The sequence below is a fragment of the Kitasatospora misakiensis genome (genome assembly GCF_042656005.1).
GTDB classification, from domain to species: domain Bacteria; phylum Actinomycetota; class Actinomycetes; order Streptomycetales; family Streptomycetaceae; genus Kitasatospora; species Kitasatospora misakiensis.
Window position 1 is genome coordinate 10,664 of the sequence record NZ_JBHSOF010000003.1, and the last position, 57,671, is coordinate 68,334.

Genomic DNA, 57,671 nt, shown 5'->3' on the forward strand with positions numbered 1-57,671 from the left:
GCGGTGCCGGCGGTGCCGGCGGTGCCGGCGGTGCCGGCGGTGCCGGCGGTGCCGGCGGTGCCGGGGGTGCCGGGGGTGCCGGCTTCCGCGCGGCGCTTCTCCGCGTACGCCGTGGCCGCCTCGCGGACCCACGCGCCGTCCTCGTGGGCGGCCCGTCGGCGGTCCAGGCGCTGGGCGTTGCACGGGCCCTGGCCCTGGATGACCCGGGTCAGCTCCGACCAGTCCGGCTCGCCGAAGTCCCAGCTGCCGCGCTCCTCGTTCCAGCTCAGCTCGGGGTCGGGGAGGGTGACGCCGAGGTGCTCGGCCTGCGGCACGGTCATGTCGACGAAACGCTGCCGCAGCTCGTCGTTGGTGTGCCGCTTGATCCGCCAGGCCATCGAACGGGCGGTGTTCGGCGAGGCGTCGTCCGAGGGGCCGAACATCATCAGCGACGGCCACCACCAGCGGTCCACCGCGTCCTGGACCATCCGGCGCTGGGCCTCGGTGCCGCGCATCAGCGTCATCAGCAGCTCGTAGCCCTGGCGCTGGTGGAACGACTCCTCCTTGCAGATCCGGACCATGGCGCGCGCGTACGGGCCGTAGCTGCAGCGGCAGAGCGGGACCTGGTTGCAGATCGCGGCGCCGTCGACCAGCCAGCCGATCACGCCCACGTCGGCGAAGGTGAGGGTCGGGTAGTTGAAGATCGAGGAGTACTTCTGGCGGCCGGAGATCAGCTTCTCGGTGAGCTCGGCGCGGTCCACCCCGAGGGTCTCGGCGGCGGCGTAGAGGTACAGGCCGTGGCCGGCCTCGTCCTGGGCCTTCGCGAGCAGGATCGCCTTGCGGCGCAGGGACGGGGCGCGGGTGAGCCAGTTGCCCTCGGGCTGCATGCCGATGATCTCGGAGTGGGCGTGCTGGGCGATCTGGCGGACGAGGGTCGCCCGGTAGGCGTCGGGCATCCAGTCGCGCGGCTCGATGCGCTGCTCCGCGGCGACGACGGCCTCGAACAGGTCCTCCGGCGACCGCTCGGGCCTCTCGACCACCTCTGCTGTCACCACGGTCCCCTTTCGCTGTCTGCCCGGCCGTCCCGCCCGGGGGCGGTCGGCGGCTCTCCCGGCCGCCCGCTGGGGCAACCGACTGACCGTTCGGTCGGTACCATTCTGCGCGGTGGGACGGCCGGCTGACAAGGGAGCACCGCCGATGGCGGGCGGGGGGCGGGGGCGGGGCCGACGGGGACGGCCCCGGTCCGGGCGGGTTCAGCGCAGGGCGGCCAGTTCCTCCGTACGGGCCGCCCGCTTGGCGAACATCTCCGCCTTGCGCTCCTCCATGCGACGCAGCGCCGCCCGCCGGCCCCGGGCGGCGAGACGGTCGATGTAGAGACCGCCGTCGAGGTGGTCGGTCTCGTGCTGGAGGCAGCGCGCGAAGTAGCCGCGGCCCTCGACGACCAGCGGCCGACCGTCGAGGCCCCGGCCGCGGACGACCGCGACGTCCGGGCGGGCCAGTGCCGCGTACGGACCGGGGACGGAGAGGCAGCCCTCCTCGGCCTCGACGAGACGGCGCGCCCCGGCGGGGAGCTCGTCGAGCACCGGGTTGAGGACGTGGCCCACGTGGCGGACGCCGTCCTCGTCGAAGCAGTCCCAGACGAAGACCCGAAGGTCGACGCCGATCTGGTTGGCCGCCAGTCCGGCGCCCTCGGCGACCCACATGGCGGCGAACATGTCGTCGACCAGTCGCGCCAGCCCGGCGGTGCCGAACTCGTGCTCCGCGACGTCCCGACACCGCCGGTGCAGGACGTCCTCCCCGACGACGGTGATCCGCCGCGCCTCGCCCCGCAACGCCTCCGGCGGCACCTCCGGATACCCGCCAACCACCTCGCCCTGCACCCGCACCTGCCCCCGGACCCGCATCGCCCGCTCCATCGACTCGCCTCGCGCCACGATCCCTCTCCCCTGCGCCTCGTACCGCCTCATACCGCCTCGCCGCGGCGCACTGCACCGGAGTGCGCCACAGTGCGCCGAGCCGCACCGCATCCGGTGCGGCCGGCGTCGCTCCCACCCTCCCACACTTTGCAAAGTCCGCACTTTGCAAAGTGTCGGAGAGGGGCTGCTGACGGCGCCGAGCAGCGCCGCGAACTCCCGCATATCACCAGCTAGACACCTGTTTACGCCCACAGTCACGCGACTCCGCACTTGCCAAAGCACTTTGCAAAGTGGAGGCTTTGCAAAGTGACCACCTACAACAAGCCCGCCGAACCTGCCACGCTCCCGACAGGCGCGCCCGCCCGGCCACTGCCGCACCACGCGGTGCGCGCCGCGCTGCTCGACCTCATCGCCGAGTGGGGCAGCATCACCGCGAACCAGGCCGCCCAGATGATCCGCCAGAGTTCCGGGACGTGCTCCTTCCATCTGCGCCAGCTGGCCCGGTACGGGCTGATCGAGGAGGCGCCGACCGGGGACGGCCGATCGCGGCCGTGGCGGCTGCGCTGGGAGGGATCCCTCATGCCGCCAGGCACGGCCGAAGAGCCGGCCGGCCGGGTCGGGCGCCATCCGACCTCCGAGCTGGCGAGCGAGTTGGAGGACGGCAGCTACCGGCACTGGCTCGCCAACCGGTCCGCCGCACCCGCCGAATGGCAGCGGGACCAGACCTCCAGCGACATCCTGCACCTCACCGCCGACGAACTCGCCGACCTCGGCGCCGCCGTCCGCGCCCTGCTCGCCCCCTATCGACAGCGTGAACCACGTGCGGGAACGCGCCCTGTGGCGGCGGTCACCCGGCTCTTCCCGCTGCTCGCGGACACCGAAGGGGAGGCGGAGCCGCGCTGGCGAGTGACAAATGACAACTGACAGATTCTGAAATCTGCCAGTTGTCATTTGTCACTCGCCAGGCGTCAGCAGTCAGGCGTCATCCAGGGACGACGCCCTCGGCGCCGTCACCCCTCCGAGCGATCGCGCAACCGCGGGAGCGGAACGGCGAGCAGCGCCGCCAGCAGAGCGATCCGCGGCGCCAGCTGGTCGATCCGAATGTGCTCGTGCCGGGCATGCGCACCCGCACCGACGGCGCCGAAGCCGTCGAGCGTGGGGAGCCCGCGCGAACCCGGCAGGTTGGTGTCACCGGCGCCACCCGCCGGACCACCGTCCAACTGCTGCCCGAGCACCGCCGCGAGCGAACGGACGTGGCGCAGCAGCGGGTTGGCGGAGCGCTCGGGCCAGGCGGGACGGCTGGACAGCACCTCGGTCCGCACCCGCGCGCCCGGCCGCTGTGCGGTCAGCCGGGCGAGGTTGTCCAGGGTCCGGCGCTGCGCCTCGGTCGTGGCGAAGCGCAGGCCGAGCTCGGCCTCGGCCCGGCCGGCGATGACGTTGGCGCGGCTGCCGCCGCTGATCCGGCCCGCGTTGAGTTCGGTGCCGGGGAGGCTGACCAGGCCGCGCACGGCGACGAGCTGGTCGACGAGCTCGTCCACCGCCGAGACCCCGTCGGCGGCGTCGTTGCCGGCGTGCGCCTCGCGGCCAGTGACGGTGAGCCGCACCCGGGTGGAGCCGCGGCGGGCGGTCTTGAGCCGACCGTCCGGGTGCGGCGGTTCGAGGCCCAGTACGGCAGCGGCGCCCCGTAGTTGGCGTTCGACGAGGCGGCGGCCGTCCGGGCTGCCGACCTCCTCGTCGGAGACCACGACCAGGCGGACGGTGCGGTGCGGGCGCTGGCCGAGGTCGGCGAGCAGGGCGAACGCGCCTTCCAGAATGGCGAGTCCGCCCTTCATGTCGACCACGCCGGGTCCGCTCAGGGTGCCGTCCTGTTCGGTGACCGGCCAGTCGGTGAGGATGCCGGCGGGCCAGACGGTGTCGTGGTGACCGACGACGAGGAGGTGCGGCAGGCTCTCGTCCCGGCCCTCCCACTGGAGGACCAGGTGGTCGCCGGCCGGACCGGGTTCGCGGTGGACAGTGGCGCCGGTGGCCCGGAAGCCGGATGCCAACTCCTCGGCGAGGGCGTCGAGTCGCGGTGCGTCGCCGCTCGGTGACTCGATCCGGGCCAGGTCGGCGCAGCGTCGCCGAACGGCTCCGGCGAGGGTCCGGGCGCGAGTGGTGAGGGCCTGGGGCAGACCGGGGAGCGCGGCGGTGGGGCCGGGTTGGCCCTCGCAGTCGGGGGCGGCCGGGGTGTGGGGGGCCGCTGCGACGGGTGGCTCGGCGGTGGTCGCGGGTGCGGGGGCTGGGGCAGCTGGGGCGAGGGCGGTTCGGGCGGTGCCGGCCCTGGTCGTGCCGGAGGTGGCCGCGCCGGGTTCGGCGTCTGCGGTCCTGGTCGGCTCGGGGGTGACCTCGGTGGTGGCGGTCGCGGGGCCTGCGGTGGGGTCGGCCGTGGGGGCGGCAGGGGCGGCGGCGGGCGCGGGGCTTGCCGCGGCGGCGGCGGGGCGGACGGCGTGAGGACTCAACGCTTGCCTCCGCGGCCGCCGCCGGTATACAGCGGCCGCGCGGGTCGGCCGGGGTGGCCGGGCTGCCCCGACCAGGTCGCCGGGATCACGGGCCCGACCGCAACGGCGGGACACCGAGACGGTCCGTCCGGTCCAAGTGCGCTGGAACGGTTGGTCGGCGTGTGTGGCATGTGCGTCCTCCTCGCTCGATCCGGTGGCCCCGATCATCCCGGAGCCTCCGTGGACGGCGGATTCCCTTTGCGGCGGGCGCAGAACGGCGCACCACCGCAGGGAAGCCGAGATGTGAGCCTAGAAGAACCGTTCGGTTTCCTGCGAGGTGGCCCTGCTCCCAGCGCGCCGGGGCCGGAATCCGCCCCTGTGCGGGACCGCGGAACGGCGGCCGGCGCACGGGCGTGCGGGCCTGGCTCGGCGCGCGGGCGCGGTCGCCGGATCGCACCCACCTCCACCATGGACCCGGGGCCGGGGTTCGGCAGCGCAGGACGCCAAGGCGCGCCTTTTCCAAGCCAGATGGGTGACGGCGGGTCGGCGGCGAGTACCGCGTGGCGCTGATTCGAGGGAGTCGAATCGGGGCAAATCACCATGCTCTGACATGAAGGCGGAGGAGTGCGGACAGAAGGCCGCGTGGCCCGGAGGGCACGGCGGGCCGGGGAGGACGCAGCGCCGATCACGACCGCGGGCGTGCTCGGCGGTCGCGACCGTCGACGGTCGGTCAGACGGCGCCGTCGACCACCCCCGCATCCCGGGCAAGCAACGCCGCCTGGACGCGGTTGCCGACGCCCAGCCCGGTGAGGATCCGGCTGACATGAGCCTTGACCGTGCTCTCGCGCATCCCGAGGACGGTCGCGATCTCGGCGTTGGAACGGCCGACCGCGAGTTCGCGCAGTACGTCGCTCTCGCGCGGTGTGAGCCCGGCCAGTCGAGCCCGGGCGGCGACCGCGCGCGGCTCGCCGGTGCGGTGGTAGCGGTCGATGAGCCGGCGCGCGGCGACCGGGTGGAGCATGCCCTGTCCGCCGGCGACCACATGGACGGCGCGGGCGATCTCCGCGGGTGGGGTGTCCTTGAGCAGGAAGCCGTCGGCGCCGGCCGCGAGTGCCCGGTAGACGTACTCGTCGAGGTCGAACGTGGTGAGCGCGATGACGCGCGGGCCGTCGGGCAGCGCGCGCAGCCGCCGGGTCGCGGCGATGCCGTCGAGCCGGGGCATCCGGATGTCCATCAGGGCGACGTCGACGCGGTGCAGCTTGGCGAGTTCGACGGCCTCCAGGCCGTCGGCGGCCTCGGCGACCACGGTGAGCTCGGGGTCCTGGGCGAGCAGGTCGACGAGTCCGAGCCGGACCAGCGCATCGTCGTCGACGACCATGGTGCGGATCACGTCGCCCCGCCCGGTGGGTTCGGGCGGGTCCTCGGCGCGGGGGTCGCCGGAGCGGGACGCCGGTGGGTCGGCGGGACGGTGGGTAGGACGGCGGGCGGTGCGGGCGGCTGGGCAGGTGATCGGACCGCTGGCCGGTGCGGCGCCGGGAGGCGGGCGGCGAGACGGAAGCCGCCCCGGCCGTCGGGCCCCGCGTCGAGGTGCCCGCCGAGCGCGCGGACCCGTTCGCCGAGCCCGACCAGGCCGTAGCCGCCCCCGGTGCAGGCACCGGACGGAGCCGGGTCGCCCGCGCCGTTGTGCACCTCGACGGTCGTCGCGGGCGCGCCGTACCGGACGTGGACGGTGACCGGCGCGGTGTGCGCGTATTTGCGCGCGTTGGTCAACGCCTCCTGGACGACCCGGTGCACGGCCAGCCGGTGGGTCGTCGGAATGTCCTCCGAGTCTCCGGCGAGGGCGAGTTCGACGCGCTGGCCCGCGTCGGTGGCCTCGGCGGCGAGGTCGGCGAGGTCGCGCAGGGCGGGCGCGGCGATGGGCGGCGTACCCGTGACGGGCCGGGAGCCGGTGAGTCCGGGGAGCGCCGTGTCACCGACCGCCGTCACCGGCCGGGGTCCGGGCGCAGCCGCCGCAGGGCTGCCCGGCGGCGTCACGCCGGTGGCGGCGAGGGGGCGGGCGACGTCGGGCGCCCTGGGCGGGTCGGGTGCTCCGGGCGGGTCGGGCGGTGCGGCGCGGTCGGGTGGGACGGCCGACTCCGTCGTGTCGGCCCGGAGGGCGCCGAGGACGTCGCGCAGGTCGTCGAGGGAGCGGGCGGCCGTCGTCCGGAGCAGTTCCAGACGGTGCGCGAGGCGCTCGGGGTCGTCGGCCACCGTGCCGGCCCGGGCTTGGTCGCGGAGCACGCCGGCGTGCAGGACGAGGAGGCTGAGGCGGTGGGCGAGGACGTCGTGCATCTCGCGGGCGATCCGGGCGCGTTCGGCGGAGCGGGCCTGCTCGGCGCGGAGTTCGCGCTCCCGGCTCAGTGCGTCGACCTTGGCGTGCAGGGTCCGGATCAGCACGCGACGGCCGTGCAGCCACAGTCCGAGGGAGAGGACGGCGGCCTCGACCAGGAATTGGGACCCGGCGGTTTCGGCCCAGTCGGCAAGGGATTCGGCGCGGACCGCGCCGAGCCCCGCGAGCACGGCCGCGGCGGCGACGGCCGGGCCGAAGTGGCCCGTCGAGGCCAGGCGGAAGACGCTGAACAGGCCGGGAAAGGCGCGGTTCAACAGTCCGCTGACGAGCACGGGCAGCACGGCGGCGGCGACCGGGTGGCGGCGGGCGAGGAGCAGGGAGAGCGAGGCGAGGACGGCGCCGGCCATGCGCAGTGGGCGCAACGGGAGGTCATGGCCGTGCCATTGGACGACGGTCTCCTCGACGGCGAGCGCGAGGACGGTCAGGATGAGGAGCGTCTCGGTCAGGCGGGGCCGGTCGGGGGCGTACCAGCCGAGCGGACCGGTTCGCGGACGGCGCGGCAGGCGTGGCGCGCGGGGTGGGCGCGGCGGAACTGCCGGGTGTGCCAGGTACTTCGCGGTCATCGGTCCTCCTCCCGCTACTGCCGTCCAGGGCCCTGATGCTACGACGCCTCGACGGGCGTCGCCCCTGACGATCGGCCATCGGCACCACCGACTTTCGTCGGGGGTGCGGGGTGCCGGTCGACAGTGTCGCGGAGTTCGGACCGCTCCTACCTTCGGTGTCATGACGACAGATCAGCTCGACCCCGATCCCGCAGCTGCGGCTTCCCGCCCCGGCGCCCCGGAGGCCCTGCTCGTTCCCGCCGGGTGCCGGTCGAGCAGCGGTGACGGGTGGTTCTTCGCCTCCGAGGCTCTGCGCACGTTCCGGCTGACGGGCGCGGTGGCGCCGAGCGGGGCGGGCCTGGTGGACGCGCTGGTGGTCCCGGCGACGAGCCGCCCGGACCGGCCCATCTCGGTGCTGGAGGTGGGGGCCGGGACGGGTCCGGTGACGCGGCGGCTGGTCCAGGTACTGCGGGCGGGAGACCAGCTGCACGTGGTGGAGCCCAATCCCCGGTTCGCCCAACGGCTGCGGTCGGACGCGGAGTTGGTGCGGCGAGCGCCCGAGCTGGCCTTACGCGTGTCGGCGTGCCGAGTGCAGGACCTTCCGGAGCACCGCACGTCCGACCATCACGGCGGGACTCGCGGCGGCGCCGAGCGCGACGGCGTCCATGGATTCGACGACGGGGCCGGGCCCGCCGTCGAGCAGTACGACGTGATTGTGTCGGGGCTGCCGTTCACCAACTTCGAGCCGGCGGAGGTCCGGCGCATCCTCGACCTCTATTTGCGGTTACTGGTGCCGGGCGGAGAGTTGACGTACTTCGGGTACCTGGGGACGTCGGCGGCGCGGCTGCTGACGTCCGGGCCGCGGCGGGGTGCGCGGCACCGGGCGGTGGTGCGGTTGCTACGGCGGTTCGAGGAGGAGTACGGACTGGGGAGCCGGGTGGTGTGGCGGAACGTTCCCCCGGCGCGAGCGCACCTGCTGCGCGCGCCGGGCGGGGCTCGGCCCGCGACGGCCGCGAGCCTGTCGGACGTGGCGGCGGCCAGGCCGCGCGGCGCGCTCCCGAGCACCGACGCAGGCGCCGACGGCCCGGCGGGCGGGGTGACGGCGGCCGCTCGATGATGGGAGACGGGGCGGGGCCCGGGTCGGTGTGGGTCGCGAGTCGAGCAGGCGCGATGCGGTCGTCGCCGAGCAGTGGCGGCAACCGGCGGCCCGGCCAGCCAGGCCGGTACGTCGGGCGGTGATTTCGAGCAGTGAGGAGTCCGCCATGACGGTCACGATCCGTGACGCCGAGGGCGCCGGCCGGTTCGAGGCGTGGGTGGACGGCGACCTGGCCGGGTTCGCGGAGTACCTGCGCAGCGACGAGCTGGTGGTGTACCCGCACACGATCGTCGAGCCCGCGCACGAAGGACAGGGCATCGGCGGAGCGCTGGCGCGGGCAGCCCTGGACGACGCACGGGCGCGGGGGCTGGCGGTGCTGGCGACGTGCCCGTTCATCAAGGGGTGGATGCTCCGGCACCCCGAGTACATCGATCTGGCGTACGAGAGCCGGAGCCGGGTGAGCGACTGATGGCCGGCGGCCGCAGGGACGTCGGGGGCGCGGGTGACCGCGCCGGGTCGGGTGACCACGCCGGGCAGACCGGCAGCGCGGGGTCGGGCGGGCGGGGTCGGGGCGCCCGGGCGTACCAGGGGGAAGGGATCACGGTGACCTTCGACGCCCGGGTGTGCCGACATGCCGCGGAGTGCGTGCACGGGTTGCCGACGGTGTTCGACGCGGCGCGGCGGCCGTGGATCATGCCGGACGCCGCCGAACCGGAGGTGATCGCCGAGGTGGTGCGCCGCTGTCCGACGGGGGCGCTGGCCTACCGGCTGGCGGACGGCACGGCCGAGGCGCCGGACCGTCCGACCACGGTGCGCCGGACCGCCGACGGGCGGTTGCTCGTCCGTGGCGAACTGCGGGTGACGGACGCGGCGGGCGACGTCCGCGAGACGCCGAGGGCGATGCTGTGCGGCTGCGGCCGGAGTGCCGAGCCCCCGTACTGCGACCGCAGCGGGGCGTGCGGCCAGCACGAACAGTAACTAACTCCTGACATCACGCGACGGTCGGCACCCCATCGCCCTGACGACTGACAAATGACAACTGACAGATTTCAGATGACAGATAACAGATTTTGAAATCTGTCAGCGCCCATGTCATCGTTGAAGCATGTCCACCACGCCGCACCTCACCCGCCTCCCCCAGCGCGCGCTCGGCACCACCGGCCCGACCGTCTCCGCCCTCAGCCTCGGCTGCATGGGCATGTCAGACCTCTACGGCCCCGCCGACGAGGCCGAGAGCATCGCGACCATCCACGCCGCCCTCGACGCGGGCGTCACCCTGCTCGACACCGGCGACTTCTACGGCATGGGCCACAACGAGCTGCTGATCCACGAGGCGCTGCGCGGCCGCGACCGCGAGGACGTCCGGATCAGCGTGAAGTTCGGCGCCCAGCGCAGCCCGGACGGCCAGTGGCTCGGCTACGACGCCCGCCCGGCCGCCGTCAAGACCTCCCTCGCCTACGCCCTGCGCCGCCTGCGCACCGACCACATCGACATCTACCGCCCGGCCCGGCTCGACCCGGCCGTACCGATCGAGGAGACCGTCGGCGCGATCGCCGAGCTGGTCCAGGCCGGATACGTCCGCCACATCGGCCTCTCCGAGGTCGGCGCCGACACCCTGCGCCGCGCCGCCGCCGTCCACCCGATCAGCGACCTCCAGATCGAGTACTCGCTCATCTCGCGTTCCGTCGAGACCGAGATCCTGCCCACCGCCCGCGAGCTCGGCATCGGCGTCACCGCGTACGGCGTGCTCTCGCGCGGCCTGCTCAGCGGCCACTGGCAGAACGACCGGGAACTGTCCGGCACCGACTTCCGCGGCCACAGCCCTCGCTTCCAGGGCGACAACCTCACCCACAACCTCCGGCTCGTCGACGCCCTGCGCGCGGTCGCCGCCGAACGCAAGGCCACCGTCGCGCAGATCGCGATCGCCTGGGTCGTCTCGCGCGGCGAGGACATCGTTCCGCTGGTCGGTGCCCGGCGCCGCGAGCGCCTCGCCGAGGCGCTCGGCGCGCTCGACGTGACCCTCACCGAGGCCGACCTCGCCGCCATCGAGGCGGCGGTCCCCGCCGGGTCCGCGGCCGGCGACCGGTACGCTGCCGCTCAGATGGCCCATCTCGACAGCGAGCGCTGAGCCGCGGCCCCGGCCGCGCCGGCGACCCGCCCCGAGCGGGGCCGTCCGCACCCGCACCAACCGCCGGTCACCCGGCGACCCGCCCGACAGCCAGCCGCCCAACAGCCAGCCGCCAGCCGGCCGTCCGCCCCGCCGCACCCCGGCGGACCGGACGCCTCACCCGTAAGGACGTACCTCCCCGTGACCACGGACAGCGCACTCACCTCCGAACAGATCCTGAGCGCGGCGGAGGACGTTCTCAGGCAGTTCGGCCCGGCGAAGGCCACCGTCGTCGACGTCGCTCGCACGCTCGGCGTCAGCCACGGCAGCGTCTACCGCTTCTTCCCGAGCAAGGCGGCCCTGCGCGAGGCCGTCACCGAACGCTGGCTCGCCCAGGCCCACGACGAGCTGCGCTTCATCGCCATCGAGGCCGGTCCCGCCACGGAGCGCCTGCACCGCTGGCTGACCGTCCTGTTCGCCGCCAAGCGCAAGAAGGCCTTCGACGACCCGCAGCTCTTCGCGACCTACATGACTCTGGTCGGCGAGAACAGCCACACCGTCGACGCCCACATCGGGACGCTGATCGACCAGATCGCCCAGATCGTCCAGGACGGCATGGAGACCAAAGAGTTCCGACTCGCCCACATCAACTCGACCGCCCGCGCGGTGTTCGAGGCGACCGCCCACTTCCACAACCCCGCCCACGCGGCGAGTTGGTCCGACCCGGCGGCGGACGAGCGGTTCGAGGCCCTCTGGAAGCTCATCCTCGGCGGCCTGGCCGCCAAGGCCTGACCGCTCTCCGCGGCGCCCGGCGACCGGGCCTCGGACGCCACCGAGCACAACGGACCGGCCCCGCGATCCCGCGCGGCCGGTCCGTACCGCCGGTTCCGCCCCGCCGTCAGTCGCGGGAGTTCCCGAAGACGATCCGGTAGAGGATCAGCAGCACCAGGGCGCCACCGATCGCGGACGCCCACGTCGCCAGGTCGAAGAACTGGGCCGTCACCGGCCGGTTCAGGAACTTCGCGGAGATCCATCCGCCGACGAAGGAGCCGGCGACGCCGATCAGCGTCGTCACCACCAGGCCGCCCGGGTCCCGCCCCGGCAGCAGCAGCTTGGCCAGGGCCCCGGCCACCAGGCCCAGCACGATCCATGCAACGAAGCTCATGCGTCCTCCCGCCCTTCGCGAGCCGTACGGCGGCCCCGTGCACGCCGTACTACCTGCAGGGACGCCACACCACCACCGGACGGTTCCGCTCGCCGACCCGTCCGCGCCCGACGGCTCCGCGTCCGGCGCATACCCGGCCGGGGCGGGCCGCACCTGGCGTGGCGCCCTTCCCGGGTCCCGACTGCCCCGGAATACTGCGGCCATGCGCATCCTGATCGCCACCGCCGGCTCGCGGGGCGACGTCGCCCCCTTCACCGGGCTCGGCGCCCGCCTCCACGCGGCCGGCCATCAGGTGGCCCTCGCCACCCACACCTCCTTCGCCGACTCCGTCCGCTCCGCCGGACTGGAGTTCCGCCCCCTGCCCGTCGACCCACGGGCCGAACTCGCCTCCGCCCGGGGCCAACAGCTCCTGCGCGCGGGTTCCGGACCACGTGGACTCCTCCACCTGGTACGCCTCGCAAGGTCGTTCATGCCCGCCCTCGGAACGGGCATCGCCAACGCGGCGGAACCCGGCGCCGACCTCCTCCTCACCACCAGCACCACCGCCGACCTCGGCCAGGTCGTCGCCGAGGCCGCCGGCATCCCGAACATCGCCCTGCACCTCCAACCCCTCTCCCCCACCCGCGAGTTCGCCCCGGCCGTCACCGGCACCCGCTCCCTCTCAGGGCCCGGCAACCTGCTCGCCGGCCACGCCGTACAAGCCGCCGTCGACCGCCTCTTCGCTCCCGCCGTCCGCGGGCTGCGCCGCCAACTGGGCCTGCCCCAGAGGTCCGTGGCAGACGGGCGTCGCAACCGGACCGTGCTGCACGGGTTCTCGCCACGCGTCGTCCCGCGCCCCGCCGACTGGCACCCGACCCACGAGGTCACCGGCTACTGGTGGCCACCGGCCGATCCCGCCTGGAAACCCCCGAGCCGCCTCCTCGACTTCCTCGCCGCCGGACCGCCACCCGTCTACATCGGCTTCGGCAGCCTCGTCGTCCCCGACCCCGAACGGCTCACCACCACCGTCCTCGCCGCCGTCCGCGCGGCCCGCGTCCGCGCCGTCGTCCAGTCCGGCTGGAGCGGCCTCACCCCGCCCGACGACCACGACGACGTCCTCACCATCGGCGACACCCCGCACGACTGGCTCTTCCCGCGCATGGCCGCCACCGTCCACCACGCCGGCGCCGGCACCACCGCCGCCACCCTCCGCGCCGGCACCCCCACCATCCCCGTCCCCGCCCAACTCGACGCCCCCTTCTGGTCCGCCCGCCTCACCCACCTCGGCACCTCCCCCGGCCCGATCCCCCTCCCCCACCTCACCGCGGCCCGCCTCGCCACCGCCATCCGCCACACCCTCGACAACCCCCACCACCGCACCCACGCCCGAACCGTCGCCACCACCCTCACCACCGAGGACGGCCCGGCGAACGTCCTCACCGCGATCGACCGCCTGGCCCGATAGCCCCCGCGCACCGGAGGCGCCAACCGTGCCCCCGCCTGAACGGAGTCACCGCACGCACCACGCGGCCGCCCCCGACTCACGTCCCGCTGGACGATGAAGAGCGGGCCCAACCCTTGAAACACGGGCTCACCAACCACCGCGTCGGCGATGGAGTGGCCATGCGGAAGCATGGCTGCCCGTTCCGCCTCGCTGGGCGGCGACCCCTGGCACCCGCACCGCCGGCTTCGCCGCGGGCGTGGCCCGGTGCAAGCGGACACCTCGACGCAGCGGGCGAGTTCTTCCGCACCAACGACACACAGGCGCCATCCCGATCGGCCCGCGGGCAGAACAACCACCGCATACCAATCGCCATCTGGGTCTACCAACAAACTGACCGCATCGCCTGCTCAGCTGGCCACGGCATCCCCCGTCCCACCACGCGCACGGGTACAGGGAACTCATCGACCTGACACCCGGGCCGCCCTGATGTGCGCGGCACTGCCCCTTCCGTGTCCCAACCGCCAAGGACAGGCCCTCTCCTTGGTCCGCCATACCGTGTCCCACGCGGCCCGGTAGCCTGACACCAGCAGACCGATCCGCCAGAATGCGCAATATGCCCGAATCAACAAAGGTTGCATGCACCAGCACAAGCCCGTGACAAACCCGCAGGTCACGAACTCTGCTCCCCGCGCGTGCGGGGCTGATTCCCGTCCCCGCCGCTGTCCCCACCGCTGTCCCCACTGCTCCCCGCGCGTGCGGGGCTGATTCCCAGGGCCGTAGACGGATCATGGCGACCCTGACCTGCTCCCCGCGCGTGCGGGGCTGATTCCGGCACGGCGCCCGACCCCACCCCGGGGCCGGGCTGCTCCCCGCGCGTGCGGGGCTGATTCCCGCTCCCACATCAGCGAACCCATGCTCTATTTCTGCTCCCCGCGCGTGCGGGGCTGATTCCCATGCTCGTGATCCTCCGGAACGAGTGGGCGACTGCTCCCCGCGCGTGCGGGGCTGATTCCGGCACGGCGCCCGACCCCACCCCGGGGCCGGGCTGCTCCCCGCGCGTGCGGGGCTGATTCCCGCTCCCACATCAGCGAACCCATGCTCTATTTCTGCTCCCCGCGCGTGCGGGGCTGATTCCTCGGGGCGGTGCCAGACGATCAGGTCCACCACGCTGCTCCCCGCGCGTGCGGGGCTGATTCCGACCCGCGCGGCCGGGGAGGGGCGCCGGGCCGCTGCTCCCCGCGCGTGCGGGGCTGATCCCGCGGAGGGGTGGACCGATGACACAGCCGACCCCTGCTCCCCGCGCGTGCGGGGCTGATCCCCCCTTCGAGGGAAGTTTGTGGGCGTACAGTGCCTGCTCCCTGCGCGTGCGGGGCTGATCCCATGGCCTCCGCCGTCTGCACGCTGCCGCGGTCCTGCTCCCCGCGCGTGCGGGGCTGATCCCTCCCCGTGGCGGGCTCCCGTGGCGAAACTCCCCTGCTCCCCGCGCGTGCGGGGCTGATCCCATGGGGAAGTTCGCGCTGGGCGGCGGCTCCGTCTGCTCCCCGCGCGTGCGGGGCTGATCCCCAATTCCGCACGCCGCTTCGATTCCGTGCAAACTGCTCCCCGCGCGTGCGGAGCTGATCCCAGGGCACCCATGTAGTTGGGGTGCATCGTGCGCTGCTCCCCGCGCGTGCGGGGCTGATCCCGGCACCCTCGGCAACGTCAACGTCCAGATCTCCTGCTCCCCGCGCGTGCGGGGCTGATCCCCAGGGCGGCCGGCGGTCGGCCGTGCTCCAGAACTGCTCCCCGCGCGTGCGGGGCTGATCCCATCATCGGCCGCGTCAGCGCGTGGGCGATGAGCTGCTCCCCGCGCGTGCAGGGCTGGTCCCGGAACGTCAGCCACCCGGCGAGGGAGCGGGCGCTGCTCCCCGCGCGTGCGGGGCTGATCCCTGCGGCACCTCACCGTCACCGCCGAGGCCATGCTGCTCCCCGCGCGTGCGGGGCTGATCCTCCTCCGACCAGGGTCCAGTTCGGGGTGATGTGCTGCTCCCCGCGCGCGGGGGGCTGATCCCGCCACGCCGTCGCTCACGGCCACGGTCTCGGCCTGCTCCCCGCGCGTGCGGGGCTGATCCAGTTGCCGAGGTCGTTCAGGTCGATGCCGAGCTCTGTTCCCCGCGCGTACGAGGCTGCTCCCGGCCAGGGGAGCTCGTCCGCCTTCATCACGCTGTTCCCCACATGCGGGAATAGCCCCCGGAACACGACGGCCCCAACGTCTGACTATTGCCAGCCAGCGGATCCTCCCTCGCAGTGGGAGTACGTGGACAGCGCCCGAGCACGGCTACGCATTGTCGGGAAGAGGCGTCCATCGGGTGATGTCGACTGCAGCCTGCTCGTTGTCCGTTTGGCACCAGTGTTCACTCGGTAGAGAACGTGGCACGCTCAGGGTCGGCCCGCGGGTGCGGGATTCCTGCCCAACGCAGCATTAGGAGGATGCACCATGGATTTGCGCCCCGGTCGCCGTCAGGTTCTTGGCGGAGTTGCGGCGACTGCTATGGCCACAATTCTTCCTGGTGGAGGGCGGGCCTTCGCGCAGGAACCTCGCGAAGGCGAACTCGCCAGTCAGCTTCGCGCGCTTGAACGGGCGCACGGGGCACGGTTGGGGGTCTTCGCGCGTGACACGGCCACCGGACGGACGGTGACGTACCGCGCGGACGAACTGTTCCCCATGTGCTCGACGTTCAAGACGATCGCCGTCGCCGCGGTGTTGCGGGACCTTGACCGGGACGGCACGTTCCTCGCCAAGCGCCTGCACTACACGGCAACGGACGTCACGGAATCGGGCCACGCACCGATCACGGGCCTGCCCGCCAACCTCGAAGCCGGCATGGCCGTCGAGGAGTTGTGCACGGCAGCCATCCGGTACAGCGACAACGCCGCCGCCAACCTCCTCCTTCGCGAACTGGGAGGCCCCGAAGCAGTCACCCGCTTCTGCCGATCCATCGGAGACCGGGTAACCCAGCTCGACCGCTGGGAGCCCGCCCTGAACTCCGCAGAACCGGGCCGGACCACCGACACCTCGAGTCCGCGCGCTATCGGCCATGCCTACGCCCGGCTCACCATCGGGAACGCCCTCGACGCACCTGACAGGCAGCGGCTGACCCGATGGCTGCTGAGCAACACCACCGGCGCCAACCGCTTGCGGGCCGGACTCCCGACGGACTGGACCACCGCAGAGAAGACCGGCACCGGCGGTTACGGCACCACCAACGACGTCGGCATCACCTGGCCTGTCGACGGAGGCCCCATCGCCGTTGCGGTGCTCTCCACCAAAAACGATCCCGCCGCGCCGGCCGACGAACCACTGATCACCGAGGCTGCGAGGCTGATCGCCGACGCGGTGACCTAATGTCAACCTCTCGCAAAATAAGGCTTGGTGAGACCGCCTACACCACTCGGCATGTTGGGTCACCCGGGCGCCACACAAGCAGTGCAACGACTCGGGGAAGGATGAGCCGCTCATGGGCCACCGCATACCTACGGCATGCACAACCGGCTCCGGCCAGAAGAAGCACAGCCAGGCACCACCGGCACTGGCCGAGTGCTCGCCTCCAACCTCGCATTCACTACCTGCAACGACCAACAGAGATGCCCTCGCCAGCATGACCCTTGTCACCCCAGTAGCCTGACCTTAGCCCGCAGCATCGCCAGAATGTGGAAAATGCCCGATTCGAAGGAAGTTGCAAACGCCGCCTGACACTCGCGGCAGAGTCCCAGCTCACGAAGTCTGCTCCCCGCGCGTGCGGGGTTGGTCCCAAGCGCGGCCCGAAGCCGAAGTACTGCAAGGACTGCTCCCCGCGCGTGCGGGGTTGGTCCTCCGAACCAATCGGTTCCGGGGCCGGCCTCGTGCTGCTCCCCGCGCGTGCGGGGTTGGTCCAACCCCGCCGAAATGATCAGCGCCGCACACGGCTCTGCTCCCCGCGCGTGCGGGGTTGGTCCCGGCGCGTGCTTCGCCGCGAGCCACGAGGGCTTCTGCTCCCCGCGCGTGCGGGGTTGGTCCCGAACGCCGATGCCCCAGCAGGGTGCCGCTGGGCTGCTCCCCGCGCGTGCGGGGTTGGTCCCTTCTGATCCATCATCCCGAGGGCCCGCGCCGACTGCTCCCCGCGCGTGCGGGGTTGGTCCCGCCCAAGTGCTCGCGCGGAGCCTGCCGGCGTGGCTGCTCCCCGCGCGTGCGGGGTTGGTCCCAGGCCGGACCAGGCGCTCGTGCGCGACGGTGCCTGCTCCCCGCGCGTGCGGGGTTGGTCCCTGTGGGTCCACCAGCGGCACGGGATCCCGATCCTGCTCCCCGCGCGTGCGGGGTTGGTCCCCCGCGTCTGCCCACCAGGCGGTAGGACGCCGCCTGCTCCCCGCGCGTGCGGGGTTGGTCCCCGGTCCACCCCCCAAGGGTGGCGCTGTCCCCTCTGCTCCCCGCGCGTGCGGGGTTGGTCCCGAGATCTACTCCCAGGCACGGCGGAACGACGTCTGCTCCCCGCGCGTGCGGGGTTGGTCCAGTGCAGCGGCGGCACACCGGCCTCGATGGAGCTGCTCCCCGCGCGTGCGGGGTTGATCCCTGCGGACGGGAGTGGTCGCTGGACCCCGGAGCCTGCTCCCCGCGCGTGCGGGGTTGGTCCCGCGGCGACGAGGTCGGTGAGGTCCTGCCAGTACTGCTCCCCGCGCGTGCGGGGTTGGTCCTGATCTGCGCGATGGGCCGCTGCTTGCGCTCCACTGCTCCCCGCGCGTGCGGGGTTGGTCCCGGAGCGGGCACCCGGACGGGCGGGATCGCCACCTGCTCCCCGCGCGTGCGGGGTTGGTCCCTCGGCGTTGCTGGCGAACCCGATGACGTGGATCTGCTCCCCGCGTGTGCGGGGTTGGTCCCCAGGTCGTTCGGCTCACCTGTCGGGCCGGCTGCTGCTCCCCGCGTCTGCGGGGTTGGTCCCGGCGAGCGCGTCCTGGACGCGGAGACCGGGTGCTGCTCCCCACGCGTGCGGGGTTGGTCCCTGGTGGGTGACGGTGGTGGCGTAAGCCTGGAACTGCTCCCCCCGCATGCGGGGTTAATCCCAGCAACTTATGGTCCCGCTCGGCGAGTGGGCGCTGCTCCCCGCGTGTGCGGGGTTGCTCCTGGAAGACGGTGCCGTAACCGGGGGCCGGGGGCGACTCTGCCTGCCTCGAAGCGGATCCGTATCCGGCCGCCGGCATCCACAGTGCCCGCGCCGCGCCCGGCGGGATGGCGCTCCACAACTGGCCCGCCGCCTGAGCACGCCCAGGCTGCCGGGAACGGGTGCCCCCAGCCCAGGAACCGAGCCACGAACGCAGATGCCAGACCTGCCACAAGGGCCCCACGGCTCTTGAAGAACCCTCGAACGAGTACCTCGTTAAGCCAGCAGCAATGCCCTCCCCCAGATGTGGGGGTGGTCCCTGTGTGGCGCACGCTTCGGCACCGCCCTGCTCCCCGCGCCTGCGGGGCTCTCAACTGAAGGCGGATCCTTAGCGGCCTGCACCCACACTCGCATGAGGCAACTGTGTGGCGAAGCTTCTGCACCTCAAGGCGACGACACTCCCGAGAGCTCAATCTCGAGCCTCGAAGCCTCAGCCGCCTACGCTGAGCAACCAAGCGGGTACTCCTTGACGTGCGTCTGGCTCGCACAGTGCGCCACCACCAAGGCCGCGACGTGATTCCCAACTCCCCAGATGGAGCACTTCCATGACAATCAGAACCGCGTCGTTCACGCTCAGCAGGCAAGGCACGGCAAGCCTCCTCGGGCTGCTCGCGGCTTGCGTGGCGGCGGGTGCGGGGTCGACTGCCCGGGTAGACATCGGCGTGCGCCTCCTTGCCGTCACCCTTGTTGCCGCAATGGTCACCGCTGCCGCAGGACAGCCGACGCGTGGTGGCAAGGCAGCCCCGGCCGCTTAGGGATACTGCCCGTAGGAGGGCCGCGAATGGGGTCTGTGCGACTTCTGCACAGGCCCCATTCGCGCGATCATCGATCATCACCGGACCGCGCCTCGCAGCGACCTTGCAGTTGAGGCAAAGGGTGCCGGGGGTCACCAGCCCGGGCGGACCCGCCAGAGCACAGGGAATCCGATGCCCTACCGGCTCGACGCTGGGACGCAGGGCGCCACCACAGGCTGGCGCGTCAGTTTCCGGACCCTGGACGATCATTCGGCCATCGGGCCCGGCCCGGTTGCGAGCCCCATGCCTTCCGGGATGCCCTCCGTGCCGGACCCTCTGGGGGCCTGGATCCTGGAGTGTGGAATACAGAGGCACGGGCCAATAGTGCTGCGCCCGAGGACACCTAAGGTTGGCCAAATATTGGCACAATAATTCACTTTCAATCAAATTTGATCATTCCAAGCCTTCCGATCGCTACGCGCAGACGGCCCATGTTGAATGACGGCGTGACTGAAACGCCTACTGATCCGGGGCCATTCGCTCGACTTTCGGGCGCCGCTCGTTCCGTGTGGGCCAAGTCCGACCAGCTCACCAACGGGTGGCTGCCGCTCTGGCGGCATATGGCTGACAGCGCCGCCGTTGCGGGACGACTGTGGGAGAAATGGCTTCCGGAGAACGTGAGGAAGCTGATCACCGAAGCGGTGGGCGGGGACGGCGGACGTGCCCAGATCCTTGTCATGTGGCTGGCAGCCACGCACGACATCGGAAAGGCCACACCGGCATTTTCATGCCAATCCGATTGTATGTCAGTCATGCGCGAGAACGGGCTGGCGATGCGCGACAAGCGACAATACGGCGACGACCGGAAGCTGGCGCCGCATGGACTCGCCGGGCAGTTGCTCCTCCAGGAATGGCTTGTTGAAGAGCAGAACTGGACGCACCGGGCCGCGGGTCAGTGGGCCGTGGTGGCCGGTGGACACCACGGGGTACCGCCAGGGCACGGACAACTGCACGCCCTCGGACTTCGCGGGGATCTGCTCCGCACTCCCGGAGCCAGCGAAAAGCTCTGGCGTGATGTGCAGTTCGAACTCCTCGACGCGTGCACAGCAGCACTCGGTGCCGACTGTCTGATTGCTGCCATCAAGGACGTCAAGCTGCCCCAACCGGTGCAGGTACTCCTGACCGGAATCACCATCATGGCCGACTGGATCGCCAGCAACCCGGAGCTCTTCCCGTACTTCCCGGAGGATCGCCCGCGCTCCGAGGAGGAACGTATCGACTCAGCGTGGGCCGGGTTGCAGTTGCCGCCTGCTTGGGCGGCGGGAGAGTCCCACCTTGACGCGCCGGAGTTGCTGCGGGCGCGGTTCGACCTACCCCCCGGAGCCGCGCCTCGGCCCGTCCAGGAGGAGGCCATTCGGTTGGCTCGCGAGTTGCCCGCGCCGGGACTGCTGGTGATCGAGGCGCCGATGGGCGAGGGGAAGACGGAGGCCGCGCTCGCCGTCGCCGAGATCTTCGCCGCCCGAACCGGCGCCGGGGGATGCTATGTCGCGCTGCCGACACGCGCGACCGCCAACGCCATGTTCCCCCGCCTCACCGCGTGGCTGAACAACTTGCCCGCCGACGATGACCGGTCGGTGTACCTCGCACACGCCAAGGCAGCACTGAACGACGAGTACGCAGGCATGATGTCCGCCGACCGGCGCCGGATCGAAGCAGTGGACCCGGACGGGCCGCAGGGATCGGGGCATCGGGCACGGCGGAAGGACTCCGGTCTGATCGCCCATCAGTGGTTGCGCGGACGCAAGAAGGGCATGCTCGCCTCCTTCGCGGTAGGAACGATCGACCAGGTACTGTTCGCCGGCCTCAAGAACCGGCACCTCGCCCTGCGCCACCTCGCCCTCGCCGGCAAGGTCGTCATCATCGACGAGGTGCACGCCAACGACGCCTATATGAATACGTACCTGGAACGCGTGCTCTCCTGGCTCGGCGCGTACCGGGTGCCGGTGGTGATGCTGTCAGCCACCCTGCCCGCCGCCACCCGGAGCGCTCTGGTACGGGCGTACTGCGGGACTGGGGATGAAGGACGTGGGGAACCCAGCGGGACTGGCTATCCCCTTTTGACCGCCGTCGCCCCGGGACACCTGCCATTGACGCGCCAACCCGACGCCGACGCCACCCGCCGTACAACCGTCCTCTTGGAGCAGCTCGACGACGACCTCGCAGCACTCACCCAACGACTGGCGGCAGAACTCATCGACGGCGGCTGTGTGCTGGTCATTCGCAATACTGTCGACCGTGTCGTGGGGGCCGCCGAGCACCTGCGGGAGCATTTCGGGGACGAGGCGGTCACGGTCGCCCACTCCCGATTCGTCGACCTTGACCGGGCCCGGAAGGACGCCGACCTGCTGGCCCGCTTCGGCCCCGACGGGGACCGGCCACGCGGGCCGCACATCGTCGTCGCCAGCCAGGTGGCCGAGCAGTCGCTCGACGTCGACTTCGATCTCCTGGTCACCGATCTCTGCCCGGTCGACCTCATGTTCCAGCGTATGGGCCGCCTGCACCGCCACCGGCGCGGCGAAGGGCAGAGCGCCCGGCCGGTGAGGCTGCGGACGGCGCGCTGCCTGATCACCGGCGTCCACTGGGCCGGACAGTCACAGCCCTCCCCAGTAGAGGGCTCGGTGTCGGTCTACGGCAGGCATCATCTCCTGCGGTCGGCAGCCGTGCTGTGGCCACATCTCACGGAAAGGGCCCCGCTGACACTTCCGGACGACATCAACCCACTCGTCCAGCACGCCTACAGCGACAAGCCTCTGGACCTGGCCGGCTGGGACGACGCGATGGCCGAAGCGGCGGAGGAACAACGGCTCGCGGACAGCGCACAGATCGCCCGTGCCGAGGTGTACCGACTGGACGAGGTCCGGAAACCAGGACGGTCATTGGTGGGCTGGCTGGACGCCGGGGTCGGGGACGTGGACGACCAACGGCCCGGTCAGGCACAGGTGCGGGACAGCGAGGAGAGCCTGGAGGTGATGGTGGCGATGCGCCGCGCGGACGGCAGCATCACCACGCTCCCCTGGCTCGACCGGGGTCGGGGCGGGCTGCCGCTGCCGACCGAGACCGTGCCCACCTGGAACGCCGCCCAGGCCCTGGCGGCCAGCAGCCTGCGGCTGCCCTACCACTTCTCCAAGCCCTGGGTGATCGACCGGGTGATCGGGGAGCTGGAGCAGCTGTTCATCCCCGCCTGGCAAGTCAAGGAGTGTCCGCAGCTCGACGGCGAGCTGGTGCTGCTGCTCGACGAGCAGGGCCGGGCCGAACTGGCGGGATTCGAAATGGAATACCGCACGGACGATGGACTGGCGGTGTACCCGGCCGGAACCCGTGACGTGAAATCCGTGAAGAGCGCTCCCTCGTTCGACCTGGTGTCTCGACCTTGGCTGCCGGTGCAGCGATTGGACGGAACGACCGCCGAACTGTCGCTGCACCAGGTGTTCGCCGAAGCGGCGACGCTCCGCCGGCTGGTCGGGGACTTGCCGACACAGGAGTTCGCGCTGATGCGGCTGTTGCTGGCGATCCTGCACGACGCGGTGGACGGGCCCGCCGGGCTGGAGGACTGGGAGGAACTGCGGGAGGACCCCGACGCCTTCGCCGCCGTCGGCCGCTACCTCGACCGGCACCGTGAGCACTTCGACCTGCTGCACCCGGGGACCCCGTTCTTCCAGGCCCCGGAGCTACGCACCGAGAAGGACGAAGTCGCCTCGCTGAACCGGCTGGTCGCCGACGTACCGAACGGCGACCCGTTCTTCTCCATGCGGATGCCGTCCGTCGACCGGCTCACCTTCGCCGAGGCGGCGCGCTGGCTGGTGCACGCGCACGCCTTCGACACCTCGGGAATCAAGTCGGCTGCGGCGGGCGACAGTCGGGCGAAGGGCGGGAAAGTGTACCCGCTGGGCACGGGGTGGGCGGGCGGTCTCGGTGGCGTCCTCGCCGAAGGGGACGACCTGCGGGAGACGCTCCTCCTCAACCTGGTGGCCGCGGACACCGCCGGAGCCCGTTTCCGCCCCGGCGACCGACCGGCCTGGCGGCGCGGCCCGTACGGCCCGGAGCCTGACCGGGAGGCGGCGGACCCCTCACAGCGCCCGTCCGGGCCACGCGACCTGTACACCTGGCAGTCCCGACGGATCCGGCTGCACCACGACGGGCGCGCGGTGACCGGGGCGGTGCTCTCTTACGGGGATCCGCTCGCGGCCCACGATCTCCGGTTCACCGAGCCGCTCACCGGCTGGCGGCGCAGCCGGCCCCAGGAGAAGAAGCTCGGCCGAGTGCCGGTGTACCTGCCCCTACAGCATGATCCGGCGCGTTCGGCGTGGCGCGGTCTGCCCGCGCTGCTGCAGTCACAGCCCGGCAGGAAGGCTGGGAACTCCGATGGACTGGACGAGACTCAGAGCCCGTTGGTACTGGAGTGGGTGGCCCGGCTGGCCAACGAGGGGATGCTGGAGGCCGCGCAGCTGATCCGCGCGCGGACGATCAGCGCTGCCTACGGGACTCAGCAGTCAGTGATCGACGAAGTGGTGGACGACGGAGTCACGCTCGCGGTCGTCCTGCTGCACGAGAACGACACGCGCTACGGAGAGGCGGCCGTGACCGCGGTGGCGGTCTCGGACGAGGGAGTTCAGGCGCTCGTCCACCTGGCTGCCGACCTCGCCGATGCCGCCGGTGCGGCGGCCGACGGCCCCAAAGCGGAGGCCGCCGAACGCGGATACGCCAACCTCGATGGTGCCTTCCGCATCTGGCTGCAGGAATTGGGCCCGCAAATCGACCCTGATCAGGCCTTGGCGGACTGGCAGCGACGGGCCCGCCGGATCCTCCTCACGCTGGGCGCCGAACTCATGGACGCCGCCCCGCAGGCGGCCCGGGAAGGGCGAGTAGTAGCCAAGCGGACCGGGGGACGGATTTGGCTCAATGACGCTCTGGCACACAGACGGTTCGTCTTCGCGCTGGCCGATGCCCTCCCTGTCCCGGATCCGCCGAAGGCGCCCGGCGTGGACCATGACTACCCGGAGAATGACGACCGATGACCACCAATCCCGTCGCTCCACCCCGTCGTACCGACCTCGGCCGGGTCGGTACGGCAACGCACAACTACCTGGCACCGTTGCAGCGCGGCTACCGCGCCGACGAGGCTGCCGCCGTCGCCCGGGTCGCGCAGATCCGGCGTGGCGCGGGCCGGCCGATCGACGCGCTGCCCGAGCTGTGGGGCCTGACCGGCCTGGAGCGGCTGTATCCGCAGGGTCGGACTGGGCCCTCGGACTCCCTGGCCGAGAATGCGATGCACACGGCGGTCACCCTCTGGTCGCTGCACCAGCAGTCGCACCGCGACGCCGGGATGCACCGCACCAGCGGTCCCCAATTAGGTGGTGCAGTCAGGCAGTTGATGCCTTCGGACGACATCGACGAGCCCCTGCGGAAGCGGTTCGTCCGGGCCGGCGCCGCGCCCACCTTCGACATCCTCGCGCAGCGCCTGCGGGAGATCGTCGTGCTGCTGCGCCGGGAGGCCGTCCCACTGGATTACGGACTGCTCGCCGACCAGCTGTACCGGTGGCAACTGCCCGACGGCCGGGGCGAGGTGAACAGGTCCTGGGGGCGCAGCTTCCACGCGTACCGGCGTCCGAAGAGCACGGCGGACGGGGCCGCCGCCGATCAGACCGACAGCGACCTTCCGGGCACCGACACCGACACCGACAAGGACCAATCGTGAGCAGCCGTACCATCCTGGACGTCCACATCCTGCAGACCGTGCCGCCGAGCAACCTCAACCGGGACGACACGGGCTCGCCCAAGTCGGCGGTGTACGGCGGGGTTCGGCGGGCGCGGGTGTCCAGTCAGGCCTGGAAGCGGGCGACCCGCAAGGCCTTCGACGGGCTGCTGGATCCGGCGGAGCTGGGGGTGCGCACCAAGAAGGTGGCGGAGCTGCTCGCGGCGCGGATCACCGCCCTGGGTGTGGAGCTCAAGGAGCCGGAGGCCTGGCAGGCGGCGGCCGACACGATCACCGCGGCGACCGGGGCGAAGGTGGAGCCGCCGAAGCGGAAGGCGAAGACCGAGGCCGCCGACGACCCCGCGCCCGAGTCGCCGTACCTGATGTTCCTCAGCAGTCGGCAGCTGGACGCCCTGGCCGCGCTGGCCGCCGAGGGGCTGAAGGACGCCGGCGGGTTGAAGGAGTTCTTCAAGGGCAAGGAGAACCGGGCGCGGGCTCGCGAGGCGGCGAACACCCGCCATTCGGTGGACATCGCGCTGTTCGGCCGGATGGTCGCGGACGCCTCGGACATCAATGTGGACGCCGCCGCGCAGGTGGCCCACGCGATCAGTGTGCACGCGGTGGAGATCGAGTCGGACTACTACACGGCCGTGGATGATCAGCGGAACGAGGACCAGCCCGGCGCCGGCATGATCGGCACGGTCGACTTCAACTCCGCGACGCTGTACCGCTACGCGGCGGTGGACGTGGACCGGCTGCGGGAGAACCTCGGGGACGGGCTGCGCGCGGAGGAGTCGGCGGCGGAGCCGGTCCGGCGGGCGGTGGAGGCGTTCGTCGAGGCGTTCGTGCTGTCGATCCCGACCGGGAAGATGAACACCTTCGCCAACCAGACGCTCCCGGACGCGGTGATCGTCAAGCTCCGTTCGGCCCGGCCGATCAGCTTCGCCGGGGCGTTCGAGGAGGCGGTGCAGGCGGGCGGCGACGGTCTCACCGGAGGCCATGTGGCGGGCGCCTGCGCGCAGTTGGCCGCCTATGTGCCGCAGGTGGAGAAGGCCTTCGACGCCGTGACCGGGGACAGCTGGGTGCTCCGGGTCGGCGAGCGGACCTCCGCGCTCTCCGGGCTCGGCACCGAGGTCGGGATCGGCGAGCTGGTCACGGCGGTCGGCGAGGCCGTGGCGAAGCGGCTGACGGGGTCGGCCGGGTGAGCGTGCTGCTGCTGCGGCTGGCCGGGCCGCTCCAGTCCTGGGGGGCCTCCGCGCGGTTCGCCCGGCGCACCACCGAGCCGGCGCCGACCAAGAGCGGGGTGCTGGGGATGCTCGCCGGCGCGCTGGGGCGGGACCGGGGTGACGACCTGGCGGACCTGGCCGCGCTGCGGTTCGCCGTCCGGACCGACCAGCCCGGCACCCGGATCCGCGACCTCCAGACGGCCCACCACGGCGACACGGACAAGGCGATGCCGCTGTCCGAGCGCTTCTACCTCGCGGACGCGGTGTTCGTGGCGGCGGTGGAGGGGCCGGACGGGACGGTCGACGAGCTGGCGGCGGCGTTGCGCGCGCCGGTCCACCTGCCGTACCTGGGCCGTCGCTCGTGCCCGCCGAGCGGGCCGGTCGACCTGGGTGTCCGGTCGGAGGCGGGGCTGCGGGCGGCGCTGGAGCGGGAGCCGTGGCAGGCGGCGCCCTGGTACCGGAGGCGCCACCACGCGGCGTCCGTGGCGCTGCCCGTCCAGGCCGACGCCGAACCGGCGGAGCAGCCGCGGGCGGACCTGCTGCGCGACCTGCCGCTGAGCTTCGACCCCCGGCACCGCCGGTACGCGCTGCGCGGGGTGGTCTCCTTCGTGGTCAACGCGCCGACGCTCGCCTCCGATCACGATCCGACGGCCCACCTGAACCTCCTGGAACCGGAATCGGACTGACATGTTCCTCACCCGCTTTCGCGTCAACACCGCCCGCGCCGGGGCCCGGCGGCTGCTCTCCTCGCCGCAGCTGCTGCACGGCGCCGTGATGGCGTCGTTCGCCGAACCACTCCCGCCCGGCGCTCCGACGGCGGGCGACGCGGCGGCCCGCGTGCTCTGGCGGATCGACCACAACTCCCGCTCCGAGGTGCTCCTCTACCTGGTGAGCCCGCAGCGCCCGGACCTCACCCATCTGGTCGAGGAGGCCGGCTGGCCGACCACCGGAGGCTGGCAGACCTTCGACTACGGCGCCTTCCTGGACGGCCTGGCCGCCGGTTCGACGTGGACGTTCCGGCTGACCGCCAATCCGGTCCACAGCATCCGCCGCACCCCGGACGAGCCGACCAAGCGGACCGCGCACCTCACCCAACGGCACCAGGCGGCCTGGCTGTTGAAGCAGCAGGAGCGGTCCGGCTTCACCGTCGTGGAGAAGGCGCCGGAGCGCCGACTGCTGTCGGAGGGGGACGAGCACGAGCTGGTGGTCCACCGGCAGCGATCGGTGTCGTTCGGCAAGAACGACCGGGTGCGGGCCGGCCGCCACAAGGTCACCCTGGTGACCGCGACCTACGACGGCCGACTGCGGGTGACCGACCCGGACGCGCTGCGCCGCACCCTCACCGCCGGGCTGGGCAAGGCGAAGGCGTACGGGTGCGGGCTGATGACGCTCTCGCCGGCGCGGGGGTGAGGGGAATGACGGGGACGTCCGCGACGCCGGCGCGCCGGCCGGTCTCCTCTCCCCGCGAGCTGACCCGGGTCGGCGACCGGGTCTCGTTCCTGTACCTGGAGCGCTGCGCGATCCACCGCGAGGAGAACGCGATCACCGCCACGGACGATTCCGGCGTCCGGTACATCCCCTCCGCGACGATCGGGGTGCTGCTGCTCGGCCCGGGCACCCGGGTGACCCACCAGGCGATGAGCGTGCTCGGCGAGTCCGGCGCGGGCGTGGCCTGGGTGGGCGAGCACGGCGTGCGGTACTACGCGGGCGGGCGCGCGCTGACCCGTTCGGCCGGGCTGGTGGAGGCGCAGGCCACCGCGTGGGCGAACCGGCGCCACCGGCTGGACGTGGCGCGGGAGATGTACCGGCTGCGGTTCCCGGACGCGGATCCGGCGGGGATGACCAGGCGGGAGCTGCTCGGCGGCGAGGGCCGACGGGTCAAGGACGTGTACCGCGCGGAAGCCGCCCGGACGGGGGTGCGCTGGGTGCGGCGCACGTACGACCAGGGCGACTTCGCGGCGGGCGACGCGCCGAACCAGGCGGTGACGGCGGCCGCGCAGTGCCTGTACGGGGTCGCGCACTCGGTGGTGGTCGCGCTGGGGTGCTCGCCCTCGCTCGGGTTCGTGCACTCGGGCCACGAGCGGTCGTTCGTGCTGGACGTGGCGGACCTCTACAAGGTTGAGTTCGGGATCCCGGCGGCGTTCGACGCGGCCGCGGAGGGACCGGAGGACGTGGCCGGGCGGACCAGGCGGGCGCTGCGCGAGCGGATCCGCGCGGGCGGGCTGCTGGAGCGGGCGGTCGCGGACATCCAGCGCCTGCTGGCGCCGTACCGGCAGTCGGACGCGGCCGAGCACGCCGGCGACACCGATGACGCCGATGACGCCGATGACTCCGACGTCGTCCGGTTGCAGACCGACGGGGGCGGCACGGTGGCGGGCGGGCGCAACTACGCCGGCGAGGTGGATTGGTGATCACGCTGGTGCTCGCGGACTGCCCGGCCGGGTTGCGGGGGCTGCTGACCAGGTGGCTCACCGAGATCTCGCCGGGGGTCTTCGTCGGCGACCCCTCGGCACGGATCCGGGAGGTGCTGTGGGAGGAGGTGCGGACGTACCGGGGCCGGGGGCGGGCCGTCCTCACGTACAGCGCGGACACCGAGCAGGGGTTCGCGTTCGCGACGCACGAGCACCGGTGGCATCCGGTGGACCACGAGGGGCTCACGTTGATCCACCGGCCGTCGGACCGCCCGGTGCCGGCGCCCCGAGGCGGGCCGCCGACGGCGGACGGGGCCGCGAGCGGGTGGAGCAAGGCTTCCAAACGCCGTCGGTTCGGCGGGCGCTGAGCCGTCGAAGGGCTGTCGGCCCTGCCTCGGGGGCACTCCAAGGGGTCAGGCCAGTACGGGGACGATGTCGGTGCCGTAGGCGTCGATGGTGCTCTCGACGGCGTCGTGCATGGCGTAGATCGCGAACTGGTCGACACCGAGGCCGCGGAGCTGTTCGAGACGGGCGAGGTGGGTCTCGACCGGGCCGATGACGCAGAAGCGGTCGACGATCTCGTCGGGGACGAAGGCGGTGTCGGGGTTCCCGGCGCGGCCGTGGTGGCTGTAGTCGTAGCCCTGGCGGTCCTTGATGTAGGTGGTGAGGGCCTCGGGGACGAGGTCGGAGTGCTCGCCGTAGTGCCGGACCAGCTCGGCGACGTGGTTGCCGACCATGCCGCCGAACCAGCGGCACTGTTCGCGGGCGTGGGCGAGGGCGGCCGGGGAGTCGTCGGCGGTCACGTAGGCGGGGGCGGCGACGCAGACGGTGAGCGCGTCGGGGTCGCGTCCGGCCTCGGCGGCGGCCCGGCGGACGGCCTTGACCATGTACTCGGTGAGGAAGGGGTCGGCGAGTTGGAGGATGAAGCCGTCGGCCTGACGCCCAGTCAGAGCGAGGGCCTTGGGCCCGTACGCGCCCATCCAGATCGGCAGGCTCGCGCCCTCGCCGACCCAGGGCAGGTGCATCTCGGTGCCGTCGACCTCGACGGACCGCCCCTCGGCCAACTCCTTGACGGCGTGGATGGCGTGGGAGAGCCGTTCGAGGGTGGCGGGCGGGCGTCCGGCGACCCGCATGGCGGAGTCGCCCCGGCCGATGCCACAGACGGTGCGGTTGCCGTACATGTCGTTGAGCGTGGCGAAGAGGGAGGCGGTGACCTCCCAGGTGCGGGTGGAGGGGTTGGTGACCATCGGGCCGACGGTGAGCGTGCTGGTCTCGGCGAGGATCCGGCTGTAGATGACGAAGGGCTCCTGCCACAGGACACAGGAGTCGAAGGTCCAGCCGTGGCTGAAGCCGGCCCGCTCGGCGCGGATCATGCGGTCGATGAGCAGGCGGGCGGGCGGGTCGGTCTGCAGGACGAGGCCGATGTCCAAGGCGGGCTCCGGGAGTTGGGCGGATGCGCGGGAGGGAAGGGGAGGTACCGCCCGGGGACGTCGGCCCCCGGGCGGGGCGGCGGTAGCGGGGAGGACGGCGGTAGCGGGAAAGGCGGCCGCCTCAGCCGAGGTACTGGCAGGTGTCCCGGCGCAGGAAGGCGCCGTGGCCGGCCCGGCCGAGCCAGGTGCCGCGGTCGAGCACGACGGTGCCCCGCGAGAGCACGGTGCGGGCGCGGCCGGTGAGCGTGCGGCCCTCGTACGCCGAGTAGTCGACGTTCATGTGGTGGGTGGCGGCGGAGACGGTCTGGACGGCGTCGGGGTCGTAGACGACCACGTCGGCGTCGGTGCCGGGGGCGAGGGTGCCCTTGCGCGGGTGCAGGCCGAACATCCGGGCCGGGGTGGTGCAGGCGATCTCGATCCAGCGGCGGCGGCTGATCCGCCCGTCGACCACGGCCTGGTGGAGGAGGTCCATCCGGTTCTCCACGCCCGGCAGGCCGTTGGGGATCTTCGAGAAGTCGCCGCGGCCGAGCTCCTTCTGCCCGGTGTAGCAGAACGGGCAGTGGTCGGTGGAGACCACCTGGAGGTCGTTGGTGCGCAGCCCCCGCCAGAGCGCCTCCTGGTGCTCGCGGGGCCGCAACGGCGTGCTGCACACGTACTTGGCGCCCTCGAAGCCGTCCGCGCCCTCCTCGGCGAGGTTGTCGGTGGAGAGGAAGAGGTACTGCGGACAGGTCTCGCCGAACACGGGGTGGCCGTCGTCGCGGGCCCGGGCGAGTTCGGCGAGCGCGGACGCGGCGGAGACGTGCACCACGTACAGGGGGCTGCCGGCGACCTGGGCGAGCTTGATGGCGCGGTGGGTCGCCTCCGCCTCCAGCAGCTCGCGGCGGACCTCGCCGTGGTGGCGGGGCGCGGTGCGCCCGGCCGCGAGGGCCTGTTCGACGAGGACGTCGATGGCGATGCCGTTCTCGGCGTGCATCATGATCAGCCCGCCGTTGGCGGCGCCGCGCTGCATGGCGCGCAGGATGCGGCCGTCGTCGCTGTAGAAGACGCCGGGGTAGGCCATGAACAGCTTGAACGAGGTGGACTCGCCGGAGTCGACGAGGGCGTCCATCTCCTTGAGGACGGCGTCGGTGACGTCGGAGACGATGGTGTGGAAGGCGTAGTCGATCGCGCAGTTGCCCTCGGCCTTGGCGTGCCACGCGTCCAGACCCTGGCGCAGGCTGCCGCCGACCGGCTGGACGGCGAAGTCGACGATGGTGGTGGTGCCGCCCCAGGCGGCGGCGCGGGTACCGGTCTCGAAGGTGTCGGAGGCGTGGGTGCCGCCGAACGGCAGTTCCATGTGGGTGTGGGCGTCGACACCGCCCGGGATCACGTAGTGGCCGGTGGCGTCGATGACGGTGTCGGCGGTCCAGGAGAGGGCGGCCTCGCTGCCGGTGGCGGCGAGGGCGGCGATCCGTTCGCCCTCGATGAGGACGTCGGCGCGCAACTCCTCGGTGGCGGTGACGACGAGACCGCCGCGGATCGCGGTGCGACCGGTCCGGGCGGTGGCCGGGGTGGTGGGGGTAGGGGTGTTGCTCGGGGTGGTGGTCATGGTGTCCTCGCGTCCCTCTCCGTCACGCCTCGGTCAGCGGTCCGTACGCCTCCGGACGGCGGTCGCGGTAGAACGCCCACTGCTGGCGGACCTGTTCGATGAGGTCGAGGTCGAGGTCACGGACGATCAGCTCCTCCTCCTTGTCCGACGCCACGTCACCGACGAACTGGCCGCGCGGGTCGACGAAGTACGAGGTGCCGTAGAAGTCGTTGTCGCCGTACTCCTCGATGCCGACGCGGTTGATCGCGGCCACGTAGTAGGCGTTGGCGACGGCGGCGGCCGGCTGTTCGAGCTGCCAGAGGTAGGAGGAGAGGCTGCGGCTGGTGGCGGAGGGGTTGTAGACGATCTGCGCCCCGCCCAGGCCCAGGGCGCGCCAGCCCTCGGGGAAGTGCCGGTCGTAGCAGATGTAGACGCCGACCTTGCCGACCGCGGTGTCGAAGACCGGCCAGCCGAGGTTGCCGGGCTTGAAGTAGTACTTCTCCCAGAAGCCCTTGACCTGCGGGATGTGGTGCTTGCGGTACTTGCCGAGGTAGCTGCCGTCGGCGTCGATCACGGCGGCGGTGTTGTAGTACACGCCGGGCTGCTCCTCCTCGTAGACCGGGACGACCAGGACGAGGCCGAGCTCGCGGGCGAGGTCCTGCATCCGGCGCACGGTGGGCCCGTCGGGGACGGGCTCGGCCCAGCGGTAGTGCTCGGGATCCTGCACCTGGCAGAAGTACGGGGAGTTGAAGACCTCCTGGAAGCCGAGGATCTTCGCACCCCCGGCGGCCGCCTCGCGGGCGTACCGCTCGTGGAGGGCGAGCATGCTCTCCTGGTCGCCGGTCCAGCGGGTCTGGACGAGGGCGGCACGGACGATCTGCGACATGGGTACCTCCGCAACTCCGCGGCCCGTCCGGGGGCGGGCCCGCGGTCCGAGGGTTGGCGGGCGGTGTTGCCTGCGGTGGATGTCTACGGTGGATGTCTACGTGCGTAGAAAGGGGGTGCGTCGACCGTAGGCCCGGCCTGGGTCGCCTGACAATACGTCGGACGCGGCGCGGCCGGGGCGACCTTGGTGGACGGACACGCGGGGTCTCGTAGGTGGGATGAAACGGTCATCTGCCCCGGAAGCGTTCTCCTTCCTCGTTCGGGTGAATCCATGTGCGGGACGGCGTGCGGCGGGGCAGGAAGCCCGGTGACGCTCCTCCGGTTCCGCCGCCGGAGGAGCCCGTCGACGGCGCGGGGGTGTCCAAGGGGTGGGACGCGTGAAAGACCGGGAGGCCAGGGCAGGGGCGTGAGGGGCGACCGTGGCCGCATCCGCTTGACTCGCGCCCGCTCCGTCGGGGAGGATCCGGCGCATGGACACCGGCACCACTCTGGTTTGCCGCCTGCACGTCGACCTCCGACGCCAGGCGAGTTCCATCTGTGCCTGTTGACCTTGTCCTTTCTCGCCGGCCCCACCCTGTGACCTCCGCCAGGACCCAGGCCGCGCACCCGCTCTCCTGACCCGCCACCGCTTGGTGTGACCGTGCCGTACCGGCCGGTTCGCCCGGTACGGCGCTCCCCCGCTACCGGCCCGGCACGGATCGCACGCCACCGCACCGCGTCGTACGGCACCGCAGCAGTTCCGCCCCACCCCTCTCCCGTCGCCCAGGTCCCAGGGCGGCGCGCGGGCCGTACGGCGAACCGCTCCACGACCACCGCCCCGCCTTTCCCGAGGACACCCACATGAGCCTGGACCTCGTACCCGACACCCGCACCGCCGCCGCGGCCGACTCCGCCGATGCCGCCGACTCCACCGGCGCTGCCGACTCCACCGGCGTCGGCGCCGACGCCGGCGCGTTCACCGCCGCGTCGGCCCCGCCCGGCGAGGGCCGCGTGCCGCTCACCCCGAGCGCGCTGCGGGAGATCGTCCGCGAGCTGGCCGAGCAGCCCGAGCAGTGGATCCACCACGTCCGGCTCTCCACCGAGGAGCGCTGGTACCGGCGGCTGGCCGCCGACGACGACCACGAGGTCTGGCTGATCAGCTGGCTGCCCGGGCAGTCCACCGGGTTCCACGACCACGGCGGCTCGCGCGGCGCGTTCACCGTCGCGCTGGGCGAGTTGGAGGAACTGTCGCTGGGCGGTCCCGAGCAGGGCCTGCTGATCCGGCGGATCGCGTCCGGCACCACCCGCGCCTTCGGCCCCGACTACGTGCACGACGTCCGCAACATCGCGTCGGGCCCGGCCGTGACCCTGCACGCCTACTCCCCGCCGCTCAGCTACATGGCGCACTACGACCTGCGGGCCGGCGGCCTGGTCCGCACCTCCGAGGAAGGACCCGAACAGTGGTGACCACGATCGACGACCTGGTGGCCCGCTCCCGCGAAGGGGTTCACCGCCCCGACGCCGAGGAGGCGTACCGCGCGCAGCGCTCCGGCGCCCTGTTGGTGGACATCCGCCCGGCGGCGCAGCGCGCGGCCGAGGGGGAGATCCCCGACACGCTGATCATCGAGCGCAACGTGCTGGAGTGGCGGCTCGATCCGACGGGCAGCCACCGGATCCCGGAGGCGACCGGCTACGACCTGGAGGTGATCGTGGTCTGCTCGGAGGGGTACGCGTCGAGCCTGGCGGCCGCCTCGCTGCGCGAGCTGGGCCTGCACCGCGCGACCGACCTGGACGGGGGATTCGTCGGCTGGGCCGCCGCCGGGCTGCCGACCCGTCAGAGGGGCTGAGGCGGTGGCCGGGTCGGCCGCTCCCGGTGAATCCGACCACGCTCGGTAAATCAGGGACACCGGGTTCACCAGAACATAGGCTGATCAGAGTTTCCGCCGGTTCGATGGCGGGCAACCACGCGACCGACAGGCACACCCGCAGAGCCCTCCGCAGAGCCCCTCGCAGAGCCCCCGCAGACCAAGACAGAGCGACCGACAGAGCGATTGCCAGACAGACCGACAGACCCACAGACCCACAGACAGACCGACACCACCATCGGCGCCACCGGCCGGGAGCCGCCGAGACGAGGACACTCCCCGTGATCAGATTCGACGGCGCGGGCAAGCGCCACCCCGACGGCACGGTCGCCGTCGAGGGCCTCGACCTCGACATCCCCACCGGTCGGACGACCGTCCTGGTGGGCCCGTCCGGCTGTGGGAAGACGACCCTGCTGCGGATGGTCAACCGCATGGTCGAACCGACCTCGGGCCGGGTCCTGCTGGACGGCACCGACGTGAGCGAGCTGGACCCCGCCAAGCTGCGGCGGGGCATCGGCTACGTGATCCAGCAGGCCGGGCTGTTCCCGCACCGGCGGGTGATCGACAACATCGCGACCGTTCCCTATCTACTCGGCTGGGACCGGAAGAAGGCCCGCGCCCGGGCGGCCGAACTGCTCGACCTGGTCGGGCTCGCGCCCGAGACCGCCCGGCGGTACCCCTTCCAGCTCTCCGGAGGCCAGCAGCAGCGGGTGGGTGTCGCGCGGGCGCTGGCCGCCGACCCGCCGGTGCTGCTGATGGACGAACCGTTCAGCGCCGTCGACCCGGTGGTCCGCGCCGGGCTCCAGGAGGAGTTGCTGCGCCTCCAGTCCGAGTTGCACAAGACGGTGCTGTTCGTCACGCACGACATCGAGGAGGCCGTCCGGCTCGGCGACCAGGTCGTGGTGCTGCGCGAGCGCGGCCGGATCGCCCAGCTCGCGGACCCGCACACGCTGCTCACGGCGCCCGCCGACGCGGACGTCGCCGCCTTCCTCGGACGTGACCGGGGCCTGCGCGGGCTCGGTCTGCGGCCGGCCGCCGCCGTCGCCGTCCGCCCGATACCCGGCGGCCCGGGCGACGGGCCGGCTCAGCGGTCGCCGCACGGCGTGCGGTTCGGCGTACGGTTCGGCGGATGGGAGCTGACGCTGGACGACCAGCGGCGCCCCATCGGCTGGATCGACCGGGAGGCGCCGGGCGCCGCCCTGGAGCCCGCGCCGGGATTCCGGCCCGACGCCGACACCCTGCGCGGCGCCCTGGACGCCGCCGTGCTCTCCCCCGCCGGGATCGCGGTCGCCCTGGACGCCGACGGCCGCGCGATCGGCACGGCCGACCGCGAGGCGGTCCTGGCCGCGCTGGCCCGTCCCTCCCCCGTCGACATCGCGGCTCCGGGGCACCCGAGCGGAGTCGGCGCCGCCGACACGAGCGCGGTCGGCGCGAGCGAGACCGGCCCCAGCGCGGCCGCGACGACCACCGTCACCTCCCGCGCGACCGCGTCGGGTGCCGTCGAGACGGACGGAGCCGGCGGTGGACGATGAACCGATCATCCGGTGGTACTGGATCGGCGACCACCTCGGCTACCTCGGCGACCTGCTCGCCGACCACGCCGTCATCGCGCTGCTCCCGGTGCTGATCGGCCTGCTGCTGGCGATCCCGCTCGGCCTGGCGTGCACCCGGTTCCCGCGCCTCTACCAGCCGCTCGCCGCCGTCTTCAACGTCGTCTACGCCCTGCCCTCGCTGGCCGTCTTCGTGGTGCTCATCCCGTACACCGGGCTGGCCACCCAGGCGACCGTGATGGTCCCGCTCACCTTCTACGCGCTCGCGGTGCTGCTGCCGACGACGGTGGACGGGCTGCGTGCCGTCCCCGATCCGGTCCGGCAGGCCGCGACCGCCATGGGCTACGGCCCGTGGCACCGGCTCGCCGCCGTCGAACTGCCCGCCGCCGTCCCCTATCTGGTGGCCGGCCTGCGGGTGGCGGCCGTCTCCAGCATCTCGCTGGCCTCGGTCGGCGCGCTGGTCGGCCGGGGCGGTCTCGGCTACCTGTTCATCGACGGCTTCCAGCGCACCTTCCCGACCCCGATCGTGGCGGGGATCGTACTGATCGCCGCACTCGCCCTGGCCGTGGACCTGCTGCTGGTCGGCGCCCGCCGGCTGCTCGCGCCCTGGGCCGTCCGCGAGAAGGGAGCGGGCCAGTGAACTGGTTCACCTGGCTGGGAGACTTCTTCTCCGACCCGGACCGCCGCGACGGCTCGAACGCCATCGTCCACCGGATCGCCGAGCACCTGCTGCTCTCCGGCGAGGCGCTGCTCTACGCCGCGCTGCTCGCCGTCCCGCTCGGGCTGCTGATCGGCTACACCGGACGCGGCGTCACCGCGGTGACCGCCATGGCCGGCGCCACCCGCGCCCTGCCGACGCTCGGGCTGGTGACGCTGGCGGTCCTGCTCGCGGGCGTCGGCGACACCGCCGTCCTGGTGCCGCTGGTCGCGCTGGCCGCCCCGCCGCTGCTGGTCGCCGCCGTCGAGGGGGTGCGCGGCACCGACCCGGACGTGCGGGACGCGGCGCGCGGCGTCGGGCTGACGCACCCGCAGGTGCTGTGGCAGGTCTGTCTGCCGTCGGCGCTGCCGACCCTGCTGGCCGGCTTCCGGACCGCGACCGTGCAGGTCATCGCGACCGCGACGGTGGCCGCGTACGTCGGGCTCGGCGGTCTCGGCCGGTACGTCGTCGACGGGCTGGCCACCCGGGACTACGCGGTGACGATCGGCGGCGCGCTGCTGGTCGTGCTGCTCGCGGTCGCGGCCCAGGTGTTCTTCGCGCTGCTGGCCCGGTACGCGATCCCGCCCGGGCTGCGGGCGCAGCAGCGGGCTGCAGGCCGCCGGTCGTCGTGACCGCGGGGGCGGCGTCCCTGTCCCCTTGTCTCCGCGCTTCCCGTTCCCGTTCCCGTACCCGTTCCTGGCCGCTTTCGGTCCTGCCCGTTCGATCTTTCCTTCCCTAGTTGTTCACCCCGAGAGGACACGTATCACCATGTCGACATTCACCTCAGCCACCGGGAAGGTCTCGGTTCGCCGGGCCGCCGGGCTGGCCGTTCTCGCCGCGCTCACCCTCACCGCGACCGCCTGCTCCTCCTCCGGCGGCGACCCGCTGGGCGGTGGCGCGTCGGCCTCGGCCGCCGGCGGCAGCGCCTCCGCGGGTGCGGCCTCCGGCGGGACGGTCGTGGTCGGCTCGGCCAACTTCCCCGAGAACGTGCTGCTCGGCTCGATCTACTCGCAGGCGCTGCGGGCCAAGGGCGTCAAGGTCGAGGAGAAGTTCAACATCGGCAGCCGCGAGGTGCTCTACGGGCAGTTGCAGAGCGGCAACCTGTCCGTGCTGCCCGAGTACAACGGCGCGCTGCTCGCCTACCTGGGCGGCAAGGCGGCCGAGCCGACCAAGGACGCCGTCAACGCCGAGCTGGCGAAGACGCTGCCCGCCTCGCTCGGGATCCTCGACTCCTCCCCCGCCGAGGACAAGGACACCCTGAGCGTCAGCCAGGAGTCCGCCGACAAGTACGGGCTCAAGACCATCGGCGACCTGGCCGCCAAGGCGGGCGAGTTCACCATCGGCGGCCCGCCGGAGTTCAAGTCCCGCCAGGAGCAGCCGCTCAAGGACATCTACGGTCTGACCTTCAAGGAGTGGAAGTCGACCGGCGAGACCACGGCCAACGCGCTCAAGGACGGCTCGCTGCAGGTCGGCAACGTCTTCTCCACCGACCCGAAGATCACCCAGCTGAAGCTCGTCCCGCTCGCCGACCCGAAGAACCTGTTCGGTGCCCAGAACGTCACGCCGCTGGTCAACAAGGCCAAGGTGGACGCGACGGCGATCGGTGCGCTCAACGCGGTGTCGGCCAAGCTGGACACGACGGGGCTGCTGGCGCTGATGCAGAAGGTCGCGGTGGACAAGGAGGACCCGTCGGCGGTGGCCAAGGAGTGGCTGAAGAGCAACGGGCTGTCCTGACCCTCGGTGGGCGGGAGGGGCACCGCCGCCGGGCGGGGTCGGTCGGGAGGACGGCCCCGACCGGCCCGGCCGGCCCGGCCCGGCGGCGGTGCCGGTCCGGGGTGCCTGGGTGCCGGGTGCCGGGCGCCGGGTGCCTGGGCGTGCGGCAGATCTTCCCTTGAGCGGCGCGGACATGACAGGGTGACGGCATGCGCACACGCCTTCTCGCCGCCACCCTCACGGCGTTCGCCGCGGTGAGCCTCGCCGCGTGCTCCAGCTCCGGCTCGGACTCCGGCACCACCGCCGCCGGCACCACGGCATCGGGCACCCCCACCACGTCGGCCGCCGCGACCGCCTCCGGCCCGGCACCGGGGGCCACCGACGCTTCCGGGTCCGGCGCGACATCCGGCTCCACGGCCGGGTCCACGACCGGACCCACGGCCGGCAGCACGGCCGGAACGTCCGCCGGGGCGACCGGGCCCGCGACCGCGAACCCGCCCACCCCGGCGTCCACCGCTTCCGCGCCGGTCACCGGCTCCCCCGCCGACTCACCGGCCGCCGCCGACCCCGGCAACCCTCCGGCCGCGCCGAAGCCGGCGCCGCCCACCGACGCGGGACTGCCCGCCAAGCCCGCCGCGGACGTCACCGCACAGGTGGTCGCCGCCCTGGAGGCGATCGACCCGGCGATCGTCGGCGGCAAGCCCGAGCAGGCCGTCGACCGGGCCCGCAACCAGTGCCAGGCGATGTACCAGTTCCCGAAGGACAGGGCCAAGTTGATCGACCTGGCCAACCAGCGCTTCACGGATCCCGCCCACCCCCAGGGTTTCGGAGCCGAGAAGGCGGAGAAAATCCTCGACGCGCTGCGCACCACCCTCTGCCCGCCGGCCTGAGTCCGTTCCGGTGGGCTCCCGATTGGCCCGGTGTCCTGAGCGCCGGGCCCGCCGTGGCCGCGCGCGACGACCACCGCGCGGCCACGGCACCCTCACCACCGGCTCAGACGAGGCTCCAGGCGGTGTCCTTGTCGTCGGACGAGACGAAGTTCATGGGTCCCTCCTCTCCGGGGGATCGACGTACGCGTGTGAGCACGCGTGCAGGCGCCGACGTTCGGCGTTCGGCACGCGGACGCGCACAGGTGGAACGAACTGCGGGACGGTGGGCGCGCCCGCGCCGTCCGGCGCTCCGGCGGACGAGCGAACGGGCGGACGGGGGAACGTGGGAACGTGGGAACGGGCGGAAAGTCGGGCCGCGAGGTGTGAAGGCGTTCGGGCCCGCCGACGGACAGGGCGGACGAGCGCGAGGCGAACGGACACGGTCCGGCCGCCGGCCACCGGAGGCGGCGGGCGGGGACCCGGGAGCCGGCGGCTCACTCGTGCGGGCGGCAGCCGCCCTCTCTGTCGAGCTTCCAGTCGAGGTCTCGCATGACTCCGATGATGTCCGAACGGCCGCACCGGTCACAACCGGATTGTTCGGCGGTTGACCGCTCCTCGGCCAACCTCAGCGCTTCTCTGGCGAACTGTTAGGACTCTTGACAGAGGAGTGGTCTAGTCCAACCATAGGCATGTCGATCCGACCGGGATGCACTGTGGGGGTGTGACCACCGGCGGCTGAGGCATCGCCCTGCCCTGCTCCGCTCCGCCCCCAGGCCCCGTCACGGCGCACCCGCACGCCCCGCCCACGCGGTCCGTCCGTGCCGCGGGTCCACGGGGTTCGCATGCCCCCGCGCACCGTTCCGCCGTACGGCCGAAAGGCTCCCCGCCCGGCCTCGCACGTCTCCCTGCTCGTCTCCCTGCACGTCCACCGCGCACGTCCGCGGTGCGGTTCCGCACGCTTCACCAACGTCCTGCCCCACCAAGTCTGTTGGAGAAACCATGCGTCTACCCAGGACACTCCGGGCCGCCCTGACGGCCTGTGCCACCCTCGTCGCGTCCGCCGGCCTGGTCGCCGGCGCGGTACCGGCGGGCGCGGCGCCCGCGAGCCCGGCCACCGCCGAGGTCGCCGCGGCGACCCCGCTGCCCACCCGGGTGTTCGCCCCCTACTTCGAGGCCTGGACCGGCGAGAGCCCCGCCGCGCTGGCCGCGCAGTCCGGCGCCAAGCACCTGACGATGGCGTTCCTCCAGACCGCCACCAAGGGCTCGTGCACGCCGTACTGGAACGGCGACACCTCGCTGCCCGTCGCGCAGTCGTCCTTCGGCGCCGACTTCGCCAAGATCCGCGCCAACGGCGGCGACGTCATCCCGTCCTTCGGCGGCTACACCGCCGACAACACCGGCACCGAACTGGCCGACAGCTGCACCGACGTCAACCAGATCGCCGCCGCGTTCGAGAACCTCATCACCACCTACGACATCAGCCGGATCGACCTGGACATCGAGGACAACTCGCTGACCAACACCGGCGGCATCGACCGCCGCAACAAGGCGATCAAGCTGGTCCAGGACTGGGCGGCCGCCAACGGCCGGCAGATCCAGTTCTCCTACACACTGCCGACCACCACCGGCGGCCTCGCCTCCAACGGCCTCGCGGTGCTGCGGAACGCCGTCAGCAACAACGCCCGCATCGACGTCGTCAACATGATGACGTTCGACTACTACGACAACGCCGCGCACGACATGGCGGCCGACACCCAGACCGCGGCCACCGGCCTGTACAACCAGCTGGCCAAGCTCTACCCGGCCAAGACCCCCGCCCAGCTGTGGAGTTCGATCGGCATCACCGAGATGGTCGGCGTCGACGACTTCGGTCCGGCGGAGACCTTCACGCTCGCCAACGCCACCACCGTCTACAACTGGGCGGTGTCGAAGGGGATCAACACCCTGTCCTTCTGGGCACTCCAGCGCGACAACGGCGGCTGCCCCGGCTCCAACGCCCGCGACGACTGCTCCGGAATCGCCCAGAACATCTGGGACTTCACCAGGATCTTCGCCCCGTTCACCAGCAACACCCAGCCGGGCAACGACTTCTCGGTCGGCGTGAGCCCCAACTCCTCCACCGTGGCCGCCGGTTCGTCGGCGACCGCGACCGTCGGCACCGCCGTCACCTCCGGCTCGGCGCAGAGCGTCAACCTCACTGTGACCGGCGCCCCGGCCGGCGTCACCGCCACCGTCAACCCCGGCAGCGTCACCGCCGGCTCCCCCGCCACCCTCACCATCGCCACCGCGGCCACCACCACCCCCGGCACCTATCCGCTCACCCTCACCGGCACCGCCGCCTCCGGCAGCCACACCAGCACCTACACGCTGACCGTCACCGGCGTCACGCCGCCCGACGGCCTGGTGAACGGCGGCCTGGAGACCGGCAGCCTCGGCCCGTGGACCTGCCAGGCCGGCGGCAGCGTGGTGAGCACCCCGGTCCACTCGGGCTCGTACGCGCTGCAGGCGGCGGCCGGCCCGGCCCAGACCGGCCAGTGCGCCCAGACCGTCACCCTGGCGCCCAACAAGGCGTACACGCTGACCGGTTGGGTCCAGGGCAACTACGCCTACGTCGGCGTGAGCGGCGGCGCCACCGGCTCCACCTGGACGAGCGCCTCCGGCTGGACCAAGCTCACCGTCCCGTTCACCACCGGCGCCTCCGGCACCGTGACGGTCTACCTGCACGGCTGGTACAGCCAGGGCAGCGTCTACGGCGACGACTTCTCGATCGCCTGACCGACGGCTGACGGCTGACGGCTGACGAACAACGGCTGACAGCTGACAACTGACAGATTTCAGATGACAGATATCAGCTAACAGATTTTGTCAACTGTCATTCGTCAGTCATCCCGCCCCGCCCCACTCCCCCGCCGGGGTGCCACGACCACCTGTCGTGGCACCCCGGCGGGACGCGTCGGCGGCCTGCCCGGTCCGGGCTCCGCTCACGCGGCGGCCGGCTCCGGGGCGTCGGCCGGGGTGGTCTTCGCGGGCCGCATGAGCAGCAGGTAGGACGCGGCGGAGAGCAGCGAGCAGCCGAGCACGACGACCGCGAGCAGTACGGCCGACGGACTGCCGCCCAGGCTGCTGAGCGGAGCGACGACCGCACCGCAGAGGAAGGTGCCGGTCCCGAGGAGCGCGGAGGCGGAGCCGGCGGCCTGCGGGTCCACCAGGCTGAGTGCCCGGGCGCCCGAGTTCGGCAGGACCATGCCGAGGCTGGTCATCATCACGAACAGCGAGGCGCAGACGGCGACCAGTCCGAGGTCCCAGACGGCGGTGACCAGGACCAGGGCCACCCCTGCGGCGATCATCGTCGCCAGCCCCGTCCGCATCAGCGCGGCGGCGGGGAACCGGGGTGCCAGGACGCGCGCATTGAGCTGGGTGGCACCGACGAGCCCCACCGAGTTGAGCCCGAAGAGCAGGCTGTAGGTCTGCGGCGACACGTGGTAGACGTGCTGGAGCACCACCGAGGAGCCGCTGATGTAGCCGAACAGCGTGCCGAAGGCGAAGGTGCTGGTCAGCAGCAGGCCCAGGAACGGCACGTTGCGCAGCAGTCCGCCCATCGTGCGCAGGGTGGTGCTCAGGCCGCCGCCGCGCCGGGCGGCGGCGGGGAGGGTTTCGCGCAGGGCGCCGAAGGCCAGCAGGGTGAGCAGGAGGCCGAGGGCGGCCAGCGCGCCGAAGGTGCCGCGCCAGGAGGTGAAGCGCATCATCTGCGCGCCGACGAGCGGCGCGAGGATCGGGGCGAGGCCGGATATCAGGGTGATCGAGGCGAGGAAGCGGATCATCGCGACGCCCTCGAAGCGGTCCCGGGCGACGGCCCGGCCGATAACCAGTCCGGCGGCGCCCGCGGCGCCCTGGACGAAGCGTGCGGCGATCAGCACGGTCAGGTTGGGCGCGATCACGCAGACGAGGCTGGCGAGGGTGTAGAGGACGAGGCCGGCGAGCAGGGGTGGCCGGCGCCCGAAGCGGTCGCTGAGCGGTCCGAAGATCAGCTGTCCTGCGGCGACGCCGAACATCGAGAAGGTGAGGGTGAGCTGGACGGCGGCCGGTTCGGCGACGAAGTCATCGGCGATCGCGGGCAGTCCGGGCAGGTAGAGGTCGGTGGTGAGCGGGCCGAGGGCGACCAGGCCGCCGAGGACGCCGATGGTGGCGCGGGCGGTCGTGCCACCGGAGGGGGCGGTGGCGGACGCATCGGCGAGGGACGGGTCGCCGGCGGACGGGTCAGCCGACGGGTCTGCGACGGACGAATCGGCGGCCGAGGCGGTGGCGGCGGCGCCGGTCTCGGCCTCGGTCTCGTTCGCGGTGGGGGTGGAGGGGGCGGTCGACGTGTCACCGGCAGAGCCGGCGGTCGGACCAGGCATGGGGCTCCTCTCGGAACGAGCACGGCGATCGTGCTCGCTCCGTCCTACCCCAGCGGCCGGGGCCACCGACAGTCGGGGCCCGCCACCCGGCCCATTCCGGGCCCGCCCGGGAGCCCCGGCTCGGGAGCGTCAGCACGGGGCTGTGGGAGCGGGGCCGTGGGCACGGGACTGTGGGCGCGGAGCGTCAGCGCGGAAGCCGCTCGGCCCGGAGGGCGGCCTGGACGGCGGCACCGTCCTGCCACGCGTAGAGCTGGTTGCCCGTCAGGGTGACCTTGTAGTGGCCGCAGGAGCCGGTGGCCTTCGACGTGATCCCGTCCGGGAACCAGCCCGCCTTCAGGGAGACCGGCGCCAGGTGGTTGCCCTTGGTGGGCTCGCCGGCGGTGCAGCCCGCGGGCAGCCGGCCCTCCGGGAGGGTGGCGCGCAGCAGGCGGTCGTCGCCGGTGGTGGACATCAGGTAGCGGATTGACGTGGCGTTGTCGGGCAGCCAGGTCGGCACCGAGCGGCGGTCGGCCTTGGCGTCGCTGCCACTCGCGTAGGTGGACTGCTCCTGGTGCCGGCCGTCGTACCACTCGGCGACCCTCGGCCCGACCGCCACGGCCGCGACGGCGACGGCCATGCCCGTACCCACCACTCCGATTGCGACCTTGCTCGCGATGCCGTTCATCCCCGCGTGTCCTCTCCTGCGTCGTGCTGCTGTGCGTCCGGCCGACCCGTTCGCCCCGTCGGGACCGGGACCGGCTCCCCGTTGTCTTCCATCCTGGGGCGCGCCGGGGGCCCCGGACGTCACCAGGAGGTCGTGGTCTTCCGCCGTCCTTGGGGGGTACGCCCTCCACCTTGAGACGTACACGTGTCCGGCGGGTCTCGGGGTTCACCCCGGTCGAGCCTGGCCCAGACCCGTGGGGCGCGCAGCCCGGCCGGGGCCGCCCGGGTGCCGGTGCGGCGCGTCGGCCACCCGGTTGCCGGACACGGTCCTGGCCTGCCCCCGCCGGCGCCGTGACCGGTCTGTGCGTGGGCGTCAGGCCGCGGTCGTCGCGGGCACGGCGACCGGGAAGGGGCGTCCGTCCAGGGTCCAGTGCGGGTCGATCGGCCGGCCGAGGGCGGCGAAGACCTGGGCCGCGACGTCGGGGTGGCGGATCTCCCCGGTGGGCGGGGCGGCGGGGATGCCGGGGCCGGCGCAGGCGACCCAGGCGGTGCGCTCCTCGACCGTGCGCCCGCCGTGGCCGCCGGCGTCCACGTGGCCGTGGTCGGTGACGACGATGATCGTCCAGGCCTCGTCGGCGTAGCCGGGCCGGGCCCGGACCGCGTCGAGGAGCCGACCGAGCCGCTCGTCGGCGGTGCGCATCGAGGCGCGGTACTCCTCGCCGCAGCCGAGGAAGTGGGCGGTCTCGTCGACGGCGCCGAGGTAGACGAAGGAGGCCTCGGGGTCGGCGTCGCGCAGTACGTCCACGGCCTCCCGGGTGATCTCCTCGTCGACGGCCTCCCAGGCCTCGGGGGTGTCCTCGGCGGGGGCGACGTAGCAGAGGCGGCCGGGCGCGCGGAAGAGCGGTCCGCCGGACTCGCTGATCACCAGCGGGTCCCAGCCGGCCGCGACGAAGGTGCGGCGGTGGTCGCCCCGGGCCAGCCGGGTGGTGAAGTCGGGGAAGACGTCGAGCCGGTTGCCGCCGAAGTGGTTGCCCCAGACGCCGTGCTTGGCGGGCTCGACGCCGGTGACGATGGTGGTCCAGCACGGGCCGGACATGGTGGGCGTGGCGTCCGCCACCGTCACGGGCGCCAGGAAGCCGGCCTCGGCGACCTCCGCGAGCCTCGGCATCGGGACCTGGTCCAGCAGGTCGTACCGGACGCCGTCGATCCCGACGACGAGAACCCGGGGGCGCGGCAGCGGCGGTATGGACATGGCGTGGCGGTTCCTTTCACGGTGCGGGTGCCGACCGCACCCGCAGCGGGGCGGGCGTCGGCGACCGCGCCATGCTCCACCGCCGGTCGAACCGCGAGGTTTCCTGCCGGGGAACGCCGGATGTCCTGGCAGCGTCCGACGGCCACCGGGGGTGGGGTCGGGCGGCGACTGACAACTGACAGATGACAGATGACAGATATTGAAATCTGTCATCTGTTATCTGTCAGTTGTCAGCTGTCAGTCGGCCCCGGTCGGCGGGCCGGGGGCCGGCCCACCGGGGCTCACGGCTGCGGGCGGAACTCGTGCACCACTTCGACGCGCCCGACGATGTGCCGGTTGAACTCCTCCAGCTCCTCGGCAGGAACCCAGAGTTCGACGATGGTGCGGCCGCCGACCTGGCGGACGGGGTAGCGGTCGAGGAAGGCGGTCTCCACCTCGAAGCGGGTGACGTAGCCGACTCCGGAGGCGGGGACGTTCCAGTCGCGCGCGATGCGGATCGCGTAGTCCTCGTTCAGCACGGGGTAGAAGATCGGCTGGTCGGGCAGGCGCGGCGGCCATGCCCGCCAGTCGGCCACCTCCACCAGGGCCAGTTCCTCGGGCCCGGTGGGGCGCCAGAGCGTCGTGGTGGCCACGGCGGACGCGGTGGACGCGGTGGAGGTGCTCGTGAGCTGGTTCGTCGGGCCGTTCATGAGCACGAAGCTAGCCATGAACGGCCCGAACCGGAACCGATTTTCATACAGGCACCGGCAGCCGAGGCGGACGGAGCACGGAGCGCGGAGCAGCGGCAGCCGGTCAGCGGTAGGCGGACTCGCCGGTGATCGCCTCGCCGAGGACGAGGGTGTGGATCTCGCTGGTGCCCTCGTAAGTGAGCACCGACTCCAGGTTGTTGGCGTGCCGCAGGACCGGGTACTCGGTGGTGATGCCGTTGGCGCCGAGCACGGTGCGGGCGCTGCGGGCGATCTCCAGGGCGGCCCGGACGTTGTTGAGCTTGCCGAAGCTGATGTGCGCCGGGCGCGCCGCGCCCTCGTCCTTGAGCCGGCCGATCCGCAGCGCGACCAGGTAGGCCTTCTCCACCTCCAGCATCATCTCGACGAGCTTCTGCTGGGTGAGCTGGAACCCGGCGATCGGGCGGTCGAACTGGACGCGGGTCTTCGCGTAGTCGAGGGCGGCGGTGTAGCAGTCGCGGGCGGCGCCGACGGTGCCCCAGAGGATGCCGTAGCGGGCCTCGTTCAGGGAGGAGAGCGGTCCGCGCAGGCCGGTGACGCCCGGGAGGACGGCGTCGGCGGGCAACACGAGCTCGTCGAAGGCGAGTTCGCTGGTCACCGAGGCGCGCAGCGACAGTTTGCCGTGCACGTCGGTGGTGGTGAAGCCGGGCATGCCGGGTTCGACCAGGAAGCCGCGGACGCCGTCGTCGGTCTGCGCCCAGACGACCGCGACATCGGAGATGGAGCCGTTGGTGATCCACATCTTGGAGCCGGAGAGCACCCAGTCCGCGCCCTCGCCGGCGCCCTTGCGGCGGGCCCGGGTGCGCATGTTGGCGGGGTCGGAGCCGAAGTCCGGTTCGGTGAGGGCGAAGCAGCCGATCAGTTCGCCGGCGGCGAGGCCGGGCAGCCAGCGCTGCTTCTGCTCCTCGGAGCCGAACGCGTGGATGGCGCGCATGGCCAGCGAGCCCTGGACGGAGACGAAGCTGCGCAGGCCCGAGTCGGCGGCTTCCAGTTCCATGCAGGCGACCCCGTAGGCGACGGCGGTCGAGCCGGTGCAGCCGTAACCGTCGAGGTGCATGCCGAGCACGCCGAGGGCGCCGAGTTCGGGGGCGAGTTCGCGGGCGGGGAAGACCCCGCGCTCGAACCATTCGCCGATGTGCGGGCGGATCCGGTCGTCGGCGAACTTCCGCACGGTGTCGCGGACGAGCCGCTCCTCGTCGGTGAGCAGGTCGCCGACGGCGAGCAGGTCGGCGGGGTCGATCCTGGGCGGCTTCGCCATTGAAGCTCCTTGTACTCTCGGCGGACGCGAACCGGTCGCGGCGTTGGGTACCGGCGAGTATTCCGCACGGGACCCGTCCCCGGACCGCCGGAGACGAGGGAGTGAGCATGTACACAATTCGGCCGGTGACCGCGGAGGAACTGCGCGACGCGGCGGTCCGCCTGGGCGAGTTGCTCGCGGACACCGTCGACGGGGGCTCCTCGGTCGGGTTCCTCGCTCCGCTCGACCGCGGTGCGGCGGCCGACTGGTGGCGGGCGCTGGCGCCGGACGTGGCGGCGGGCCGGCTGTTGCTCTGGGTCGCGTACGCCGGGGAAGGCGCCGAGCCCGGCGCGGGCACCGAACCCGGCATCACCGCAGGCGGCGTCCGGATCGCCGGGACGGTGCAGCTGCGTCCGGCGACGACCGCCAACGGCCGGCACCGTGCGGACGTCGCCAAGTTGATGGTCCACCGGGCGGACCGGGGCAACGGCCTGGCCGGCCGGCTGCTCGCGGCCCTGGAGTCGGCGGCCGTCGGCCGCGGCATCCGGACGCTGGTGCTCGACACCGAGACGGGCAGTCCCGCCGAGCGGATGTACGCGGCGGCGGGCTGGACGCGGGTCGGCACGGTGCCGGACTTCGCGACCGACCCGGCGGGGGCGCCGTGCGCGACCACCATCTTCTACAAGGCGCTGCCGGTACCCGGTGAGGTCAGGGCCCAAGACGGTAGCGGGGCCGAGGCCAGGGCCGCCCTGGGGGACGAGCCGGTCGCGTCGCTACGATGACCGCCTTTGCACACGGACGAGGCGTGAGGGGTGGAACCGTGGCACGTTGGGCCGTGGTCGTTCAGGAGACCGAGGGCGTCGGCGACGACCGGATCTGGGGCACAAAGGTGCTCGCCGAGATCGAGGGCGGCCGGGAGGACGCGGTCGCCGAACTGAAGCGGATCGTCCCGACGTACACCCCGCAGCACCCGTTCAACGCCCGGCGGCGCAGGCTGCTGCGGGACGGCGACAGCTACCTGCTGATCCTCCAGGGGAGCATGCGGGACTACCACTGCGTCTTCAAGGTGTGGGAACTGCTCTGGGACAGCAAGCGCCCCGAGGTGCAGCAGGAACGGCTCGCGGCGGCCGAGGGCCGGGGCGCCGGCTGACGCCCTCGCCATGCCCCCGACCCAACCGCCGTCCCGCCGTGGTTCAGGCGACGCCGCAGAGGCGGAGCACCGCCGTGGTCGCGGCGGCCGCGACCACCACGGCCGGGAACGGCGCGCGCCGCAGCGCGAGGACGCCCCCGACCAGGACACCGGCCGGGCGCGCCCATCCGGCGAAGTCGTGGCCCTGGGTGAGCGCGCCGGTCGCGATCAGGGCGACGAGCAGCACGGCCGCGGCGACGGCGAGCAGTCGGCGCACCCGGTCGGAGACGGTCAGCCGGTCGCCGAGCAGCGGTCCGGCGAGCCGGAACGCGTAGGTGCCGGCGGCCAGCAGGAGGACGGCGAGCAGGGACATCAGTGGACCTCCTCGGCGAGGGGCGCGGGGCGTTCGGGCCCGTCGGCGCCGACCGGTTCGGCCTGACCGCCCGTGTCGCCCGGTTCGCCCGTGTCGGCCTGGCGCCCGGCGAACACCAGCCCGGTCAGCGCGAGCAGCACCGGCAGGCCGGCCGGGACGAACGGGGTGGCGGCCACGGCGACCGCGGCGCCGGTCAGGGCGGCGGCGCGGGTGCGGCGGTCGGTGAGCGAGGGAAGGACGAGGGCGAGCAGGACGGCGGGGAAGGCGGCGTCCAGTCCGAGCGCGTCGGTGTCACCGATCAGACCGCCTGCCGCCGCGCCGACGACGACGGAGATGTTCCAGACCACGAACAGCACGAAGCCGCAGACCCAGTACGCCGCCCGGCGCCGTCGCGGGTCGGACTCCAACAGGGTGAACGCGACGGACTCGTCGGTGAGCAGTTGCGCGCCGAGCAGCCGGCGCCAGCGAGGGCCGTCCAGGACGTCGGTGACGGTGAAGCCGAAGGGCAGCAGGCGGGCGTTGAGGACGAGGCCGGTGACGACGGCGGCGAGCGCGCCGCCGCCGGAGAGCACGATGCCGACGGCGGCGAACTGCGCGCCCCCGGCGTAGACGAGGACGGACATGGCGACCGGCACCCAGAGTGGGAGGCCGCCGGAGACGGAGATCGCCCCGAACGAGATGCCCACCAGGGCGTCCGCGAGGCAGACCAGGGCGATGTCACGGAGCGTGGCACGTTCGAGGGTTCGGAGGAGCGAACGCATGTCCAGTAGAGTGAACCAGAGAGGTTTCGTTCGTCAAGGCGAACACTTGGACCTGTGGAGCGAACGCGGATGAGTGGAAGCAACAGCGGACCCGGGGCCGGCGCCTCCGGGAGCGAGCTGATCGAGCTGATCTCGGCGTCGATCCGGCGTGAGCGCGAGCGGGCCGGACTGTCGATGGCCGAACTGGCCCGCCGGGCCGGAATCGCCAAGTCGACGCTCTCCCAACTGGAGTCGGGCGCCGGCAATCCCAGCGTCGAGACGCTCTGGGCGCTCGGCGTCGCGCTGGACGTGCCGTTCAGTCGGCTGGTCGACCCGCCGCGCCCGGTGGTCCGGGTGGTGCGGGCCGGCGAGGGGCCGGTCACCCACTCGGAGCGGGCCGACTACGCCGCGACCCTGCTGGCCTCCTGCCCGCCCAACGCCCGCCGCGACATCTACCGCATCGAGGCCGAACCGGGCGAGACCCGGGCCTCCGACCCGCACATGCCCGGCACCGTCGAACACGTACTGCTGGGCGCCGGACGGGCGCTGGCCGGACCGACCGGGGCGCCCGTCGAACTGGGCCCGGGCGACTACGTGAGCTACCCGGGCGACGCCCCGCACGTGTTCCGCGCCCTGGCGCCGGGCACCCTCGCGGTGATCGTGATGGAGCACATCTGACGGACCGCCGATGGCCGTACCCCCCGGGCGGGGCGCGACCGGGTCAGGGCTTCAACAACCGGTCCAGGAACGGGTTGCCGAACACCCGGTGCGGGTCGTGGCGGTCCAGCACGGCGATCGCCTCGTCCCAACCGGCTCCGCCGCCGGCGCGGTGGCTGGCCGGGATGACCCGGTCCAGCATGTCCGCGTCGGCCCAGGCGGCGTCCTCGGTGTAGGCCCAGCCCTTGGACCACTCGACGCGCAGCCCCGCCCGGGTGCCGTCGAAGGAGCGCAGCAGGGCCTGTTCGAGGTCCCGGCCGAAACGGTGCAGCCCGGGCGTACCGGGGAAGCCGAGCACGTCGACCCAGACGGCGGTGTCCCATTCGGGCCGGTCCGGGCGCGGGCGCAGCGCGGAGAGCAGCGGCGGCCGGGCACCGGGCACGCCGGACCAGGCCGGGTCGTCGACGCCGGTGACCCGGATCTCCACCGCGCCGTTCACCGGGAACTCCCCGTGGGAGCGGTAGGTGTCGAGCAACCCCCGGTACTGGTCGGCGAATTCGGCCACCACCCACTGGAGGTCGGCGCGCCGGGTGAGGATCGCGTAGCCGTTGGCCGTGACCCGCAGGGTGGTGGGGCGGACGTACTGGAGCAGGGTGCGCGAGGGGCCCCAGAGGTCGGAGCGCAGGCCGCCGGCGAGCAGGTGGGTGAGCACCTCTCCGGTGAGCAGCTCGCGGATCAGGCCGCCGGAGAGGAGGACGTCGGTGAGGTCGCCCGTGAGTCCCACCTTGGCGATCAGGTACTGGAGTTGGCCGAACAGCGGGGCCGATCCCCAGGCGCCGGCGACGAGTTCGCCGGCCAGGGCGGCGACCGGTTGCGGAATCGAGTCGGAGAAGGGGTAGTTGTAGGGCTCGTCGACGGCGCGGGAGCCGAACGGGCGGGTCGGGGCGACGCTCCAGGTCTTCAGCCACGGCCGGTCGGTGTAGGCGAACCAGATCGCCTCGGCCCGGCCGTCCCGTTCGACGAAGTCGGCGAAGGTGCGCGGGCGGGAGAGGCCGCCGAGCCCGGTGGACGTACCGGGGCGGGCGAAGAGTTCGGTCGCCGGGATGTCCAGCCGGCTGACGCAGCGCAGCGGCCGGTCGGCGCCGGCCCGGAGCACCACCTCGGTGACGAACGCCCGGCCGAGGTGGACCAGGAAGGCGGCGCTGTCCGCCTCGGACCGGTCGAAGGTCCGCAGGGTGTACCGGTCGGTGGCCGGGTCGAGGACGACGGCGGTCAGCCGGGTGACCTGGTTGCTGACCGAGCCGTAGCCGTGCCCGTCCGGGCGCAGTTCGCCGGCGGCGGGGACGGCGGTGCCGTGGCCGCCGATCGCGAGCACGCCGCCGAGGGTGAGCTCGCCGGGGGCGGGGACGGCGGTGAGGCCGAGGCCGCGGTCGGCCAGGTGGGCGAGCAGCGCCTCCATGCTCACGCCGGTCTGGGCGCGGACGGTGGTGGCGGAGTCGGCGGTGATCGCGGTGAGGTGGCGGGTGGTGTCGAGCAGCAGTACGCGCGCCGCGCCGGGGGTGCCGTCGGCCACGGTGAGCGGCGCCCAGGTGTGCCGGTGGCCCTGGGCCCGCAGGCGCCAGCCGTGGGCGCGGGCCCAGTCGGCGAGCGCCGGGATCTCCTCGGGGGTGCGCGGGGCGCAGGTCCAGAGCTGGTCGGTGCGGACCTCGCCGGACCAGTTCTGGTAGACGCGCTGGAACAGCTCGGTGCCGGCGGGCAGTTCGGGCGGGGCGGGGGTGGCGGCCTGGGCGCTGTCCGGTCCGACGGTGCCGCGCACCAGCCAGCCGGCACCGCCGAGGGCGGCGGAGAAGCCGAGGAGGCGGCGCCGGCTGAGGGGCCGGTCCTGCGCATGGTTGTCGTGATGGTTGTCGTGATGGCTGTCGTGATGGTCGTCGTGGTGCTGGTCGTCGCGGTCCTGGTGGTGTGCTGCCGTCATGCCCGCCCCTGTGTCCGGTGGACTTTCGTCCGGTGTCTCCCCCGACTCCGGGTGAGCGTACGAAGCAGCCGTTCGAGCGCCGCGAGCCGACTCATGATCTTCACTCGAAGGAGTGAACCTTGTCGGATTTCCCGGTCGGCACATAGGTTGATCGTGATCGTCTTCCCCGATCTTCTCCGGAGGCCCCACCGTGTCCGCGCCCCTGAACGCGCCCCTGACCGTCGCCGTCGCCCAGCCCGTCTGCGCCGAGTCGGGCCGTCCCGACACCGTGGAGATCAACGTCGAGCGGCACGCCGCCGCCGTGCGCGAGGCCGGGGCGGTGCGTCTGGTGGTCTTCCCGGAGCTCTCGCTCACCGGCTACGACCTCGCCGCGGCCTCCGTCGACCCGTCCGACGCCCGCCTCGCGCCGCTGGTCGCCGCCTGCGCCGAGACCGGGGCCACCGCCCTGGTCGGCGTGCCGGTGACCGACCCCGACGGCCGCGAGTACATCGCCACGCTCGCCGTCACCGGGGCGGGCGCCCGGGTGGCCTGCCGCAAGACCCACCTGCACGGCGCGGAGCACGAACGCTTCGCCACCGCCGAGCAGCCGTCCGTCCTGGAGCTGGACGGCTGGCGGCTGGGCCTGGCGATCTGCGCGGACGCGGCCGCCCCCGAGCACGCCGAGCGGCTCGCCGCGCTCGGCGCCGACGCCTACGTCGCCTCCACCCTGTACGGGGCGGGCCCGGAGGCGGTGGCGACCAAGGAGGCGCGGTACCCGGCGCGCGCGGCGGACAACGGTCTCTGGGTGGTCCTGTCGACCTTCGCCGGGCCGACCGGCGCGTACGCCGCGACCTCGGGCGGCTCCGGGGTCTGGGCGCCGGACGGCACCCGGGTCGCCGAGGCGGGCGCCGTGGCGGGCGAGGTGCTGACCGCCGTCCTGGGATAGTCGGGAAAGGCTGGTCGGGAGGCCGCCGGGACCGCGCGCGACGAGGCGGGCGGTCCCGTACCGGCGGAGGCCTCCGGGGCCGCCGGGGCCGCGCGGAAATACGCGGGGCCCGCGCGCGGCTGTCGTCAGCGGAAGCCGTACCCGGCCGGGGCGGGGACCCTGGATCCGCGGGGCTCCGGTCCGGCCGGGACCGTTCAGGAGGTGCAGCGCACGATGGGTGACGAGCAGTACCGGATCGAGCACGACTCGATGGGCGAGGTGCGGGTGCCGGCCGCGGCGAAGTGGCAGGCGCAGACGCAGCGGGCGGTGGAGAACTTCCCCGTGTCGGGCCAGCGCCTGGAGCGGGCGCACATCACCGCGCTGGCGCGGATCAAGGCCGCCGCGGCGCGGGTGAACGCCCGGCTGGGCGTGCTGGACGAGGAGACCGCCGGCGCGATCGTCTCGGCCGCCGAGGAGGTCGCGGCGGGCCGCTGGGACGCCGAGTTCCCGGTGGACGTGTTCCAGACCGGCTCGGGCACCTCGTCCAACATGAACACCAACGAGGTGATCGCCACCCTGGCCGGCGAGCGGCTCGGCCGGCCCGTCCACCCCAACGACCACGTCAACGCCAGCCAGTCGTCCAACGACGTCTTCCCGTCCTCGATCCACATCGCCGCCACCGCCGCCGTCAGCCACGACCTGATCCCCGCGCTGGAGCACCTGGCCGAGGCGCTGGAGCGCAAGTCCGCGGAGTTCGCGCTGGTCGTCAAGGCCGGCCGGACGCATCTGATGGACGCCACGCCGGTCACCCTGGGGCAGGAGTTCGGCGGGTACGCGGCGCAGGTCCGGCACGGGCGGGAGCGGCTGCTGGCCACCCTGCCCCGGGTCGCCGAACTGCCGCTCGGCGGCACCGCGGTGGGCACCGGCATCAACACCCCGCCCGGGTTCGCGGCGGCGGTGATCGAGGAGGTCGCGCGCACCACCGGGCTGCCGCTGACCGAGGCCCGCGACCACTTCGAGGCGCAGGGCGCGCGGGACGGCCTGGTCGAGCTGAGCGGCCAACTGCGCACCGTCGCCGTCGGGTTCACGAAGATCGCGAACGACCTGCGGTGGATGGGCTCGGGCCCGCGCACCGGCCTCGGCGAGCTCAACCTCCCGGACCTCCAGCCCGGTTCGTCGATCATGCCGGGCAAGGTGAACCCGGTGCTGCCCGAGGTGGTCCTGATGGTCTCGGCCCAGGTGATCGGCAACGACGCCACCGTGACGGTGGCCGGGGCGAGCGGGAACTTCGAGCTCAATGTGATGCTGCCGGTGATCGCCCGTAACGTGCTGGAGTCGGTCCGGCTGCTCGCCAACAGCGCCCGGCTGCTCGCCGACCGCGCCGTGGACGGCATCACCGCCAACGTCGAGCGGGCCCGGGAGTACGCGGAGTCCTCGCCGTCGGTGGTCACTCCGCTGAACCGGTACATCGGGTACGAGGAGGCGGCCAAGGTCGCCAAGCAGGCGCTCGCGGAGCGGAAGACGATCCGCCAGGTGGTGCTGGAGCGCGGGTACGTCGAGCAGGGGCGGCTCACGGTCGACCAACTGGACGAGGCGCTGGACGTGCTGCGGATGACCCGGCCGTAGGGGGCCGGTCCCGATCCGGGCCCGCACCGGACGCGCGCCCGGGGCGCGGAGGGCGACCTCGCCGCTCCACGCCCCGGGTGTCGGGCTTGCGTCGGACGTCAGCCCTTGGCTCGGCCGGCCCGGCCGAGCCGCATCGCGGCTCCGTTCGACGTCATGGTGGCCATCGAGATGGCGGCGAGCCCCAGCAGGAACATCACGCCGCCCGCGATGATGCAGGTGACGATGTTCTTGCCCCGGTTCACCTCACCCGAGACGACCCAGGGGGAAATGACGGTCCACGCGCCGAGCAGGGTGGCCGCCCAGGCCCGTGCGTGGGTGCGCTCGTACGCCGAGCCGTAACCGGCCATCAGCACGCAGTAGGCGAGACCGACGATCAGGCAGGTGACGGTCAGCGTGTTGAAGGCGGTGAAACCGACGATCCATGGCGAGGCCGCCAGGAAAAGACCGGCCACAATGGCCAGGGCCTCGACGCCCTGCGCCCGCGGGGTCAGGGTGACCCGCTCGTAGTGCTCCCGGAGTTCGACGATGTCCGGATGGTGCTCCATGCCCATCGGGATCTGGGTAGACACCGATACCACCTCCTAGGGTTGGTACATGGAAGGCGCTAGCCCAGTACCATTCTGGCGCCAATCGACCGTTTTGCACCTTTTCGCCGGGGAAGCTACCCTGCCCGGCCCGCCGGACCGTCCGCCCGGCCACCCGCCCGCCCCGTCCACTTCAGCCACTTCAGCCTACGGGTGACCTCCGTCTCAACCCCGTCCGCCGCCATTGCGTATGCAACTCGTTGCATAGCAGGATGCCGGTCATGGCACTGGAGCACGCGATCCTCGTCTCGCTGCTGGAACGGCCCGGCTCCGGCTACGAACTGGCCCGGCGCTTCGACCGGTCCATCGGCCGCTTCTGGACCGCCACCCACCAGCAGATCTACCGGGTACTGCGGCGGATGGAGGCGGACGGCTGGATCTCCGTCGAGGAGGTCGCCCAGGACGGGCGGCCGGACAAGAAGGTGTACTCGGCGGCCCCGCCCGGCCGGACCGCGCTCGCCGCCTGGCTGCGCGAGCCCGTCGAACCGGAGACCGTCCGACACGAGCTCGCCGTCCGGATCCGGGCGGTGGCCTTCGACGACCCGGCCGCACTGATCCCCGAGGTCGAACGGCACCGGGACGGCCACGCCGCCCTGCTCGCCCGCTACCTGCACGGCGAAGGGCGCGACTTCCCGGCGCCGGACGCGCTCGACGCCCAGCAGCGGCTCCAGCACGTGGTGCTGCGCGGCGGGATCGAGTACGAGCGGATGACGCTCGCCTGGCTCGACGAGGTGCTCGCCACCCTGCGCGAGCTGGCCGCGGACGCCGCTGCTCCCGCGCCCGGGCCCGCCTCGGGCCCCGATGTCGCCCACTGACATTCCACCCTCCACCCTCGACACCCCGGAGCCCGCGATGCTCTTCAACCCGCGTACCTACGACCCCGCGCAGTTCGACGAGCCGACCCGCCGGCTGCTGCGCGCGACCGTGGACTGGTTCGAGTCGCGCGGCAAGAAGGCGCTGATCGACACCTACATCGACCGCGCCTGGTACGCCGACTTCCTCGAATTCGCCGCCAAGGAAGGCCTGTTCGCCGAGTTCCTGACGCCGTCCGCCGCCGACCCGGAGAAGCGCTGGGACACCTCCCGGATCGCCGAGCTGAACGAGATCCTCGGCTTCTACGGCCTCGGCTACTGGTACACCTGGCAGGTCACCATCCTGGGCCTCGGCCCGGTCTGGCAGAGCGAGAACGAGGCCGTCCGGGCCCGCGCCGCCAAGCTGCTGGCCGAGGGCCACGTCATGGCGTTCGGGCTCTCCGAGCGCAGCCACGGTGCCGACATCTACTCGACCGACATGGTCCTCACCCCGGACGGCGAGGGCGGCTTCACCGCCACCGGCTCCAAGTACTACATCGGCAACGGCAACGTCGCCGGCCTGGTCTCCGTGTTCGGCCGCCGCTCGGACGTCGAGGGGCCGGAGGGCTACGTCTTCTTCGCCGCCGACAGCCGCCACGAGGCGTACCACCTGGTCAAGAACGTCGTGAACGCCCAGATGTACGTCAGCGAGTTCCGGCTGGAGGAGTACCCGGTCCGCGCCGAGGACGTCCTGCACACCGGCAAGGCCGCCTTCGACGCCGCCCTGAACACCGTCAACGTCGGCAAGTTCAACCTGTGCACCGCCTCCGTCGGCATCTGCGAGCACGCGATGTACGAGGCCGTGACGCACGCCCACAACCGGGTGCTGTACGGCAAGCGGGTCACCGACTTCCCGCACGTGCGCCGCGAGTTGACCGACGCGTACGCGCGGCTGGTGGCGATGAAGCTGTTCGCCGCCCGCTCGGTGGACTACTTCCGCACCGCCTCCCCCGAGGACCGCCGCTACCTGCTCTTCAACCCGATGACCAAGATGAAGGTCACCACGGAGGGCGAGAAGGTCATCGACCTCATGTGGGACGTCATCGCGGCCAAGGGCTTCGAGGCGGACACCTACTTCGACAAGGCCGCCAAGGACATCCGGGGCCTGCCGAAGCTGGAGGGCACCGTCCACGTCAACCTGGCGCTGATCCTCAAGTTCATGGCCAACTACCTGTTCGCCCCGGCCGAGTACCCGCCGGTGCCGACCCGCCAGGACGCCGCCGACGACGAGTTCCTGTTCCGGCAGGGCCCGGCCCGGGGCCTCGGCGCGATCCGCTTCCACGACTGGCGGGCCGCCTACGCCGCGCACGGGCACCTCCCGAACGTCGCCCGGTTCCGCGAGCAGGCCGACGGCTTCTGCGCGTTGCTGCTGGAGCACGCGCCGAGCGCGGAGCAGCAGGCGGACCTCGACTTCCTGCTGGAGATCGGCCAGCTGTTCGCGCTGATCGTCTACGGCCAGCTGGTGCTGGAGCAGGCCGAGCTGACCGGGCTGGACGCGGACCTGCTGGACCAGGTCTTCGACGCGCTGGTGCGGGACTTCTCCGCGCACGCCACCGAGCTGCACGGCAAGGCGTCCACCACCGAGGCCCAGGCGGCGTGGGCGCTGGCGCACGTCCGCCGCCCGGTCGCGGACGGC

The 57,671-nt window shown here is 72.7% G+C and carries 48 protein-coding genes, 1 pseudogene and 2 CRISPR repeat arrays (1 of these 51 cut by a window edge); of the genes and pseudogenes, 31 read left to right on the forward strand and 18 right to left on the reverse strand.

From position 1 onward, the window contains the following. Together paaA and def are read right to left on the reverse strand one after the other, a co-directional pair. Positions 1–1,019 (reverse strand): 1,2-phenylacetyl-CoA epoxidase subunit PaaA (gene paaA, locus ACFP3U_RS03950; RefSeq protein WP_380223952.1); only part of this gene is annotated, 1,019 nt, incomplete at its 3' end. Between the two features lie 213 nt (positions 1,020–1,232). Then, a complete protein-coding gene (gene def, locus ACFP3U_RS03955; RefSeq protein ID WP_380223953.1) occupies positions 1,233–1,883 on the reverse strand; it encodes a peptide deformylase in 651 nt (216 codons plus the stop codon). A 318-nt stretch (positions 1,884–2,201) separates the two neighbouring features. On the opposite strand from def, the gene ACFP3U_RS03960 reads away from it, so the two are divergent. Then, complete coding sequence (locus tag ACFP3U_RS03960; protein ID WP_380223736.1) at positions 2,202–2,819, forward strand: ArsR/SmtB family transcription factor; 618 nt, start codon at positions 2,202–2,204, stop codon at positions 2,817–2,819. Between the two features lie 86 nt (positions 2,820–2,905). Here ACFP3U_RS03960 and ACFP3U_RS03965 read toward each other — a convergent pair whose 3' ends face one another. From ACFP3U_RS03965 to ACFP3U_RS03975, 3 genes are all read right to left on the reverse strand, one after another. Then, on the reverse strand, positions 2,906–4,393 hold the full coding sequence (locus tag ACFP3U_RS03965) for a M20/M25/M40 family metallo-hydrolase (RefSeq protein WP_380223737.1): 1,488 nt from the start codon (positions 4,391–4,393) through the stop codon (positions 2,906–2,908). A 709-nt stretch (positions 4,394–5,102) separates the two neighbouring features. Next, positions 5,103–5,762: a response regulator transcription factor gene (locus ACFP3U_RS03970; protein ID WP_380223738.1), complete on the reverse strand. Its 660-nt coding sequence runs from the start codon at positions 5,760–5,762 to the stop codon at positions 5,103–5,105. After that, the gene (locus tag ACFP3U_RS03975; RefSeq protein WP_380223739.1) at positions 5,759–7,324 is read right to left on the reverse strand and encodes a sensor histidine kinase; all 1,566 of its coding nucleotides are present in this window, start codon (positions 7,322–7,324) and stop codon (positions 5,759–5,761) included. The genes ACFP3U_RS03970 and ACFP3U_RS03975 overlap by 4 nt, the downstream gene beginning before the upstream one ends. A 160-nt stretch (positions 7,325–7,484) precedes the next feature. On the opposite strand from ACFP3U_RS03975, the gene ACFP3U_RS03980 reads away from it, so the two are divergent. The 5 genes and pseudogenes from ACFP3U_RS03980 to ACFP3U_RS04000 all read left to right on the forward strand — a co-directional run bounded on the left by ACFP3U_RS03980 (position 7,485) and on the right by ACFP3U_RS04000 (position 11,298). Further along, positions 7,485–8,420: a class I SAM-dependent methyltransferase gene (locus tag ACFP3U_RS03980; protein WP_380223740.1), complete on the forward strand. Its 936-nt coding sequence runs from the start codon at positions 7,485–7,487 to the stop codon at positions 8,418–8,420. Positions 8,421–8,565: 145 nt separating this feature from the next. After that, positions 8,566–8,868, forward strand: a complete 303-nt coding sequence (locus ACFP3U_RS03985) for a GNAT family N-acetyltransferase (protein ID WP_380223741.1) — start codon at positions 8,566–8,568, stop codon at positions 8,866–8,868. A 107-nt stretch (positions 8,869–8,975) separates the two neighbouring features. Continuing rightward, positions 8,976–9,377: pseudogene (locus tag ACFP3U_RS03990) on the forward strand ((4Fe-4S)-binding protein); the annotation flags it as partial. Positions 9,378–9,504: 127 nt separating this feature from the next. Then, entirely contained in the window at positions 9,505–10,527 is a 1,023-nt protein-coding gene (locus ACFP3U_RS03995; protein ID WP_380223742.1) for an aldo/keto reductase, read from the forward strand. A 180-nt stretch (positions 10,528–10,707) separates the two neighbouring features. Then, positions 10,708–11,298, forward strand: a complete 591-nt coding sequence (locus tag ACFP3U_RS04000) for a TetR/AcrR family transcriptional regulator (RefSeq protein WP_380223743.1) — start codon at positions 10,708–10,710, stop codon at positions 11,296–11,298. Positions 11,299–11,404: 106 nt separating this feature from the next. Here ACFP3U_RS04000 and ACFP3U_RS04005 read toward each other — a convergent pair whose 3' ends face one another. After that, a complete protein-coding gene (locus ACFP3U_RS04005; RefSeq protein ID WP_380223744.1) occupies positions 11,405–11,671 on the reverse strand; it encodes a GlsB/YeaQ/YmgE family stress response membrane protein in 267 nt (88 codons plus the stop codon). Positions 11,672–11,873: 202 nt separating this feature from the next. On the opposite strand from ACFP3U_RS04005, the gene ACFP3U_RS04010 reads away from it, so the two are divergent. From ACFP3U_RS04010 to cas2e, 9 genes are all read left to right on the forward strand, one after another. Further along, entirely contained in the window at positions 11,874–13,115 is a 1,242-nt protein-coding gene (locus ACFP3U_RS04010) for a glycosyltransferase (RefSeq protein WP_380223745.1), read from the forward strand. A gap of 658 nt (positions 13,116–13,773) precedes the next feature. Further along, positions 13,774–15,267: a CRISPR direct-repeat array (repeat unit 29 nt; unit sequence CTGCTCCCCGCGCGTGCGGGGCTGATTCC). Between the two features lie 357 nt (positions 15,268–15,624). Further along, positions 15,625–16,479, forward strand: a complete 855-nt coding sequence (gene bla / locus ACFP3U_RS04015; protein ID WP_380223746.1) for a class A beta-lactamase — start codon at positions 15,625–15,627, stop codon at positions 16,477–16,479. 378 nt (positions 16,480–16,857) lie between these two features. Continuing rightward, positions 16,858–18,229: a CRISPR direct-repeat array (repeat unit 29 nt; unit sequence CTGCTCCCCGCGCGTGCGGGGTTGGTCCC). 1,336 nt (positions 18,230–19,565) lie between these two features. Then, on the forward strand, positions 19,566–24,074 hold the full coding sequence (gene casA, locus ACFP3U_RS04020) for a type I-E CRISPR-associated protein Cse1/CasA (RefSeq protein ID WP_465261953.1): 4,509 nt from the start codon (positions 19,566–19,568) through the stop codon (positions 24,072–24,074). After that, on the forward strand, positions 24,071–24,754 hold the full coding sequence (gene casB, locus ACFP3U_RS04025; RefSeq protein WP_380223748.1) for a type I-E CRISPR-associated protein Cse2/CasB: 684 nt from the start codon (positions 24,071–24,073) through the stop codon (positions 24,752–24,754). The genes casA and casB overlap by 4 nt, the downstream gene beginning before the upstream one ends. Continuing rightward, positions 24,748–25,956, forward strand: coding sequence for a type I-E CRISPR-associated protein Cas7/Cse4/CasC (gene cas7e, locus ACFP3U_RS04030; RefSeq protein ID WP_380223954.1), 1,209 nt, complete (start codon positions 24,748–24,750; stop codon positions 25,954–25,956). Before casB ends, cas7e begins: the two co-directional genes overlap by 7 nt. Further along, complete coding sequence (gene cas5e / locus ACFP3U_RS04035) at positions 25,953–26,663, forward strand: type I-E CRISPR-associated protein Cas5/CasD (RefSeq protein WP_380223749.1); 711 nt, start codon at positions 25,953–25,955, stop codon at positions 26,661–26,663. Before cas7e ends, cas5e begins: the two co-directional genes overlap by 4 nt. A 1-nt stretch (position 26,664) precedes the next feature. Beyond that, positions 26,665–27,387, forward strand: coding sequence for a type I-E CRISPR-associated protein Cas6/Cse3/CasE (gene cas6e / locus ACFP3U_RS04040; RefSeq protein WP_380223750.1), 723 nt, complete (start codon positions 26,665–26,667; stop codon positions 27,385–27,387). A 5-nt stretch (positions 27,388–27,392) separates the two neighbouring features. Then, a complete protein-coding gene (cas1e, locus tag ACFP3U_RS04045; RefSeq protein WP_380223751.1) occupies positions 27,393–28,388 on the forward strand; it encodes a type I-E CRISPR-associated endonuclease Cas1e in 996 nt (331 codons plus the stop codon). Then, positions 28,385–28,756: a type I-E CRISPR-associated endoribonuclease Cas2e gene (gene cas2e / locus ACFP3U_RS04050; RefSeq protein ID WP_380223752.1), complete on the forward strand. Its 372-nt coding sequence runs from the start codon at positions 28,385–28,387 to the stop codon at positions 28,754–28,756. The genes cas1e and cas2e overlap by 4 nt, the downstream gene beginning before the upstream one ends. Positions 28,757–28,801: 45 nt before the next feature. On the opposite strand, the gene ACFP3U_RS04055 is transcribed toward cas2e, so the two are convergent. The 3 genes from ACFP3U_RS04055 to ACFP3U_RS04065 all read right to left on the reverse strand — a co-directional run bounded on the left by ACFP3U_RS04055 (position 28,802) and on the right by ACFP3U_RS04065 (position 32,271). Continuing rightward, the gene (locus ACFP3U_RS04055; protein ID WP_380223753.1) at positions 28,802–29,818 is read right to left on the reverse strand and encodes a TIGR03842 family LLM class F420-dependent oxidoreductase; all 1,017 of its coding nucleotides are present in this window, start codon (positions 29,816–29,818) and stop codon (positions 28,802–28,804) included. Positions 29,819–29,939: 121 nt separating this feature from the next. Next, positions 29,940–31,406, reverse strand: a complete 1,467-nt coding sequence (gene hydA / locus ACFP3U_RS04060) for a dihydropyrimidinase (protein WP_380223754.1) — start codon at positions 31,404–31,406, stop codon at positions 29,940–29,942. 22 nt (positions 31,407–31,428) lie between these two features. Continuing rightward, positions 31,429–32,271 (reverse strand): nitrilase-related carbon-nitrogen hydrolase, encoded by an 843-nt coding sequence (locus ACFP3U_RS04065; protein WP_380223755.1) that lies wholly within the window; start codon positions 32,269–32,271, stop codon positions 31,429–31,431. Positions 32,272–32,740: 469 nt separating this feature from the next. Here ACFP3U_RS04065 and ACFP3U_RS04070 point away from each other — a divergent pair, with 469 nt between their 5' ends. The 9 genes from ACFP3U_RS04070 to ACFP3U_RS04110 all read left to right on the forward strand — a co-directional run bounded on the left by ACFP3U_RS04070 (position 32,741) and on the right by ACFP3U_RS04110 (position 41,718). Continuing rightward, a complete protein-coding gene (locus tag ACFP3U_RS04070; protein ID WP_106981192.1) occupies positions 32,741–32,818 on the forward strand; it encodes a putative leader peptide in 78 nt (25 codons plus the stop codon). A gap of 292 nt (positions 32,819–33,110) precedes the next feature. Continuing rightward, positions 33,111–33,716, forward strand: coding sequence for a cysteine dioxygenase (locus tag ACFP3U_RS04075; protein ID WP_380223756.1), 606 nt, complete (start codon positions 33,111–33,113; stop codon positions 33,714–33,716). After that, positions 33,710–34,096, forward strand: coding sequence for a rhodanese-like domain-containing protein (locus tag ACFP3U_RS04080; RefSeq protein ID WP_380223757.1), 387 nt, complete (start codon positions 33,710–33,712; stop codon positions 34,094–34,096). Before ACFP3U_RS04075 ends, ACFP3U_RS04080 begins: the two co-directional genes overlap by 7 nt. Before the next feature lie 299 nt (positions 34,097–34,395). Further along, positions 34,396–35,646, forward strand: a complete 1,251-nt coding sequence (locus tag ACFP3U_RS04085; RefSeq protein WP_380223758.1) for an ABC transporter ATP-binding protein — start codon at positions 34,396–34,398, stop codon at positions 35,644–35,646. After that, on the forward strand, positions 35,636–36,304 hold the full coding sequence (locus ACFP3U_RS04090; protein ID WP_380223759.1) for an ABC transporter permease: 669 nt from the start codon (positions 35,636–35,638) through the stop codon (positions 36,302–36,304). The genes ACFP3U_RS04085 and ACFP3U_RS04090 overlap by 11 nt, the downstream gene beginning before the upstream one ends. Further along, the gene (locus ACFP3U_RS04095) at positions 36,301–36,993 is read left to right on the forward strand and encodes an ABC transporter permease (RefSeq protein WP_380223760.1); all 693 of its coding nucleotides are present in this window, start codon (positions 36,301–36,303) and stop codon (positions 36,991–36,993) included. The genes ACFP3U_RS04090 and ACFP3U_RS04095 overlap by 4 nt, the downstream gene beginning before the upstream one ends. Before the next feature lie 136 nt (positions 36,994–37,129). Then, positions 37,130–38,095, forward strand: coding sequence for an ABC transporter substrate-binding protein (locus tag ACFP3U_RS04100; protein WP_380223761.1), 966 nt, complete (start codon positions 37,130–37,132; stop codon positions 38,093–38,095). Positions 38,096–38,283: 188 nt separating this feature from the next. Beyond that, positions 38,284–38,964 carry a hypothetical protein gene (locus ACFP3U_RS04105; protein ID WP_380223762.1) on the forward strand — a complete coding sequence of 227 codons (681 nt, stop codon included), beginning with the start codon at positions 38,284–38,286 and terminating at the stop codon, positions 38,962–38,964. A gap of 978 nt (positions 38,965–39,942) precedes the next feature. After that, positions 39,943–41,718, forward strand: coding sequence for a glycosyl hydrolase family 18 protein (locus ACFP3U_RS04110; protein ID WP_380223763.1), 1,776 nt, complete (start codon positions 39,943–39,945; stop codon positions 41,716–41,718). A gap of 206 nt (positions 41,719–41,924) precedes the next feature. On the opposite strand, the gene ACFP3U_RS04115 is transcribed toward ACFP3U_RS04110, so the two are convergent. The 5 genes from ACFP3U_RS04115 to ACFP3U_RS04135 form a co-directional block, all read right to left on the reverse strand. Continuing rightward, on the reverse strand, positions 41,925–43,340 hold the full coding sequence (locus ACFP3U_RS04115) for a multidrug effflux MFS transporter (protein WP_380223764.1): 1,416 nt from the start codon (positions 43,338–43,340) through the stop codon (positions 41,925–41,927). A gap of 184 nt (positions 43,341–43,524) precedes the next feature. Then, positions 43,525–44,004, reverse strand: a complete 480-nt coding sequence (locus ACFP3U_RS04120; protein WP_380223765.1) for a hypothetical protein — start codon at positions 44,002–44,004, stop codon at positions 43,525–43,527. 351 nt (positions 44,005–44,355) lie between these two features. Continuing rightward, positions 44,356–45,234 (reverse strand): alkaline phosphatase family protein, encoded by an 879-nt coding sequence (locus ACFP3U_RS04125; protein WP_380223766.1) that lies wholly within the window; start codon positions 45,232–45,234, stop codon positions 44,356–44,358. Positions 45,235–45,515: 281 nt separating this feature from the next. Further along, positions 45,516–45,923: an ADP-ribosylation/crystallin J1 gene (locus ACFP3U_RS04130; RefSeq protein ID WP_380223768.1), complete on the reverse strand. Its 408-nt coding sequence runs from the start codon at positions 45,921–45,923 to the stop codon at positions 45,516–45,518. Positions 45,924–46,026: 103 nt separating this feature from the next. Next, complete coding sequence (locus ACFP3U_RS04135) at positions 46,027–47,217, reverse strand: acyl-CoA dehydrogenase family protein (protein ID WP_380223769.1); 1,191 nt, start codon at positions 47,215–47,217, stop codon at positions 46,027–46,029. Positions 47,218–47,324: 107 nt separating this feature from the next. On the opposite strand from ACFP3U_RS04135, the gene ACFP3U_RS04140 reads away from it, so the two are divergent. Together ACFP3U_RS04140 and ACFP3U_RS04145 are read left to right on the forward strand one after the other, a co-directional pair. Then, positions 47,325–47,978 carry a GNAT family N-acetyltransferase gene (locus ACFP3U_RS04140; RefSeq protein WP_380223770.1) on the forward strand — a complete coding sequence of 218 codons (654 nt, stop codon included), beginning with the start codon at positions 47,325–47,327 and terminating at the stop codon, positions 47,976–47,978. A 38-nt stretch (positions 47,979–48,016) separates the two neighbouring features. After that, a complete protein-coding gene (locus tag ACFP3U_RS04145; protein WP_380223771.1) occupies positions 48,017–48,346 on the forward strand; it encodes a hypothetical protein in 330 nt (109 codons plus the stop codon). Between the two features lie 43 nt (positions 48,347–48,389). Here ACFP3U_RS04145 and ACFP3U_RS04150 read toward each other — a convergent pair whose 3' ends face one another. After that, positions 48,390–48,698 carry an AzlD domain-containing protein gene (locus ACFP3U_RS04150; protein WP_380223773.1) on the reverse strand — a complete coding sequence of 103 codons (309 nt, stop codon included), beginning with the start codon at positions 48,696–48,698 and terminating at the stop codon, positions 48,390–48,392. After that, positions 48,698–49,459: an AzlC family ABC transporter permease gene (locus ACFP3U_RS04155; protein ID WP_380223774.1), complete on the reverse strand. Its 762-nt coding sequence runs from the start codon at positions 49,457–49,459 to the stop codon at positions 48,698–48,700. The genes ACFP3U_RS04150 and ACFP3U_RS04155 overlap by 1 nt, the downstream gene beginning before the upstream one ends. A 69-nt stretch (positions 49,460–49,528) precedes the next feature. Between ACFP3U_RS04155 and ACFP3U_RS04160 the strand changes: the two genes are divergently transcribed. Next, positions 49,529–50,116: a helix-turn-helix domain-containing protein gene (locus tag ACFP3U_RS04160; protein ID WP_380223775.1), complete on the forward strand. Its 588-nt coding sequence runs from the start codon at positions 49,529–49,531 to the stop codon at positions 50,114–50,116. Positions 50,117–50,159: 43 nt separating this feature from the next. Here ACFP3U_RS04160 and ACFP3U_RS04165 read toward each other — a convergent pair whose 3' ends face one another. Then, complete coding sequence (locus tag ACFP3U_RS04165) at positions 50,160–52,070, reverse strand: cholesterol oxidase substrate-binding domain-containing protein (protein ID WP_380223776.1); 1,911 nt, start codon at positions 52,068–52,070, stop codon at positions 50,160–50,162. 190 nt (positions 52,071–52,260) lie between these two features. On the opposite strand from ACFP3U_RS04165, the gene ACFP3U_RS04170 reads away from it, so the two are divergent. Further along, positions 52,261–52,995, forward strand: a complete 735-nt coding sequence (locus tag ACFP3U_RS04170; RefSeq protein ID WP_380223777.1) for a carbon-nitrogen hydrolase family protein — start codon at positions 52,261–52,263, stop codon at positions 52,993–52,995. A gap of 213 nt (positions 52,996–53,208) precedes the next feature. Beyond that, complete coding sequence (locus ACFP3U_RS04175) at positions 53,209–54,600, forward strand: class II fumarate hydratase (protein ID WP_380223778.1); 1,392 nt, start codon at positions 53,209–53,211, stop codon at positions 54,598–54,600. A 98-nt stretch (positions 54,601–54,698) separates the two neighbouring features. Here ACFP3U_RS04175 and ACFP3U_RS04180 read toward each other — a convergent pair whose 3' ends face one another. Next, positions 54,699–55,169: an SPW repeat protein gene (locus ACFP3U_RS04180; RefSeq protein ID WP_380223779.1), complete on the reverse strand. Its 471-nt coding sequence runs from the start codon at positions 55,167–55,169 to the stop codon at positions 54,699–54,701. Positions 55,170–55,405: 236 nt separating this feature from the next. Here ACFP3U_RS04180 and ACFP3U_RS04185 point away from each other — a divergent pair, with 236 nt between their 5' ends. After that, positions 55,406–55,999, forward strand: a complete 594-nt coding sequence (locus tag ACFP3U_RS04185) for a PadR family transcriptional regulator (RefSeq protein WP_380223780.1) — start codon at positions 55,406–55,408, stop codon at positions 55,997–55,999. Next, a protein-coding gene (locus tag ACFP3U_RS04190; protein WP_380223781.1) for an acyl-CoA dehydrogenase family protein crosses the window boundary here: on the forward strand, positions 55,986–57,671 show its 5' portion. The gene runs 66 nt beyond the window's last position; 1,686 of the gene's 1,752 nt are visible here — the first part of the coding sequence; it begins with the start codon at positions 55,986–55,988; its stop codon lies beyond the right edge, outside the window. Before ACFP3U_RS04185 ends, ACFP3U_RS04190 begins: the two co-directional genes overlap by 14 nt.

Coding starts and splice junctions, on each gene's coding strand:
- ACFP3U_RS04165 (WP_380223776.1), bottom strand. CDS start 52,070: ATGACGGCAGCACACCACCAGGACCGCGACGACCAGCACCACGACGAC.
- ACFP3U_RS04115 (WP_380223764.1), bottom strand. CDS start 43,340: ATGCCTGGTCCGACCGCCGGCTCTGCCGGTGACACGTCGACCGCCCCC.
- ACFP3U_RS04010 (WP_380223745.1), top strand. CDS start 11,874: ATGCGCATCCTGATCGCCACCGCCGGCTCGCGGGGCGACGTCGCCCCC.
- ACFP3U_RS04105 (WP_380223762.1), top strand. CDS start 38,284: ATGCGCACACGCCTTCTCGCCGCCACCCTCACGGCGTTCGCCGCGGTG.
- ACFP3U_RS04125 (WP_380223766.1), bottom strand. CDS start 45,234: ATGTCCATACCGCCGCTGCCGCGCCCCCGGGTTCTCGTCGTCGGGATC.
- ACFP3U_RS04175 (WP_380223778.1), top strand. CDS start 53,209: ATGGGTGACGAGCAGTACCGGATCGAGCACGACTCGATGGGCGAGGTG.
- ACFP3U_RS04185 (WP_380223780.1), top strand. CDS start 55,406: ATGGCACTGGAGCACGCGATCCTCGTCTCGCTGCTGGAACGGCCCGGC.
- ACFP3U_RS04065 (WP_380223755.1), bottom strand. CDS start 32,271: ATGTCGCAGATCGTCCGTGCCGCCCTCGTCCAGACCCGCTGGACCGGC.
- ACFP3U_RS04160 (WP_380223775.1), top strand. CDS start 49,529: ATGAGTGGAAGCAACAGCGGACCCGGGGCCGGCGCCTCCGGGAGCGAG.
- ACFP3U_RS04150 (WP_380223773.1), bottom strand. CDS start 48,698: ATGTCCCTGCTCGCCGTCCTCCTGCTGGCCGCCGGCACCTACGCGTTC.
- cas6e (WP_380223750.1), top strand. CDS start 26,665: ATGTTCCTCACCCGCTTTCGCGTCAACACCGCCCGCGCCGGGGCCCGG.
- ACFP3U_RS04110 (WP_380223763.1), top strand. CDS start 39,943: ATGCGTCTACCCAGGACACTCCGGGCCGCCCTGACGGCCTGTGCCACC.
- hydA (WP_380223754.1), bottom strand. CDS start 31,406: ATGACCACCACCCCGAGCAACACCCCTACCCCCACCACCCCGGCCACC.
- bla (WP_380223746.1), top strand. CDS start 15,625: ATGGCCACAATTCTTCCTGGTGGAGGGCGGGCCTTCGCGCAGGAACCT.
- ACFP3U_RS03980 (WP_380223740.1), top strand. CDS start 7,485: ATGACGACAGATCAGCTCGACCCCGATCCCGCAGCTGCGGCTTCCCGC.
- ACFP3U_RS04130 (WP_380223768.1), bottom strand. CDS start 45,923: ATGAACGGCCCGACGAACCAGCTCACGAGCACCTCCACCGCGTCCACC.
- ACFP3U_RS04005 (WP_380223744.1), bottom strand. CDS start 11,671: ATGAGCTTCGTTGCATGGATCGTGCTGGGCCTGGTGGCCGGGGCCCTG.
- ACFP3U_RS03985 (WP_380223741.1), top strand. CDS start 8,566: ATGACGGTCACGATCCGTGACGCCGAGGGCGCCGGCCGGTTCGAGGCG.
- ACFP3U_RS04140 (WP_380223770.1), top strand. CDS start 47,325: ATGTACACAATTCGGCCGGTGACCGCGGAGGAACTGCGCGACGCGGCG.
- ACFP3U_RS04070 (WP_106981192.1), top strand. CDS start 32,741: ATGGACACCGGCACCACTCTGGTTTGCCGCCTGCACGTCGACCTCCGA.
- ACFP3U_RS04075 (WP_380223756.1), top strand. CDS start 33,111: ATGAGCCTGGACCTCGTACCCGACACCCGCACCGCCGCCGCGGCCGAC.
- ACFP3U_RS03975 (WP_380223739.1), bottom strand. CDS start 7,324: ATGACCGCGAAGTACCTGGCACACCCGGCAGTTCCGCCGCGCCCACCC.
- def (WP_380223953.1), bottom strand. CDS start 1,883: ATGCGGGTCCGGGGGCAGGTGCGGGTGCAGGGCGAGGTGGTTGGCGGG.
- cas1e (WP_380223751.1), top strand. CDS start 27,393: ATGACGGGGACGTCCGCGACGCCGGCGCGCCGGCCGGTCTCCTCTCCC.
- casB (WP_380223748.1), top strand. CDS start 24,071: ATGACCACCAATCCCGTCGCTCCACCCCGTCGTACCGACCTCGGCCGG.
- ACFP3U_RS04135 (WP_380223769.1), bottom strand. CDS start 47,217: ATGGCGAAGCCGCCCAGGATCGACCCCGCCGACCTGCTCGCCGTCGGC.
- ACFP3U_RS04120 (WP_380223765.1), bottom strand. CDS start 44,004: ATGAACGGCATCGCGAGCAAGGTCGCAATCGGAGTGGTGGGTACGGGC.
- ACFP3U_RS04100 (WP_380223761.1), top strand. CDS start 37,130: ATGTCGACATTCACCTCAGCCACCGGGAAGGTCTCGGTTCGCCGGGCC.
- ACFP3U_RS03995 (WP_380223742.1), top strand. CDS start 9,505: ATGTCCACCACGCCGCACCTCACCCGCCTCCCCCAGCGCGCGCTCGGC.
- ACFP3U_RS04155 (WP_380223774.1), bottom strand. CDS start 49,459: ATGCGTTCGCTCCTCCGAACCCTCGAACGTGCCACGCTCCGTGACATC.